43 protein-coding genes (2 of these 43 only partly in view) are annotated in these 57,671 nt (G+C 71.1%); 19 read left to right on the forward strand and 24 right to left on the reverse strand.

Features of this window, described 5'->3' with window-relative positions; translation table 11 throughout:
* Window positions 1–338, reverse strand: partial view of a large conductance mechanosensitive channel protein MscL gene (mscL, locus tag HND91_RS09455; protein ID WP_181706311.1) — the 5' portion only. 79 nt of this gene lie to the left of the window's left edge; the window shows 338 of its 417 coding nt (coding positions 1–338); the start codon lies at window positions 336–338; its stop codon lies off the left edge, out of view.
* A gap of 415 nt (window positions 339–753) precedes the next feature.
* Here mscL and HND91_RS09460 point away from each other — a divergent pair, with 415 nt between their 5' ends.
* The gene (locus HND91_RS09460; RefSeq protein ID WP_181706312.1) at window positions 754–4,269 is read left to right on the forward strand and encodes a PAS domain-containing hybrid sensor histidine kinase/response regulator; all 3,516 of its coding nucleotides are present in this window, start codon (window positions 754–756) and stop codon (window positions 4,267–4,269) included.
* A 60-nt stretch (window positions 4,270–4,329) separates the two neighbouring features.
* Here the strand turns inward: HND91_RS09460 and HND91_RS09465 are convergent, their stop codons facing one another.
* The 6 genes from HND91_RS09465 to HND91_RS09490 all read right to left on the reverse strand — a co-directional run bounded on the left by HND91_RS09465 (window position 4,330) and on the right by HND91_RS09490 (window position 12,192).
* The gene (locus HND91_RS09465) at window positions 4,330–4,995 is read right to left on the reverse strand and encodes a response regulator (protein ID WP_181706313.1); all 666 of its coding nucleotides are present in this window, start codon (window positions 4,993–4,995) and stop codon (window positions 4,330–4,332) included.
* Between the two features lie 242 nt (window positions 4,996–5,237).
* Window positions 5,238–5,711 carry a hypothetical protein gene (locus HND91_RS09470; RefSeq protein WP_181706314.1) on the reverse strand — a complete coding sequence of 158 codons (474 nt, stop codon included), beginning with the start codon at window positions 5,709–5,711 and terminating at the stop codon, window positions 5,238–5,240.
* 184 nt (window positions 5,712–5,895) lie between these two features.
* Window positions 5,896–8,106: an FAD-dependent oxidoreductase gene (locus HND91_RS09475; protein ID WP_181706315.1), complete on the reverse strand. Its 2,211-nt coding sequence runs from the start codon at window positions 8,104–8,106 to the stop codon at window positions 5,896–5,898.
* Window positions 8,107–8,388: 282 nt separating this feature from the next.
* Window positions 8,389–9,597, reverse strand: coding sequence for an acetyl-CoA C-acetyltransferase (locus tag HND91_RS09480; protein ID WP_181706316.1), 1,209 nt, complete (start codon window positions 9,595–9,597; stop codon window positions 8,389–8,391).
* A gap of 270 nt (window positions 9,598–9,867) precedes the next feature.
* Window positions 9,868–11,661: an acyl-CoA dehydrogenase C-terminal domain-containing protein gene (locus HND91_RS09485; protein ID WP_181706317.1), complete on the reverse strand. Its 1,794-nt coding sequence runs from the start codon at window positions 11,659–11,661 to the stop codon at window positions 9,868–9,870.
* A gap of 147 nt (window positions 11,662–11,808) precedes the next feature.
* Entirely contained in the window at window positions 11,809–12,192 is a 384-nt protein-coding gene (locus HND91_RS09490) for a MerR family transcriptional regulator (RefSeq protein WP_246329401.1), read from the reverse strand.
* Between the two features lie 464 nt (window positions 12,193–12,656).
* Here HND91_RS09490 and HND91_RS09495 point away from each other — a divergent pair, with 464 nt between their 5' ends.
* The 3 genes from HND91_RS09495 (at window position 12,657) to HND91_RS09505 (ending at window position 18,548) form a co-directional block, all read left to right on the forward strand.
* Window positions 12,657–16,610, forward strand: coding sequence for a peptidoglycan-binding protein (locus HND91_RS09495; protein ID WP_181706319.1), 3,954 nt, complete (start codon window positions 12,657–12,659; stop codon window positions 16,608–16,610).
* A 235-nt stretch (window positions 16,611–16,845) separates the two neighbouring features.
* Window positions 16,846–17,775 carry a TSUP family transporter gene (locus tag HND91_RS09500; RefSeq protein ID WP_181706320.1) on the forward strand — a complete coding sequence of 310 codons (930 nt, stop codon included), beginning with the start codon at window positions 16,846–16,848 and terminating at the stop codon, window positions 17,773–17,775.
* Entirely contained in the window at window positions 17,775–18,548 is a 774-nt protein-coding gene (locus HND91_RS09505) for a TIGR02186 family protein (RefSeq protein ID WP_181706321.1), read from the forward strand. The genes HND91_RS09500 and HND91_RS09505 overlap by 1 nt, the downstream gene beginning before the upstream one ends.
* A 145-nt stretch (window positions 18,549–18,693) precedes the next feature.
* Here HND91_RS09505 and pdeM read toward each other — a convergent pair whose 3' ends face one another.
* Window positions 18,694–19,380 carry a ligase-associated DNA damage response endonuclease PdeM gene (gene pdeM / locus HND91_RS09510; RefSeq protein ID WP_343057247.1) on the reverse strand — a complete coding sequence of 229 codons (687 nt, stop codon included), beginning with the start codon at window positions 19,378–19,380 and terminating at the stop codon, window positions 18,694–18,696.
* A gap of 255 nt (window positions 19,381–19,635) precedes the next feature.
* Here pdeM and HND91_RS09515 point away from each other — a divergent pair, with 255 nt between their 5' ends.
* On the forward strand, window positions 19,636–20,829 hold the full coding sequence (locus tag HND91_RS09515) for a TadE/TadG family type IV pilus assembly protein (protein ID WP_281379056.1): 1,194 nt from the start codon (window positions 19,636–19,638) through the stop codon (window positions 20,827–20,829).
* A gap of 12 nt (window positions 20,830–20,841) precedes the next feature.
* On the opposite strand, the gene HND91_RS09520 is transcribed toward HND91_RS09515, so the two are convergent.
* From HND91_RS09520 to HND91_RS09535, 4 genes are all read right to left on the reverse strand, one after another.
* The gene (locus HND91_RS09520) at window positions 20,842–23,343 is read right to left on the reverse strand and encodes a ligase-associated DNA damage response DEXH box helicase (RefSeq protein WP_246329385.1); all 2,502 of its coding nucleotides are present in this window, start codon (window positions 23,341–23,343) and stop codon (window positions 20,842–20,844) included.
* A 62-nt stretch (window positions 23,344–23,405) separates the two neighbouring features.
* Window positions 23,406–24,401 (reverse strand): class I SAM-dependent methyltransferase, encoded by a 996-nt coding sequence (locus HND91_RS09525; RefSeq protein ID WP_181706324.1) that lies wholly within the window; start codon window positions 24,399–24,401, stop codon window positions 23,406–23,408.
* A 332-nt stretch (window positions 24,402–24,733) separates the two neighbouring features.
* A complete protein-coding gene (locus tag HND91_RS09530; protein ID WP_181706325.1) occupies window positions 24,734–25,147 on the reverse strand; it encodes a tellurite resistance TerB family protein in 414 nt (137 codons plus the stop codon).
* A 708-nt stretch (window positions 25,148–25,855) separates the two neighbouring features.
* Window positions 25,856–26,398 (reverse strand): DinB family protein, encoded by a 543-nt coding sequence (locus HND91_RS09535; protein WP_210272637.1) that lies wholly within the window; start codon window positions 26,396–26,398, stop codon window positions 25,856–25,858.
* A gap of 221 nt (window positions 26,399–26,619) precedes the next feature.
* Between HND91_RS09535 and dapB the strand changes: the two genes are divergently transcribed.
* Both dapB and HND91_RS09545 read left to right on the forward strand, forming a co-directional pair.
* Window positions 26,620–27,432 (forward strand): 4-hydroxy-tetrahydrodipicolinate reductase, encoded by an 813-nt coding sequence (gene dapB, locus HND91_RS09540; protein WP_246329386.1) that lies wholly within the window; start codon window positions 26,620–26,622, stop codon window positions 27,430–27,432.
* An 82-nt stretch (window positions 27,433–27,514) separates the two neighbouring features.
* Window positions 27,515–28,135: a 2,3-bisphosphoglycerate-dependent phosphoglycerate mutase gene (locus HND91_RS09545; RefSeq protein ID WP_181706326.1), complete on the forward strand. Its 621-nt coding sequence runs from the start codon at window positions 27,515–27,517 to the stop codon at window positions 28,133–28,135.
* 113 nt (window positions 28,136–28,248) lie between these two features.
* Here the strand turns inward: HND91_RS09545 and mutS are convergent, their stop codons facing one another.
* Entirely contained in the window at window positions 28,249–30,978 is a 2,730-nt protein-coding gene (gene mutS / locus HND91_RS09550; RefSeq protein WP_246329387.1) for a DNA mismatch repair protein MutS, read from the reverse strand.
* Between the two features lie 140 nt (window positions 30,979–31,118).
* On the reverse strand, window positions 31,119–31,880 hold the full coding sequence (locus tag HND91_RS09555; protein ID WP_181706327.1) for an alpha/beta hydrolase: 762 nt from the start codon (window positions 31,878–31,880) through the stop codon (window positions 31,119–31,121).
* A gap of 490 nt (window positions 31,881–32,370) precedes the next feature.
* On the opposite strand from HND91_RS09555, the gene infC reads away from it, so the two are divergent.
* The 9 genes from infC to HND91_RS09600 all read left to right on the forward strand — a co-directional run bounded on the left by infC (window position 32,371) and on the right by HND91_RS09600 (window position 42,345).
* Window positions 32,371–32,907, forward strand: coding sequence for a translation initiation factor IF-3 (gene infC / locus HND91_RS09560; protein ID WP_075216890.1), 537 nt, complete (start codon window positions 32,371–32,373; stop codon window positions 32,905–32,907).
* A gap of 1,608 nt (window positions 32,908–34,515) precedes the next feature.
* The gene (rpmI, locus tag HND91_RS09565) at window positions 34,516–34,716 is read left to right on the forward strand and encodes a 50S ribosomal protein L35 (RefSeq protein ID WP_181706328.1); all 201 of its coding nucleotides are present in this window, start codon (window positions 34,516–34,518) and stop codon (window positions 34,714–34,716) included.
* A 41-nt stretch (window positions 34,717–34,757) separates the two neighbouring features.
* Window positions 34,758–35,120: a 50S ribosomal protein L20 gene (rplT, locus tag HND91_RS09570; RefSeq protein ID WP_181706329.1), complete on the forward strand. Its 363-nt coding sequence runs from the start codon at window positions 34,758–34,760 to the stop codon at window positions 35,118–35,120.
* Between the two features lie 224 nt (window positions 35,121–35,344).
* Window positions 35,345–36,427 carry a phenylalanine--tRNA ligase subunit alpha gene (pheS, locus tag HND91_RS09575; protein ID WP_181706330.1) on the forward strand — a complete coding sequence of 361 codons (1,083 nt, stop codon included), beginning with the start codon at window positions 35,345–35,347 and terminating at the stop codon, window positions 36,425–36,427.
* Between the two features lie 19 nt (window positions 36,428–36,446).
* A complete protein-coding gene (locus HND91_RS09580) occupies window positions 36,447–36,878 on the forward strand; it encodes an endonuclease domain-containing protein (RefSeq protein WP_181706449.1) in 432 nt (143 codons plus the stop codon).
* Between the two features lie 194 nt (window positions 36,879–37,072).
* Window positions 37,073–39,493, forward strand: coding sequence for a phenylalanine--tRNA ligase subunit beta (gene pheT / locus HND91_RS09585; RefSeq protein WP_181706331.1), 2,421 nt, complete (start codon window positions 37,073–37,075; stop codon window positions 39,491–39,493).
* 26 nt (window positions 39,494–39,519) lie between these two features.
* Window positions 39,520–40,128 (forward strand): nucleotidyltransferase family protein, encoded by a 609-nt coding sequence (locus tag HND91_RS09590; protein WP_181706332.1) that lies wholly within the window; start codon window positions 39,520–39,522, stop codon window positions 40,126–40,128.
* 202 nt (window positions 40,129–40,330) lie between these two features.
* Window positions 40,331–40,516, forward strand: coding sequence for a hypothetical protein (locus HND91_RS09595; RefSeq protein WP_181706333.1), 186 nt, complete (start codon window positions 40,331–40,333; stop codon window positions 40,514–40,516).
* A gap of 257 nt (window positions 40,517–40,773) precedes the next feature.
* On the forward strand, window positions 40,774–42,345 hold the full coding sequence (locus HND91_RS09600) for a TadE/TadG family type IV pilus assembly protein (RefSeq protein WP_181706334.1): 1,572 nt from the start codon (window positions 40,774–40,776) through the stop codon (window positions 42,343–42,345).
* Between the two features lie 52 nt (window positions 42,346–42,397).
* Here HND91_RS09600 and mepA read toward each other — a convergent pair whose 3' ends face one another.
* Window positions 42,398–43,279, reverse strand: a complete 882-nt coding sequence (mepA, locus tag HND91_RS09605) for a penicillin-insensitive murein endopeptidase (protein ID WP_181706335.1) — start codon at window positions 43,277–43,279, stop codon at window positions 42,398–42,400.
* 163 nt (window positions 43,280–43,442) lie between these two features.
* Here mepA and HND91_RS09610 point away from each other — a divergent pair, with 163 nt between their 5' ends.
* Complete coding sequence (locus tag HND91_RS09610; protein WP_181706336.1) at window positions 43,443–44,108, forward strand: DUF2799 domain-containing protein; 666 nt, start codon at window positions 43,443–43,445, stop codon at window positions 44,106–44,108.
* 90 nt (window positions 44,109–44,198) lie between these two features.
* Here HND91_RS09610 and HND91_RS09615 read toward each other — a convergent pair whose 3' ends face one another.
* From HND91_RS09615 to lepA, 4 genes are all read right to left on the reverse strand, one after another.
* On the reverse strand, window positions 44,199–46,076 hold the full coding sequence (locus tag HND91_RS09615; RefSeq protein ID WP_181706337.1) for a hypothetical protein: 1,878 nt from the start codon (window positions 46,074–46,076) through the stop codon (window positions 44,199–44,201).
* Between the two features lie 202 nt (window positions 46,077–46,278).
* Window positions 46,279–47,160, reverse strand: a complete 882-nt coding sequence (gene olsB / locus HND91_RS09620) for a l-ornithine N(alpha)-acyltransferase (protein WP_181706450.1) — start codon at window positions 47,158–47,160, stop codon at window positions 46,279–46,281.
* Between the two features lie 420 nt (window positions 47,161–47,580).
* Entirely contained in the window at window positions 47,581–48,579 is a 999-nt protein-coding gene (locus tag HND91_RS09625) for a TerC family protein (protein ID WP_181706338.1), read from the reverse strand.
* Between the two features lie 323 nt (window positions 48,580–48,902).
* A complete protein-coding gene (gene lepA, locus HND91_RS09630; RefSeq protein WP_181706339.1) occupies window positions 48,903–50,708 on the reverse strand; it encodes a translation elongation factor 4 in 1,806 nt (601 codons plus the stop codon).
* A 187-nt stretch (window positions 50,709–50,895) separates the two neighbouring features.
* Here lepA and HND91_RS09635 point away from each other — a divergent pair, with 187 nt between their 5' ends.
* Both HND91_RS09635 and HND91_RS09640 read left to right on the forward strand, forming a co-directional pair.
* Entirely contained in the window at window positions 50,896–51,405 is a 510-nt protein-coding gene (locus HND91_RS09635; protein ID WP_181706340.1) for a GNAT family N-acetyltransferase, read from the forward strand.
* Between the two features lie 213 nt (window positions 51,406–51,618).
* A complete protein-coding gene (locus HND91_RS09640; RefSeq protein WP_181706341.1) occupies window positions 51,619–52,125 on the forward strand; it encodes a MarR family winged helix-turn-helix transcriptional regulator in 507 nt (168 codons plus the stop codon).
* 170 nt (window positions 52,126–52,295) lie between these two features.
* On the opposite strand, the gene HND91_RS09645 is transcribed toward HND91_RS09640, so the two are convergent.
* From HND91_RS09645 to HND91_RS09665, 5 genes are all read right to left on the reverse strand, one after another.
* The gene (locus HND91_RS09645) at window positions 52,296–52,922 is read right to left on the reverse strand and encodes a class I SAM-dependent methyltransferase (RefSeq protein WP_246329389.1); all 627 of its coding nucleotides are present in this window, start codon (window positions 52,920–52,922) and stop codon (window positions 52,296–52,298) included.
* A 98-nt stretch (window positions 52,923–53,020) separates the two neighbouring features.
* Window positions 53,021–54,154: a molecular chaperone DnaJ gene (dnaJ, locus tag HND91_RS09650; protein WP_181706342.1), complete on the reverse strand. Its 1,134-nt coding sequence runs from the start codon at window positions 54,152–54,154 to the stop codon at window positions 53,021–53,023.
* A gap of 267 nt (window positions 54,155–54,421) precedes the next feature.
* Complete coding sequence (gene dnaK / locus HND91_RS09655; protein WP_181706343.1) at window positions 54,422–56,317, reverse strand: molecular chaperone DnaK; 1,896 nt, start codon at window positions 56,315–56,317, stop codon at window positions 54,422–54,424.
* Window positions 56,318–56,567: 250 nt separating this feature from the next.
* Window positions 56,568–56,945: a VOC family protein gene (locus HND91_RS09660; protein ID WP_181706344.1), complete on the reverse strand. Its 378-nt coding sequence runs from the start codon at window positions 56,943–56,945 to the stop codon at window positions 56,568–56,570.
* Window positions 56,946–57,140: 195 nt separating this feature from the next.
* Window positions 57,141–57,671: the 3' portion of a PRC-barrel domain-containing protein gene (locus HND91_RS09665; RefSeq protein ID WP_181706345.1), read on the reverse strand. The gene runs 6 nt beyond the window's last position; 531 of the gene's 537 nt are visible here — the last part of the coding sequence; the start codon falls outside the window, past its right edge; the stop codon is at window positions 57,141–57,143.

Genomic DNA, 57,671 nt, shown 5'->3' on the forward strand with positions numbered 1-57,671 from the left:
GCTTCCTGCCGGCGCTTCAGCCGGTTCATCAGCTTCACGACCAGGAAGAGCACGAAGGCGATGATGACGAAGTTGATCAGGAGCGTGATGAAGTTGCCGTAGGCGATGGTGGCGCCGGCCTTGCGGGCGGCGGCGAGATCGCTGTCGACCTGCGCTCCGGCGAGCTGCACGTAGAGGTTCGTGAAGTCGATGCCGCCGGTGATGACGCCGATCACCGGCATCAGTAGGTCGGCTACGATCGAGTTGACGAGCCCACCGAAGGCGCCCCCGATGATCACGCCGATGGCGAGGTCCACCATGTTGCCCTTAAGGGCGAACTCGCGGAATTCCTTCAACATTCGTCATGCTCTCCACATGCCCGGCGCCGCCGGCCCGATGCCGGCGCGCGGTCCGCCCAGACTGCCGCACGCCGCGACGCGCGCAACGTTATTGATGTAAAGAGTCCTATGTTTTCTCCGCCCTGTGTTCCCGTCGCCATGGCGGCGCGGCCCCCTGGGACCCCACGGCAGGGCCGGCCGACGAACGGGCGCTGCATCCTGGCCGATGCGGAACGGCGTTGCGCCTCCCACGAGATGAACCACGCGCACAGCCGCCGCCGCGCGTGGCCGCACCTCGTCGGCCCGACCTGTCTCGACCGCATTCTCCCGATCCGTCTTGCTGCGCATGGACAGGGCCGCCCGGTCGTGCTCCGATCCTGCAAAACAAAGGGTTTCGCGCGCCCCCGCGGGACCTTGCGGGAGGATGGTGGGCGTCATGCTCCAGGGTTGGGTGATCATCGTCGTCGCGCTCGCCTACATCGGGCTCCTGTTCCTGGTGGCGAGCCTCGGCGACCGGCGGCAGCGGCGCCTGAAGTCCGGGCGCGGGCGGCCGACCATCTACGCCCTGTCGCTCGGGGTCTACTGCACGTCCTGGACCTTCTTCGGCGCGGTCGGCCTCGCGGCCCACCGGGGCTTCGACTTCCTCACCATCTACATCGGCCCCATCGTGGTCTTCGCCCTCGGCTATCCGCTCCTGCGGCGCGTGATCCAGCTCGCCAAGGCCGAGCGCATCACCTCCATCGCGGACTTCCTCGGCGCCCGCTACGGCAAGAGCCAGGCGGTGGCCGCCACGGTGGCGCTGATCGCGGTTGTCGCCACGGTGCCGTACATCGCCCTGCAGCTGAAGGCGGTGTCGAGTTCCGTGTCGGCGCTGATCATGCAGGAGAACGCCGCCAGTCTCGAAGCCCTGCCGGTGTTCGGCGACCTGTCGCTCCTGGTCGCGCTCTTCATGGCGGCCTTCGCGATCCTGTTCGGCACGAGGCACATCGACGCCACCGAGCACCAGGAGGGGCTGATGCTGGCGGTGGCGGCGGAGAGCGCCGTCAAGCTCGTCTGCATGATCCTGGTCGGCGCCTACGTGACCTATCACCTGCACGACGGGCCGGCGGACCTCTGGGCCGCCGCCGAGGCGGCCGGCGTCGCTGCGCCGTTCCGCTCCGACATGAACGGCGGCAGCCTGATCGCCCAGACGCTCCTGTCGCTCTGCGCCATCCTGCTCCTGCCGCGCATGTTCCACGTGACGGTGGTCGAGCACAACGCGCCGGCGGAGCTCCGGCGCGCCACGTGGATGTTTCCGCTCTACCTGGTGGTGATCAACCTCTTCGTGGTGCCGATCGCGCTCGCCGGCCTCATCGCCTTCGGGCCGTCGGTCAACGGCGACCTCTACGTGCTCTCCCTGCCGATGCACGCGGGCAACGGCTTCATCACCCTCGTGGCCTTCATCGGCGGCCTTTCGGCCGCGACCGCCATGGTGATCGTCGCCTGCGTGGCGCTCTCCATCATGATCTCCAACGACCTGGTGATCCCGTTCCTGCTCCGCCAGCGGCCCGAGGAGGCGCTGACGCGCGCCGACATGGGGCGGGTGCTGCTCCTCGTGCGCCGGGTCGCCATCCTGGCGGTCATGATGGCGGGCTACGCCTACTACCGGGTCGCCGGCAACACGGCCGCCCTCGCCTCCATCGGCTTTCTGTCCTTCGCCGCCATCGCGCAGCTCGCTCCGGCCTTCCTGTTCGGCCTCGTCTGGCGGCGGGCGAGCGCGCGCGGCGCCATCGCCGGCATGGCGGCCGGCTTCGCGCTCTGGGTCTACACCCTGCTCATCCCGGCGCTCGCCGACGCCGGCCTCGTCTCCCGCGACCTTCTCGCCACCGGCCTGTTCGGGCTGGAGGTCCTGCGCCCGCAGGCCCTCTTCAACATCGCCTTCGAGCCCTTCACCCACGGGGTGTTCTGGAGCCTCACCGTCAACATGCTGACGGTGGTGTTCGTGTCGCTGACCCGCGAACCGGCACCGATCGAGCGGCTGCAGGCGTCCATCTTCGTGCCGGCCCAGTTCTCGCCGGCGCCGTCCTACCGGCTCTGGCGCACCGCCGTCACGGTGGACGACCTGCGCACCACCGTCGCCCGCTACATCGGGGAGGAACGGGCGCAGCGGTCCTTCGCCCGCTACGCGCGGGAGACCATGACCACCCTAGAGCCCCTGAAGCCCGCCAGCATCGACCTCGTCCGCTTCGCCGAGCAGCTTCTGGCGAGCGCCATCGGGGCCGCCTCGGCGCGGCTGGTGCTCTCGCTCCTCCTGAAGCGCCGCGACCCGTCCACCAAGGCGGCCATGAAGCTGCTCGACGACGCCTCGGAAGCGATCCAGTATTCCCGCGACCTGATGCAGACCGCCCTCGACCAGGTGGCCCAGGGCATCGGCGTGTTCGACCAGGATCTCCGGCTCATCTGCTGGAACCGGCGTTTCCGCGACCTCCTGGACCTGCCGGCGGAGTTCGGCCAGGTGGGCACCGCCCTCGTGGACATCCTGCGCTACAACGCCGAGCGCGGCCTGTTCGGCCCCGGCGCGCCCCAGGCGATCGTGGACGACCGGCTGGACAAGTACGTGCGCCGCATGGCCACCGTGCAGGAGACGCTGCAGCCGTCCGGCACCGTGCTGGAGATCCGCTCGTCGTCCATGCCCGACGGCGGCATCGTGCTGACGGCGACCGACATCACCGACCGGGTGGAGGGCGAGCGGGCGCTCGCGCGCGCCAACGAGAGCCTGGAGCGGCGCGTGAAGGAGCGCACCGAGGCGCTCCTCGACGCCAACGACGCCCTCGCCCGGGCCAAGGCGGCCGCTGACGAGGCCAACATCGGCAAGACCCGCTTCCTCGCCGCGGCGAGCCACGACATCCTGCAGCCGCTGAACGCGGCGCGCCTCTACACGACCACGCTCGTCGAACGGTCCGCCGGCACGCCCTCGGCCGAGATGGTGGCGGCGGTGGACGCCTCCCTGGAGAGCGTGGAGGAGATCCTCGGCGCCGTCCTCGACATCTCCCGGCTCGACACCGGGGCCCTCAGGCCGGAGGTGGGCCTGTTCCGGATCGACGAGATCCTGAAGCCGCTGAAGATGGAGTTCGAGCCGCTCGCCCGCGACAAGGGCCTCGATTTCCGGGTCGTGATGTCCACCGCCACGGTCCGGTCGGACCGGCGGCTGCTGCGCCGGCTGCTGCAGAACCTCATCTCCAACGCCATCAAATATACCCAGACCGGCCGGGTGCTCGTCGGCTGCCGGCGGCGGGACGGGCGGCTGATGATCACCGTCCACGACACCGGCATCGGCATCCCGGCCGGCAAGCAGGCCACGATCTTCGAGGAGTTCCGCCGCCTGGAGCAGGGCGCCAAGGTGGCGCGCGGGCTCGGCCTCGGCCTCTCCATCGTGGAGCGCATCGGGAAGGTGCTCGACCATCCGGTGTCGGTGACGTCCGCGCCGGGGCTGGGCTCGCGCTTCGCCGTGGAGGTGCCCCAGGCGCCGGCCGTGGTGCCGGCGGTCCGCGCCGAGGAGCAGCCGCGCGCGCCGCTCGCCGACCTCGCGGACCTCCACGTGGTCTGCATCGACAACGAGCCGCGGATCCTCGACGGCATGCAGGCGCTCCTCACCGGCTGGGGCTGCCGGGTCACCTGCGCGCCCGGCCCGAAGGAGGCCGCCCAGGCGCTGAAGGACGAGAAGGCGCCGCCGGACATCCTTCTCGTCGACTACCATCTGGACGAGGGCACCGGCGTGGAGGCCGTGGTGCGCCTGCGCTGGCGCTTCGGGGAGGCCATCCCGGCCATCCTGATCACGGCCAACCGCTCGCCGGGCCTCAAGGCCGAGGCCGCCGGCAAGGACATCACGGTCCTCTTCAAGCCGCTGAAGCCCGCCGCCCTGCGCGCCCTCCTCGCCCAGCACCAGGCCAGCCGCGCCGCCGCCGCCGAGTGAGCCGCCCGCGCCGGCATGATCGACCGATGCGCGGACGCCCACCCCGCCGGCCGGCGCCTCTCACGCGGTCGCGGTCAGCGCCTGCCACTGGCCCTGCTCGATCCGCGAGGCGGCGATCACCGCCTGGGTGCGGCTTTCCACGCCGAGCTTCTGCAGGATGGCCGACACGTGGGCCTTCACGGTCGCTTCCGAGACCGAGAGCTCGTAGGCGATCTGCTTGTTGAGGAGGCCTTCCGACAGCATCATCAGCACGCGCACCTGCTGGGGCGTCAGCGACGCCAGCCGGGCGGTGAGGTCGGAGTTCTCGTCCCGGCTGCCGATGTCCACGTCGGGCGGGGTCCAGACGCCGCCCTCGATGACCCGGGCGATCGCGCCCCGGATCGTCTCGATCGGCAGCGATTTCGGGATGAAGCCGGAGGCGCCGATCTCCATGCAGCGGCGGATGGCGACCGGGTCCTCGTTGGCGGACACCACCATCACCGGCACGGCCGGGAACTGGGCCCTGAGGAACAGGAGGCCGGAAAAGCCCCGTACGCCCGGCATGTTGAGGTCGAGGAGAACCAGGTCCACGTCCTCGTCCTCGGCGAGCGCCGCGGACATCTCGTCCACGGAGCCGGATTCCAGGATGACCACGCCCTCGAACATGCCTTCGAGGGCTTGGCGCAGGGCGCCGCGGAACAGCGGATGATCGTCGGCGATCAGGAAGCGATAGCGAGCGTTCTCCATGAACGGGTCCCCCCTTGGCGTCGTCGCGCCGGAACCGGACCACTCGTATCGCTCTCAGGGCAGCTCTGCGCCGGACCCGTGGCTTCGGCGCTGCTCGCTCGTCTAGACGACCGGTGGCCTTCTGGTCGATGTCAACTGTAACGACTCCGTCATGTCCGCATCAAGCAGGACAGGCGCATATATTGGACGATTGCCTGGGGGAACATCCAGCAAATCCGGATCCGGAGCACTACGAAGCCCGGTCAGATGCGGTCCGTCCCCTCATACTCCCGCTTCAGTTCCTCCACGAGGCCGAAGAAGCGCCGCATCGCCTTGCCGGAGAACTCCATGAAGCGCTCCAGTTCGCGCTCCTCCTCCGGTCCGAGCCAGGGTTCGGTCGTTCGGGGCTCGGCGCCGGAGGCCTGCCGCTCCAGGTCGGCGACGCGCGCCTCCAGGCGGCGCTTGTCGGCTTCGAGCCGCGCGACCTCGTCCTCCAGGGCCTCCCTGTCGTCCGGCACCAGGGTGCAGGTCCAGGATCCGTTGCGCTGGCCGCAGACGGAGACGCGGCCGGTGCGCCGGTCGATCTTCAGGTGGTCGCCGTCGGCGGGCGCGAAGGTGAAGCCCTGCTCGGACGGGCCGACGGTCGTCTCCGGCGCCGCCGGCGCGGTCTGGGCGAGAGCGGGTCCGGCCGCCACGAGGAGGGCGATCGGAAGGGTGGCGAGGAAGCGGTACGACATGGGCATCTCCTCGGGGCGACCGCCGCGGCCCGATCTCCTCGGGGCGAGGCGCCCACCCGCAACCGGGCCATCCTCGGACGGCAGAAGGGCGGAAGCATGACGAACCGCCAAGCCCCCGCCCCACCTTTCGAATTCAGCCGGCGATCCGGCGCGCGCCGTTGTCCGACGGGGCGCGCCCGTCCGGTCAGGCGGCCGCCTTCTCGCCGCGCTCCGGCGCGAACCGGCCGTAGAAGGTCTCGCCCCGCTCGGCCATCTCGCGCAGCAGCGCCGGCGCCGCGAACCGCGGCCCGTGCTTCGCCGCGAGGCCGTCCACCAGCGCCACGAAGGCCTTGGCGCCCATGCCGTCGATCCAGGAGAGCGTGCCGCCGGTGAAGGGCGCGAAGCCGAAGCCCAGGATGGAGCCGACGTCCGCCTCGCGCACGTCCGTCACCACCCCCTCCTCCACGCAGCGCGCCGCCTCCAGCGCCTGCACGGCGAGCAGCCGGTGCTTCAACTCCTCCACGTCGAAGGCCTCGGCGGGCTTCGACGGCCCGACGATCTCGGCCATGCCCTTCCAGAGGGTCTTCCTGCCGCCTTCCGGATAGTCGTAGAAGCCCTTGCCGTTCTTGCGGCCGAGGCGACCGCGCTCCACCACCATGCCGTGGAGCAGCTTCTCCTGGGCCGGATGCACGGCGGCCTCGCCGAGGTCGGTCTTGGCCGCCTGGACGATCCTCCAGGCGAGGTCCACCGCCACCTCGTCGTTGAGCGACAGAGGGCCGACCGGCATGCCGGCGAGGCGCGCCACCGTCTCCACCATGGCCGGGGGCACGCCCTCGGTCAGCATCAGGTGGCTTTCCAGCATGTAGTTGGTGACGCAGCGGTTGGCGTAGAAGCCGCGCGAGTCGTTGACCACGATCGGCGTCTTCCTGATCGCCTTCACGAAGTCGAGCGCCAGCGCCACCGCCCGGTCGCCGGTGTTCCGGCCGCGGATCACCTCCACCAGCATCATCTTGTCGACCGGCGAGAAGAAGTGGATGCCGACGAAGTCCTCCTCCTTGTGCCAGGACGGCGCGAGCGACGTGATCGGCAGCGTGGACGTGTTGGAGGCGAACACGGCCCCCTCCGGCATCGCGGCCTTCGCCTTCGCCATGGCCTCCGTCTTCACGCCCCGGTCCTCGAACACCGCCTCGACCACGAGGTCGCAGCCGGCGAGGGCGGCGTAGTCGGCGCTCGCCGTGATGCGGGCGAGGAGCGTGTCCTTCTCCGCCGCCGTCGCGCGGCCCTTCCTGATCCGGTCGGAGATGAGCTTGTCGGAATGGGCCTTGCCCTTGTCGGCGCTCTCCTGGTCGCGGTCGATCAGCACCACGTCGAGGCCCGCCGCCGCCGACACGTAGGCGATGCCGGCGCCCATGAAGCCCGCCCCGATCACGCCGACGCGCTTCAGCTCCGATTTCAGCACGCCCGCCGGCCGGCGGGCGCCCTTGTTCAGCTCCTGCATGGAGACGAACAGGGAGCGGATCATGGCCGCCGCCTCCCGGGTGGTCAGCACGTGGGCGAAGTGCCGGGCCTCCACGCGGAGCGCCAGGTCCATGGGCAGCTGCAGGCCCTCGAAGCAGACGGTCAGGATGGCGCGGGCGGCCGGGTAGTTGTCGTGCGTCTCGCGCCGGTAGATGGCGTTGGCGGCCGGCCAGAACTGGAATCCCTGGGGCGAATAGGGCTTCTGCACCTTGAAGCCGTCCTTGTCCCACGGCTTCTTCGGATCGAGCCCGACGCGGATCGCCTCCTTGGCGGCTTCAAGGAGGCCGTCCGGCGGGACGACCTTGTCGACGAGCTTCATGGCCAGCGCCTTCTTCGGCGTCAGCGTCTGGCCCTGGAGCAGCATGGTCAGGCCCGCCTGCGCGTCGGCCATGCGCATCACCCGCTGGGTGCCGCCGGCTCCCGGGAAGATGCCCACCTTCACCTCCGGCAGGCCCATCTTCACATGGTCGCCCTCGGCGACGACGCGGGCGTGGCAGGCGAGCGCCAGCTCGAACGCGCCCCCCATGCAGGTGCCGTTGATCGCCGCCACCCACGGCTTGCCGCCGGTCTCCAGCCGCCGGTAGAGGCGCGACATCAGCGAGGCCTTGTCGAGCAGCTCAGCCGCCGCCGCCTCCGGGTCGCGGGCGCGCACCCCGTGGTAGGCGGCGAGCAACCCCTCCAGCATCTTCAGGTCGGCGCCGCCGGAGAAGCTGCCGGCCTTGCCCGAGGTCACCACCGCGCCCTTCACCGCCTCGTCGGCGATCACGCTCTCGATGATCCGCCCGAGTTCGTCCATCACCTCCAGGGTGAAGACGTTCATGGACTTCTCCGGGCTGTCCCAGGTGACCGTCAGGATGCCGTCGCCGTCGAGATCGGTGGTGAAATGGGTGTACGTCATGGTCGTTCTCTCCTCCCTGCGGCGCGGGAGCCGAAGGGCTCGACCGGCCGGAATTCCTGTTGTCGGCAAGGCTCACCCGATCAGCCCCGCCACCATCGTCATGGTCCGCGCAGGCGGACCACCCACGCATCGTTGGCGCGGTGGAATGCGTGGCTGGTCCGGCTGAACCGGATCATGACGAGGGGGGTGCGAGTGAGCAGCGCGTCACAACCACCGCCACCCACGACCACCCCACCCTCCATCGTCACGGTCCGCTTCCCACGGCCCCCGCGCCTTCTCCCCTCACACCCGCTCGATGATCGTCGCCGTGCCCATGCCCGCGCCGATGCAGAGCGTCACCAGCGCCGTGTTGAGGTCGCGCCGCTCCAGCTCGTCCAGCACCGTGCCGAGGATCATCGCGCCCGTCGCGCCGAGCGGGTGGCCGAGGGCGATCGCGCCGCCGGCCACGTTCACCTTGGCGTGGTCGAGGTCGAACGCCTGGAGATAGCGCAGCACCACGGCCGCGAAGGCCTCGTTCACCTCGAACAGGTCGATGTCGGCCACCGTCATGCCGGCGCGCTTCAGCACCTTCTCGGTCACGTCCACCGGGCCGGTCAGCATCAGCGCCGGGTCGGAGCCGATGTTCGCGAAGGCGCGGATGCGCGCGCGCGGCTTCAGCCCCGCCGACGTCCCGGCCGCCTCCGAGCCGACCAGCACGGCCGCCGCCCCGTCCACGATGCCGGAGGAGTTGCCGGCGTGGTGCACGTGCTCCACGCGCTCCACGTCCGGATGGGCCTGCACGGCCACCGCGTCGAAGCCGCCCATCTCGCCCATGATGGCGAAGGAGGGCTTCAGGGCACCGAGGCTCTGCATGTCGGTCGAAGGCCGCATGTGCTCGTCGCGGGCGAGGATCGTCAGCCCGTTCACGTCCTTGACCGGCACCACGGAGCGGGCGAACGCGCCCGCCTCCCAGCTCGCCGCCGCCCGGCGCTGGCTCTCCACCGCGTAGGCGTCCACGTCGTCGCGGGAGAAGCCGTACTTGGTGGCGATCAGGTCGGCCGAGATGCCCTGGGGCATGAAGTAGGCGGGCAGCGCCACCGCCGGGTCCACCGGCCAGGCGCCGCCGGCCGAGCCGATGCCGACCCGGCTCATGGATTCCACGCCGCCGGCCACCACCAGGTCGTGCTGGCCGGACATCACCTGGCCCGCGCCGAAGTTCACCGCGTCGAGCCCGGAGGCGCAGAAGCGGTTGATCTGGATGCCAGGAACGTGGGTGCCGTAGTCGGCCGCGAACACCGCCGCGCGGGCGACGTCCCCGCCCGCCTCCCCGACCGGGTCCACGCAGCCGAGCACCACGTCGTCCACGAGCCCGGTGTCGAGCCCGTTCCGGTCGCGCAGGGCCTGAAGCGCCGTCGCGGCGAGCCGGACGGTCGACACCTCGTGCAGCGACCCGTCCACCTTGCCGCGCCCGCGCGGCGTGCGGACGTGGTCGTAGATGTAGGCTTCGGGCATGGTCGTCCTCCACTGCGCCGCGCTTCGGGCGGCATCGTCTTGTTCGGTCGGGGCGGGGGAGCCAGGGTGGCTGGCGGCGGAGCCGACACCCCTCTCTCCCACTCTCTCCCTCAAGGGGAGAGAGGGCCCGTCGGTGGTTCAGGTCGGAACTGGCCGGCCGGGATATCCTCACCCTCTCCCCATGCTCCACGCGAACCCTCTCCCCTTGAGGGAGAGGGCAGGGTGAGGGGTGAACCTCCGCCGCCGGGCATGTGTACTCTCAACATCCCCTCAGAACGCCTCCGCCGGCAGCGCCATCACGGCCTCGCTGCCCGCCGAGATCCGGGCGAGGTGCGCGCCCGTCTCCGGCATCAGGCGTTCCATGAAGAAGCGCGCGGTCACCCGCTTGGCCTCAAGGTAGGCCGGGTCGCCCTCGCCGGCCGCCAGTTTGGCCTGCGCCGCCGCGGCCATCCGCAGCCACATGGCGCCCATCGCCACGAGCCCCATCAGGTGCATGTAGTCGGTGGAGCCGGCGCCCGCGTTGTCCGGGTTCTTCAGGCCGTTCATCATGAACCACATGGTGGCCTTCTGCAGGTCGTCCATGCCGGCCTTGAGGCCCTTGGCGATCGGTGCCAGCTCCGGGTCGGCCGAATGGGTCGCCACCAGTTCGGCGCACTCCTTGAAGAAGGCCGTGATCGCCCGGCCGCCGTCCTTCGGCAGCTTGCGGCCGACGAGGTCCAGCGCCTGGATGCCGTTGGCGCCCTCGTAGATCATGGCGATGCGGGCATCGCGGACGAACTGCTCCATGCCCCACTCGGCCACGTAGCCGTGGCCGCCGAACATCTGCTGGGCCATCACGGCGCTCTCGAAGCCCTTGTCGGTGAGCACGCCCTTCACCACCGGCGTCATCAGGCCGAGATAGTCGTCCGCCGCCTGGCGCTCCGCCGGGTCGGCGGACCGGTGGGCGAGGTCGGACATGAGCGCCGTGTGCAGCACCAGCGCCCGGCCCGCCTCGTTGATGGCCCGGATGGTGAGCAGCGTCCGGCGCACGTCCGGATGGACGATGATCGGGTCCGCCGCCCGCTCCGGCGCCTTCGCGCCAGTGAGGGAGCGGCCCTGGATCCGGTCCTTCGCATAGGCGACCGCGTTCTGGTAGGCCACCTCGCCCTGGCTGAGGCCCTGGATGCCGACGCCGAGCCGGGCCTCGTTCATCATGGTGAACATGGCCTTCAGGCCCTTGTGCGCCTCGCCCACCAGCCAGCCGGTCGCCCCGTCGTAGTTCATCACGCAGGTGGCGTTGCCGTGGATGCCCATCTTCTCTTCCAGCGACCCGCACAAGACCGCGTTCGCCGCGCCCGGCTCGCCGCTCGCGTCCGGGATGCGCTTCGGCACCACGAACAGCGAGATGCCCTTCACGCCCTCCGGCGCGCCCTCGATGCGGGCGAGCACCAGGTGGACGATGTTGTCGGTGAGGTCGTGGTCGCCGGCCGAGATGAAGATCTTCGTCCCGGTGATCGCATGGGAGCCGTCGCCGTTCGGCACCGCCTTCGTGCGCAGAAGCCCGAGGTCGGTGCCGCAGTGCGGCTCGGTCAGGTTCATGGTGCCGGTCCAGGTGCCGGCGATCATCTTCGGCAGGTAGACGCGCTTCTGCTCGTCCGTGCCATGCTGGCTGATGGCCGCGATGGCGCCCTGGGTGAGGCCCGGGTACATGCCGAACGCCATGTTGGCCGAGGAGACGAACTCGCTCACCGCCGCCGCCAGCGTGTAGGGCAGGCCCTGGCCGCCGAAGTCCGGATCGGCCGCGAGCCCCGTCCAGCCGGCGCCCGCGTAGGTGTCGTAGGCGGCCTTGAAGCCGGCGGGCGTCGTCACCCGGCCGTCGTCGTGGCGCCGGCAACCCTCCCGGTCGCCCACCCGGTTCAGCGGCTGCAGCACCTCCTCGGCGAACTTGCCCGCCTCCGTGAGGATCGCCTCCACCACGTCCGGGGTCGCGTCGGCGAAGCCCGGCAGGTTGGCGTGGCGCTCCATCCCGAACACGTCGTTGAGGAGGAAGAGCGTGTCGGCGACGGGGGCGCGGTAGCTCGGCATGTGGTGGTCTCCCTGGCGACGGCCGCGGGAGCCTGGGCCGCCCGCCGCCATCGGTCACGATCGATGCCGCTATATGAGCTTACGTTTGCGTAAAGGTCAACTCCCCTTCGCGCCAGCACCTCCGCCGGGGCCGAAACGGCCGCCCGGTCAGCGCTGGCCCGCGGACTCCTTCTCCTTCAGGAGGCCGGACACCACCGAGGTGGTGCGCCGAAGCTCGGCCAGCGCCTGCTCGATGTCCTTCTTCTGCTGCTCCAGCACGGCGATCTGCTCGTTGAAGCGGCCGAGGGCCACGCGAAGCTGGGTCACCTGCCCGTCGCGCAGGTCGTAGAGGTCCAGCATGTCCTTGATCTCGGTCAGCGAGAAGCCGACCCGCTTGCCCATCAGGACGAGCTTCAGGCGCGCCCGGTCACGGCGGGAATACAGGCGGTTGAGGCCGTCGCGCTTGGGGTTGAGGAGGTTCTTGTCCTCGTAGAAGCGCAGCGTGCGCAGCGTCACTCCGAATTCGCGGGCGAGATCGCCGATGGTGAACATGCTCGCCTTGGAGGCGTCCCCGTCATCCCCGTCGAAGTCGTCGGCGTGGATGGCGGTCGTGTTGGCATAGGCTGCGGCGGACTCGTCTGGCGCCATTCTGATATGTCCTGTCTGTCTCGTGTCGGGGCCGGAGGCGCCGCCGGGCGACCTCCACCTTCCGTGAACGTCATGTTCAGAATGACATCACGATACCGCTGCGGCAACTGCTTCGTGACGGACGCCCTGCGGCGGAGTGGACGCGAAGGCTTCGCGATGGCCGCCGAAACCCGCGGTTCCGCCGGTCCGCCGCCGCAGGCGTGAACGGAAAGAGCCGCGTCAGCAGGGCCCGTTAACCCGCTGTTTACCGTATCAGCAGAGATTTGCATCCATCTGCCCTGGAGGACGACACGCGGGTCACCACCCACTCCGGGGCGTACGGCCCGGCGGCAACCGGCGCCGGATCGGATGAACCCAGGAGAGGCAGCATGATGTCGCGATCCGCTTCGCGCCAGGCCCACGCTTACGGCGCCGAGGGGCCGGACGGCGAGCGGACGGGTCTCGCTTCCCGGGATCTCGACCGGACCGACGATGGCCGCGCCCCGCGGGCCGGCGATGCCGTGGAGTTGAGCCGTGCCGAACGCAGCGACGAACAGATCGGCCGCATCCTGCAATCGCTCGACAAGCTGGGCGCGCGCATCAAGTCCCTGTCCGCCGACGCGCCGCCGCCGCCGTCCCGCCCGGCCGCGCCCGCCGTGCCCGGCCCGGCCGACGCCATGACGGAGCGCCTGCCCCCCGCCCCGGAGCGGGACCGCCCGCAGCGGCCGAACCCGAGCCTGGAACTCCAGCGCGCGGTGGAGCAGATCGTCCGCAAGCGCGACGCCATCGAGCGCTCCGCCGCCAACGCCGATCCCGCCGCCGCGTCCCGTCCGGCGCGCGCGCCCGCCGAAGCCGCCCGTCCGGCCGAACCCACCCGTCCTTCGGACCCCTCGCGCGAGCGGACCGCCCGAGACGCCGAGCCTGCGGAGGACGCCGCCGTCGGCGCGCTTCGCGAGGAGGTCCGCGCGATCCGCCGGGCCATGTCCGGCCTTGCGACCGCCGCGCCGCTCGCCCGCCTGGAGACGCTCTACGACGGGATCGTCGGCCGGCTCGACGCCATGCGCGACCAGGTCGGCGATCCGCGCGTCCTCGCCGACCTGATCGAAAGCCTCGCCGACGTGAGGCGCAGCCTCGCGGACGCCCCGTCGGCCGCCCAGCTGAACGCCGTCACCGCCCAGGTGGACGCCCTCGGCGCCCGGGTGGAGGCCATCGCCCGTTCCGGGTTCGGCGACGCCGCCCTGGAGGAGCTGGAGCTCCATCTCGCCCGCCTCGCCACCGCCGTCGTGGACCTCGACGTCCGCGGCGTGGTGGCCGCCGTGGAGACGCGGCTCGCCGACGTGGCCGATCGCATCGAGGCCCTGGAGGCGCGCCTGCCGGACGGCGCCCTCGTGGCGGAGCTCGCCCGCAGCGTGGACCGCCAGGGCACCACCCTCGCGCAGGTCCAGCAGAAGGCGGACCAGATCCCCCGCGTGGCCTTCGCGGTCGAGCGCCAGTCGGCCGCCTTCGAGGAGATGGCCGAGACGCTCGCGCTCCTGCCGCGCCTTTCCGGCGACGTGGCCGACCTGAAGCGCGCCGTGGAGGACGGCGGCGCCCGCAGCGCCGGCGACACCACCGCCATCGTGGCCCGGGTGGACGAGATCGCCCGCCGCCTGGACGAGACCGGCCCGTCGCTGGAGCCCGCGCTCGTCGCCGGCCTTGCCGAGCGGCTGGACGAGATCGCCGCCCACCTCACGCGCCTCGACGGCGGCCCGGACGCCGCCGTGCTCGGCCAGGTGGAGCATCGGCTCGCCGACCTCGCCGACACCCTGGACCAGCGTCTCGCCGCCATCGGCAGCGACGTGGACGCCCGCCTCGCCCGGCACGTGGAGACGGCCGTCGGCCGCATCGAGCGGGAGATCGCCCGGGCCGGCGACGGCGACCGGCTCGCCGCCATCGAGGCCGCCATCGCCCGGCTGGCGGACGGCCTGGGCGCCGGCCCGATCGCCGACGTGGAGACGCTGTCGAGCGAGATCGCCCGCCTGCGCGACGAGCTCGCCACCCTGCCGACCCCGTCCCTGGTCGGCGTGGAGGCGGAGATCCGCGCCCTCGCCAACCGGGTGGACGCGCTCGCCCGGCCGAGCGCCGACGCCCGCGCCTTCGAACAGCTGGAGGCCCGCCTCGCCGAGGTGATCGGCCGCCTGGACGACCGTCCCGCCGGCTTCGCCGCCATGGCCGACGCCCTGGAGCGGATCGAGGCGTCCCTGGCGCGCTCCCTGGAGGCCCCTGCCGCAACGGCGGCCCGGTCGGCCGACGATCTCGACGCGGTCCGCCAGATGGCGGACGTGCTCGGCGACCTCAAGGCCGACCTCGGCGGCTTCCTGTCGGAAATCCACCAGGCCGGCCGGCGCGACCGCGACTTCCTGCTGTCCATGAACGCCACCCTGGAGCGGCTGGTCGCGACCGGCCGGCTGCAGGAGATGCCGGCCGCGGGCCGGGAGGCCGAGCCCGCCGTCTCTTCCCGCGGGTCCGAGATCCCGGTCTCCGGCCGCGGGTCCGACGTCCCGGTGTTCGCCACCCCCGTTCCGACCTTCGACGCGGCGCTCGGCGCCGTGGCGCGGGACCATGGGGCGGAGCCGGCCCAGGCGCCGCTCGCGGAGGCGCGCAGCTGGGACGAGATCGAGCGCACCCTGTCGGAAACCCTCGCCCGGCGCGGCCGCCGTCCGGACCCGGTGGACGAGACCCCCGCCCGCCCGCTCGCCGGCAGCCCGCGCGCGGCCGGGCCGACGCTCGACGCGGACACGGACGAGCCCCCCGCTCCGGGGATCGACGACGACCGCCCGCTGGAGCCCGGCTCCGGCAAGCCCTCGGCCCAGACCCGCGCCCCCGGCGCCGGCGAGGCCCCGAAGGCCGACGCGGCGAAATCCGAACCCACGAAGGCCGATTTCATCGCCGCCGCCCGGCGCGCCGCCCAGGCCGCCGCCACCGTGAAGCCCGACGCGCCCGTGGCGGCCGTCCGGCCGGGCGCGCGCCTTCGCGTCGGCACCGGCAGCGCGGCCGGGCTCTTCGGCGTGCTGAAGCGCCACCGGCGCACCCTCCTCATCGCCGCCGCCGGCGTGGCGATCGCGGCGCTCGGCGCCCGCTTCGCCCTCGGCGTCCTCGGCGGATCGCCAGAACCGGCGGCGGAGGTCTCCGGACTGTCCGCCCCGGCCGAGCCGGCCGACACCGCCTCCACGCTCGGCCCCGAGGCGCGGGCGGACCTGGAGGAGATCGCGGCCGGCGCCGCCGATCCGTCCACCGCCGATCCGACCGCCTCCGGGGCCGCCGCCCCGGCGCCCGTGCCGCCCGCCGCCATGCCGGATGCGGTCGCCGTGCAGCCGCAGCCGCTCGGCCCGGCGGGCAGCTTCGACAAGCCCGCCGCCGCGGCCGCCCCCGCCGCCGCGGCCCTGCCCGCCGCCGGATCCGACGCCGCCGTCCCCGCCTCGACCCCGGCCTCCACCACCGTCCCGATGCCGCCGGAAGCGGTGGGCTCGCTCCCGCTTCGCCAGGCCGCCGCGTCCGGCAACCCGGTGGCGCAGTTCGAGGTGGCGGCCCGCTACACGGAAGGGCGCGGCGTCGCCCAGGATCTGGCGGAGGCGGCCGTCTGGTACGAGCGCGCGGCCCTCGCGGGTCTCGCGCCCGCGCAATACCGGCTGGGCAGCCTCTACGAGAAGGGCCAGGGCGTCGCCCGCGACGTCAAGCTCGCCGAGGCGTGGTATCGGCGCGCGGCGGATGCCGGCAACGCCAAGGCCATGCACAACCTGGCGGTCCTCAACGCGGAGGGCGGCCTCGGCGCGGCCGACTACGAGGTGGCGGTCCGCTGGTTCGAGGCGGCGGCCGAGTTCGGCATCCGCGACAGCCAGTACAACCTCGGCATCCTCTACGCCCGTGGGCTCGGCGTGACGCGCGACCTCACCGCCTCCTACAAGTGGTTCGCGGTCGCGGCCGCCGCCGGAGACGCGGACGCCGCCAAGAAGCGCGACGACGTCGCCCAGGTGCTCGACAAGGACAGCCTCGCCCGCGCGCGCCTCGCCGTGGAGACGTGGGCGGCGAAGACGCCCGACCCGGCCGCCAACGAGATCCGCATCGAAGACGCCTCCTGGAGCGCGGTGCCGGAGAACACGGCCGCCCTGGCGCCGGCCGACGATCCGGTCGCCACCGCCCAGCGCCTGCTCGCGGCCCGCGGCTACAACGCCGGCCCGGCCGACGGCAAGATGGGCCAGCGCACCCGCGACGCGGTGGCGGCCTTCCAGGCCGCGCGCGGCCTGCCGGCGACCGGCGAGGTGGACACAGCGCTCCTGAAGGCGCTCGCCGAACAGGAGATCTGACGGCTTCGGTCCCGACCGGGGGCTTTTTTCGCCGCGGCGCTTCCAGGCGTCGCGGCGTTTTCGTCCGGGGCGGACCAGCGATTGCCGCAATCGGCCGCTACGTCGAAGCCTCGGGCCGAGTTTCGGCCCGATCGGCGCGCTTTTTCACCGCGTCGCAATACATGATGTCCATTGTTCGTGCGAGGGGCGGCGCCGACGCCGGTCCCTTCGCACACCCATCCCGCGAGTTGTTTGCGTGGAACTCTATCTGCCGATCGCCGAACTGCCGATGAACGTGTTCATGCTCCTCGGCATGGGCGCGGCGGTGGGGTTCCTGTCGGGCATGTTCGGCGTCGGCGGCGGGTTCCTGCTCACGCCGCTCCTCATCTTCTCCGGCATCCCGCCCGCGGTTGCGGTCGCCACCGTGTCGAGCCAGATCGTCGCCTCGTCCACTTCGGGGGCGCTGTCCTATTTCCGCAAGCGGGCCGTGGACGTGAAGCTCGGGGGCTTCCTGCTCGTCTCCGGCGTCATCGGCTCCTATCTCGGCGTCAAGGCGTTCACGCGCCTGCGCGAGCTCGGCCAGCTCGATCTCGTCATCGCCATCTGCTACGTCACCTTCCTCAGCACCATCGGCGGCCTGATGCTGACGGAGGCGCTGCGGGCCATCGCGGCCCAGCGCTCCGGCCGGCCGTTGCCGGTGAAGCGCCCGGGCGGCCGCACCTGGATGCAGCGGCTGCCGCTGAAGGTGCGCTTCAGCCGCTCCAAGCTCACCATCTCGGCGATCCCGGTGGTCCTCCTCGGCATCGCGATCGGCTTTCTCGGCGCCCTTCTCGGCATCGGCGGCGGCTTCATCATGGTGCCGGCGCTGATCTATCTCCTCAAGGTGCCGACCGGCATCGTGATCGGCACCACGCTGATGCAGACGCTCGGGTCCATGGCGTTCGCCACCGTCGCCCAGGCGGCCACCAACCAGACCGTGGACGTGGTGCTCGGCCTCTGCCTGATGATCGGCGGCGTGGTCGGCGCCCAGTTCGGCGCCGAGGTCGGCCAGAAGCTGCGCGGCGAGACCCTGCGCGCCCTCCTCGGCCTTCTGGTCCTCTCGGTCGGCATCCGCTTCGCCGTGGACCTCGTGCTCACACCGGCCGACGTCTATTCGATCAGCTTCATGTCCGGCGAGCAGCTCTGATGGCGGGGCTCGCGCGCGTCGTCGCCGTCGCCGCCGTTCTGATCGCGGCCCTCGCCCTCCCCGCCCGGGCGGACAAGCTGGTGACCGCGCTCTCCAACGACCGGGTCTCGATCACGTCCAACTTCACCGGCGGCCAGGTGGTGGTGTTCGGCACGGTGGAGCGGGACAGCCAGTCGGTGTCCCGCCCGGAGAACCACGAGGTGGTGGTCACCCTGGCGGGTCCGCTCACCAACATGGTCACCCGGCGCAAGGAGCGCACCTTCGGCATCTGGATCAACCGGGAGTCCGAACGCATCCGCATGGTGCCGTCCTTCCTGGCGATCCGCTCCGCCCGCCCGATCGAGGAGGTGGCGACCGAAGCGGTGCGCGCCCGCCTCGGCCTCGGGCTCGACATGTTCCCGATCAACGCACAGACCTCCCTGTCGCCGCCCGCCCGCACGGAGTTCGAGACCGCCTTCATCCGCCTGATGCAGGAGAACGGCCGCTACAGCCAGATGGACGGCGCGGTCGAATTCCTCGGCGCGGATCTCTTCCGCGCGCCGATCGCCCTGCCCGCCAACGTGCCGGTCGGCACCTACACGGCGCGGGTCTACCTGTTCCGCGCCGGCGTGCTCCTCTCGTCCACGGAGGACGAGCTCGTCATCGGCAAGGTCGGCTTCGAACAATACATGACCGTCTACGCCCACAACCACGGCGTCATCTACGGCTTCGCGACGGTCCTCGTCGCCTGCCTCACCGGCTGGCTCGCCGGCATCCTGTTCCGGCGGGATTGACCCCCGGGCCGCCGGCCGGCGGCCCCGTCAGACCTGGCTCCTGAACGTCGGGCTCGTCAGGCCGTCGCGAGCACGACGACCCGACCGGCCGGGATCGCCTTGCGTTCCGCAAGGCCCAGCACGTCGGGCCTTCGGCAGCTCGGCTTCAATCCGGCAGCAGGGTGGCGCCGCGCACCGGATACACCCTCTCCTCGCCGATCATCCAGGCGATCAGCCGCGTCCGGTCGAACAGGCCGTGGTAGGCGCGGTCGAGCACGTTGAGGCCGCCCGTGTAGGCCCCGAAGGCCGGCAGGATGCAGCGCGAGCCGTCCGCCGCGAAGGCGCGCCGGCGCAGCGACCGGCCGCGCACGCCCACCCGGGCGCACGGGTGCAGATGGCCGGCCACCTCGCCGTCGGTCCCGGCGGTCGGCTCATGGCGGAACACGAGCGGGCCGATCGAGACCAGGTCGCAGGCGGTGCCGCCGAGGCCCTTCGGCGGTTCCGGATCGTGGTTGCCGGTCACCCACAGCCAGTCGGCCGCGCGGGTGAGCGCGCGGATCCGGTCGAGGTCGCCGGCAAGGAGGCGCGTCTCGGCCCTGCGGTCGTGGAAGCTGTCGCCGAGCGCCACCACCCGGCGCGGCGCGAGGCGGCGGACCACCGCCTCCAGTGCCGTCAGGGTCGCGCGCGTGTCGTAGGGCGGCAGGAATCGCCCGCGGGTCGCCGCGGAGGAGCCCTTCTCCAGGTGCAGGTCCGCCACTACCAGCGTGGCCTCGGCCGGCCAGAACAGCGCGCCGGACGTATCGAGGCGAACGGCCGCGCCGGCAAGTCTCACCAGGCCGTCACGGGTCAGCACGGGCGGTTCCTCGGCAAGCACGGCGCTCAACGGTCGGCCTTTCAAAAACGCTATGCACGGCCATCCGGCGACCGGGCGGGCGATTGGCATCCTGCCGTCCGTTGAATCAGAGCCGCGCTGATTCGAAAACCACACAAACCGTCAGGTCGATCGAAGAAAAGTCGGACCTGGTGCACTCTCGGCAGTTCCCGTTAGGACGATGGTTACGGCTTGTATGTTTTATCACTGTGAGATTACTGCATTGGAGTTGTCTCCATGGTAAGGGCGCTAATTCGGAAGCTGTGCGGGAACCTTTCAGGCGGCGTCGCACCCATGTTCGCTTTCATACTCGTTCCGCTTCTCGGCGGCGTTGGCGCCGCCGTCGACTATGGTTCGGCGATCGGAATACGCGCAAAAATGCAGGATGCGCTGGACATCGCCGTGCTCGAAGGCGCGCGCCATGGCAAGGGGGGAGCAGACGCGCGCACGGTCCGCGAAAAGTCGGAAGCGTCCTTCGACGAGAACTTCGACAACGACGTGGTGACGAACGCGGTACGCACCTTCACGCCGGCCAGCGGCTTCGTCACCGGTATCGCCACGGCGCGGCAGGAGACGACGTTCATGGCGCTTCTCGGCGTCAGGACCATCGACATACACGTCACCGCCAAGGCGGCCTACTCGGGTTCCAGCCCGTGCATCTATGTCCTGGCGCCGAATACGTCCCAGGCGCTCCTCATGAACAGCGGCGCCCGCGTGACCGCCAGGGGCTGCGAGGTGCACGTCCATTCGACCGCCAACCCCGCGGCGATGTTCAACGCCAGCACGACGCTCGACGTCGCGAAGACCTGCATCAAGGGAACCCGCATAACAAGGAACGGAGGCACGCAGACCAGTCTCAGCACCGGCTGCGCCGCCGCCGCCGATCCATATGCGGGCGTCATACCCGTCCCCAATTCCAGCGCGTGCACCTTCAATGGCGCCAATTACAACGGCGGCGCCGTCACGCTCTCTCCGGGCGTCTACTGCGGCGGCATCAACTTCAACGGCATCAGCGACATCACCCTACAGCCGGGCACGTACGTCATCAAGAACGGAGACTGGAACGTCAACGGTGGCAATATGCGTGGGAACGGCGTCACGATCTACTACGTCGGCACGGCCAAGATCCAGTTCAACGGCGGTATGGACATCGACCTGAAAGCGCCGACCTCGGGCGTCTACAAGAATATCCTGTTCGCCGAGAACGAGGCAAACAGCCTGTCATCCCAGGTCTTCAATTCGTCCGTGCGCGAGCGTTTCGAAGGCGTCATCCACCTGCCGCGGCGAAACGTGACCTTCAACGCCCGGTCGGACGTGAACGGCGAGAAGTTGGTGCTCGTGGTCAACACTCTCATCCTCAACACCGTCACCTGGTCACTCTCCCCAATGGCGAGCGGCGGTGGCGGCGAGGGCGTCTATCTCGTGAATTGACATCGCGTCGTCTCACCCCATCGCGTCCGCGATCAGGTCGTCCGCCGCCTCGCGAAGCAGCGCCTCCTCGCCCTCGCCGCCGGCCACCCGCTCGCGGCCGATCTCCAGGAGCACCGGCACCGCGAGCGGCGAGATCACGTCGAGCCGCTTGTGCACGATCTGGCCCTTGATGCGGGCGAGCATCTGGGAGAGCCGCGCGATGTCGAGGAGGCCGCCCGCCGCATCCGCCCACGTGGCCCGGAGGAGGATGTGGTCCGGCTCGTGGGCACGCAGCACGTCGTAGATGAGGTCGGTGGAGACGGTCACCTGCCGGCCGGTCTTCTCCTCGCCGGGGTGCTTCTTCTCCACGAGGCCGGAGATCAGCGCGCAGGCCCGGAAGGTGCGCTTCAGGAGGTAGCTGTCCGCCATCCAGGCGTCCAGGTCGTCGCCCAGCATGTCCTCGTCGAAGAGGTCGCGCACGCTCGGCCGGCCGAGGGCGAACAGGTGCCCGAGGTCCTCAAGCCCCCACACCGCCACGCAATAGTCGGTCGCCACGAAGCCGAGCGGCTTCGCCCCCATGCGGTCGAGCCGGCGAGTCAGCAGCATGCCGAGGGTCTGGTGGGCGAGCCGGCCCTCGAACGGATAGGCCACCATGTAGTGGCGGGTCGCCCGCGGGAAGGTCTCCACCAGGAGTTCGTCGCGCTTCGGGATCGCCGACTTCAGCTGCTGGATCTGCAGCCACTCCGCCACCTGGGTCGGCAGTTCCTTCCAGGCGGCCGGGTCGGCAAGCATCCGCCGCACCCCGTCGGCGAGGAAGGTGGAGAGCGGGAACTTGCCGCCCGCGTAGACCGGGATTTTGGCGTCCTCCCGCTTGGAGCGCGAGACGATCACCTCGTTCTCGCGGATGCCCTCGAAGCGCAGCACCTCGCCGGCGAACAGGAAGGTGTCGCCGGGCGACATGGTCTCGCAGAAGAATTCCTCGATCTCGCCGAGGATGCGCCCGCCCATCACCGGCCCGGTGCCCCGCGCCTTGCCGCCGAGCCGCACCTTCAGGAGCGGCGCCTCGATGATGGTGCCGACGTTGAGCCGATACTGCTGGGCGTGGCGCGGGTGGGTCAGCCGCCAGGTGCCGTCCGCCGTCAGGCGGATCCGGGCGTAGCGCTCGTAGGCGCGGAGCGCGTAGCCGCCCGTCGCCACGAAGTCCACCACGCGCTCGAAGGTCTCCCAGTCGAGGTCTCGGTAGGGATAGGCCGACACGATCTCACGGTGGAAGTCCTCCGCCCGGAACGGGCCCGCCACGGCCCGGCCGAGCACGTGCTGGGCGAGCACGTCGAGCGCCCCGGCGCGGATCGGCGGCGTGTCCTGCGCGCCCAGGTAGTTGGCGTCGAGCGCCGCCTTGCACTCCATCACCTCGAACCGGTTGGCCGGCACCAGGATGGCGCGCGAGGGCTCGTCCATGCGGTGGTTGGCCCGGCCGATGCGCTGGGCGAGCCGGCTCGCCCCCTTGGGGGCGCCCACGTGGACGACGAGGTCCACGTCGCCCCAGTCGATGCCGAGGTCCAGGGTGGACGTGCACACGACGGCCCTGAGGCTTCCTTCCGCCATGGCCGCCTCCACCTTGCGCCGGCGCGAGGCGTCCAGCGAGCCGTGGTGGAGGGCGATCGGCAGGGCGTCGTCGTTGTGGGTCCAGAGTTCGGCGAACAGCATCTCCGCCTGGGACCGTGTGTTGACGAAGATCAGCGTCATCCGGTGGGCGGCGATCGCCCGCATCACCTCGCCGATGGCGTAGCGCGCCGAATGGCCGGCCCACGGCACCCGCTCGTCGGTCTCCAGGATGCGGATCTCCGGCTTCGCCCCGCCCGCCACGGTCACGATGTCGGAAAGCGCCGCCGGCTCGCCCGGCGCCTGCGGCACCAGCCAGGCGCGCAGGTCGTCCGGCTCGGCCACGGTCGCCGACAGGCCCACCGTCCGGATGCCCGGCGCGATGGCCCGCAGCCGCGCGAGCCCGAGCGCCAGGAGATCGCCCCGCTTGGAGGTGACGAGCGCGTGCAGCTCGTCGAACACCACGGCCCTCAGGTCCTCGAAGAAGGTCTCGTGGTCGGTGCCGGCGATCAGCAGCGCCAGCTGTTCCGGCGTCGTCAGCAGGATGTCCGGCGGCGCCAGCTTCTGGCGCTGGCGCTTGTGGGAGGGCGTGTCGCCGGTGCGCGTCTCCACCGTGATCGACAGGCCCATCTCGGCGATCGGCCGCTCCAGGTTGCGCTCGATGTCGACGGCGAGCGCCTTCAGGGGCGAGATGTAGAGCGTGTGGATGCCGCGCCGACGGGTGCCCGGCTTGTGCCTGCCCCGGGCGGCGATCTCGGTCAGCGACGGCAGGAAGCCCGCGAGCGTCTTGCCGGCGCCCGTCGGGGCGATCAGCAGCGTCGACCGCCCGGCGGCGGCATGCTCCAGCAGCGCCAGCTGGTGCGGGCGCGGGCTCCAGCCGCGGGCGGCGAACCAGTCGAGGAACCGGGGCGGCAACAGATCGGACGGCGACATCGCCGGCACCATAGGATGGCGACGCCCGCCGCTCCAGCGCCGATCGATCGGGACCGCTCGGGTCACTCGGCGCGGAGGTCTCCGGCGCCCTCGACCGGTATGTCGCCGGCCGCCGGCACGCGCCCGTCCCGCGCCGCCGGCCGGCCCAGCACCACGAGGAACCCCTCCACCGGCGCGCTCCGGTCCTCGCGCAGCGTCTCCCGGCGAAGGTCCAGGACCACGAATCCCGCCTCGTCGGCGAGCCGGCGGAGGTAACCCTCGCCGTGGGCGTAGCGCAGGCTGTCGCGCAGCACCACGTCGCCCGCGTCGGCCGCCTCCACCGAGAAGGCGAACAGGCCGTCCGGCGCGAGGCGGGCCGCGACGGCCGCGAACACCGTCTCCAGGGTGCCCACGTAGACGAACACGTCGGCCGCGGTGACGAGGTCGAGCGGCGTCTCCGAGGCCTCGAGATGGGCCGCCACGTCGCCGACCGCGAGCGCGTCGTAGACCTGCTTGCCGGCTGCCCGCTCCAGCATCTCGGGCGACAGGTCCACGCCCTCCAGGTGCACGCAGCGGGCGCGCAGCACCTCGCCCATCAGGCCGGTGCCGCAGCCGAGGTCCAGCACCCGGCCGAAGGCGGGCGCCGTCACGCCGGCGGGGCGCCGGTCGGCGAGCAGCGAACCCAGCCGCCAGGGCACCCGGTACTTCAGCGTCTCCACGAGCGCGGTCTCGAACCGGTCCGCGTAGTCGTCGAAGAGACCGCGCACATAGGCCTCGGGCGGCGTCTCCGGCACCGGCGCCCGGCCGAGGGCCGCGAGGCGGAGCGCCGCCCCGAACAGGTCGTCCGGATCGGCCGAGAGCGCCGCCTTCAGGGCCTCCGCCGCGCCCGGGCCGTCCCCCACGGCCGCGCGCGCGTCGGCGAGGCCGATCAGCGCCGGCAGCCAGCCGGGCACCCGCTCCAGGGTCTGGGCGAAGAGGTCCGCGGCGGCGGCATGGTCGCCCTCGCCGGCATAGAGGCGCGCATAGTCGTAGCGGCGGTCGGCCAGGAGGTCGCCGGAGGAGAGAGCCAGAGGGGACAAGCAGGGACTCGAAGCGGAAGGAACACGTGGGACGGCGAGGCTCATGCGCCCGGCCGCGCCCTTTTGCAAGAGGGTTAGACCACGAACCCGAACCCGCCGGCCGGTCCCGCGCCCCGCCCGTTCAGCCGAGACGGCGGTAGCGCACCCGCCGGCCGTTCCCGCGCGCCCACCCGTTCAGCCGAGACGGTGGATACGCAACCCGACGGCCGATCGCCACCCTCGCCCGTTCAGCCACGCCCACGGATGCGCCCTGGCCGGCCGTTGCCGCATCCTCGCCCATCCAGCCGAACCGGCGCGGGCGTGCCCGCCGGCCGGTCCCGCGCCCCGCCCGTTCAGCCGAGCCGGCGGTAGCGCACCCGGGCGGAATGCTCGATGGCGGCGACGGCGAGCTTGGGCAGCTCCAGCCGGTCCTCCAGCATCTGCAGGAACACGAGCTCCTCCTGGCGCACCAGGAGGTCCACCGCCGCCACCTCGACGGCGAGCGCGTAGGCCGTCTCGCGCAGGCGGGGCGGGATCGCCTCGTCGATGAGGTTCAGGATCTCGTCGAGCCCGCCCTCGTGTCCGAGGTTGCCGACGCAGAGCTCCACGGTCCGGGCGAGCGGCCCCTCATAGCCCTCGAACGCCGGCAGCGTGGAGACGAGCCGGCCGAGCTTCTCCATCTCGGCCTCGGTCATAGCGTGGTCGGCAGCCGACGTGGTCACCATCACCCAGATCAGCGCTTCCTCGGTGGTCAGCTTGGCGGCCATGGCCCGTCCCGTCCCCTCGTTGACTCGCGCCCCATGTGGGGCCACCGGGAGAAAAGCACAAGCGGAGCGGTGGGGAAATGCGGGCGGTCTCGGACCACCAGCCATCCCGACCGCCCCCGCTCCCACGCCGGGCCCCACCCGACCGCCCCCCCACCCGCGCCGGCCCCAACCGACCGCCCCCACCCGCGCCGGCTTCAATTCGGACCGCCGACCCTCTCTCAAGGGCGTCACCCCGGCGCACGCCGGGGCCCAACCGACCCCGCCCCACCCGCGCCCGCATCAGACCGCACCGCCGACGTCTGGATCCCGGCCTTCGCCGGGAAGACGGAGGAGGAAGGGGGCCTCAAGGGCGTCACCCCGGCGCACGCCGGGGCCCAACCGACCCCACCCCACCCGCGCCCCCATCAGACCGCACCGCCGACGGTTGGATCCCGGCCTTCGCCGGGATGACGGCGGAGTGAAGAGGGGCCTCAAGGGCGTCACCCCGGCGCACGCCGGGGCCCAACCGACCCCGCCCCACCCGCGCCGGCATCGGGTCGCACCGCCGACGGTTGGATCCCGGCCTTCGCCGGGATGACGGAGGAGAGGACCGGCGAACGCGCCTCTTCCGACTGCCGATCGCCGAATCCCTACTGCCGACACTCCCTACTGCCGACTGCCTACTGCCGACTGCCGACTCCCTACTGCCGACTGCCTACTGCCTACTGCCTACTGCCTACTGCCTACCCCCTCCCCCCTCCCCACCCGCCGCCCCGCATCGAACCGCAGGAAGAACTCGTCCAGTTGCGGCGGCGGCACGTCGGTGCCGGCGAGCATGGCGTGGATCTGGCCGCGGTGGTGGATCTGGTGCTGGAAGAGGTGGAGGAGCAGCGCGTCCACCCGCTCCATCACGCGCCCGTCCTCGCCCCGGTCGGTCGCCACCTCGCGCGAAAGACCCGCGTCGTCGAGCCCGTCGCAGAAGCCGACCAGCGCCGCGTCGGTGTCCGCCTGGGCGGCGGCGAGCGCCGCCGGGTCGGCGAACGGCCGGTAGGCCTCGAACACCGCCTGGCCCCGGCCGCCTTCGCGGAGCGCGTCCAGGTAGTAGAGGTCCACCTCCAGGATGTGGTTGGCCGTCTCCAGGATGGAGGGGAAGAAGCTCGTCCGCGCCGCCGCGAACGCCTCCGGCGTCAGCCGGGCGCAGGCGGCGAGGAGCCGGCGGTTGGAGAAGGCGTTGTTGCGGGCGAGCCCCCGCACAAGGTCGACGGCGCTCATGGCGGCTCCTATGGGGGGCGGGCGCGGCGGAGGCCCGATCCTCCGCCCGCCGCCCGCCGGGGTCTGTCGGCAGGAACGCGCCAGCCGCCGATGCGTCCCCCCGGCCCGCCGGTCCACCGCTAACCTCTTCGTCTCGTTTCGGCCCGTTCGGCCGGCTCGCGGCTTCCCTCCGCGCGCGTCCCCCTGCTATAGCCCGAACCGCAATGCCGCTGGAGACGCCGATGTCGGAGATGAAGCTCGTCGTGGTGGGGGCCGGGGGCCGCATGGGGCGGGCCCTGATCAAGGCCGTGAGCGAAACGCCGGGCGCCGTGGTCTCCGCCGCCATCGAGCGGGAAGGCTCGCCCGCCCTCGGGGCCGACGCCGGCGTCCTCGCCGGCCTGTCGCCGCTCGGCGTTTCCGTCACGGACGATCCGCTGCCGGCCTTCGCGGCCGCCCACGGCGTCCTCGACTTCACCTCCCCGGCCGCCACGGTGGCCTTCGCCGAACTCGCCGCCCAGGCGCGCATCGTCCACGTCGTCGGCACCACCGGCTGTTCGGCGGAGGACGAGGCGGCCATCGACGCCGCCGCCCGCCACGCGGTGGTGGTCAAGTCCGGCAACATGAGCCTCGGGGTCAACCTCCTCGCCGGCCTCGTCCGCAAGGCCGCCGCCGCCCTCGGGCCGTCGTTCGACATCGAGATCGTCGAGATGCACCACCGCCACAAGGTGGACGCGCCCTCCGGCACCGCCCTCCTCCTCGGCGAGGCGGCCGCCGCCGGCCGCGGCGTCTCCCTCCGGGAGGCGAGCGTGCGCGGCCGCGACGGCCACACCGGCCCGCGGCCGGACGGGGCGATCGGCTTCGCGTCCCTGCGCGGCGGCGCCGTCGTCGGCGACCACACGGTCACCTTCGCGGGCCCGGGCGAGCGCATCGAGCTGACCCACCGGGCCGACGACCGCGCCATCTTCGCCCTCGGAGCGGTGCGCGCCGCCCTCTGGGGCTTCGGGCGCAAGCCCGGCCGCTACGGCATGGACGACGTCCTCGGCCTCAACGACTGATCCGGCGCGAAGCCGATACCGAGCGGACGGCGCCGCCTCCAACAAGCGACCGCCGCTCCATCCCCCGAAGAAGGAGTCCCCCATGTCCCGCGTCCTGGTGCTGGTCCGACACGGTCAGAGCGAGTGGAACCTGAAGAATCTCTTCACCGGCTGGAAGGATCCGGACCTGACGCCCCTCGGCGTCGAGGAGGCGACCGCCGCCGGCCAGCGCCTGAAGGCCCTCGGCGTCCGCTTCGACGTGGCCTACACGTCCGTGCTCACGCGCGCCCAGCGCACCCTGTCGCTGATCCTGGACGAGATCGGCCAGACGGACCTGCCGACCGTCAGGGACCAGGCCCTCAACGAACGCGACTACGGCGAACTCACGGGCCTCAACAAGGACGACGCGCGCGCCAGGTGGGGCGAGGAGCAGGTGCATGTCTGGCGCCGCTCGTTCGACGTGCCCCCGCCGGGCGGCGAGAGCCTGAAGGACACCGCGGCCCGCGTCCTGCCCTATTTCGAGGCGGAGATCCTGCCGCGCGTCCTCAAGGGCGAGAACGTGCTCGTCGCCGCCCACGGCAACTCCCTGCGCGCCCTCATCATGCAGCTGGAGGGCCTGACCGGCGAGGAGATCGTTGCCCGCGAGCTCGCGACCGGCGTGCCCATCGTCTACCACCTGGACGAGACCGGCCGGATCGTCTCCAAGGATGTGCTTTCGGGCTGAGCCCCCGCCGAAAGCCCCGCGAGGACGGCGCACCCCCGGCGCCGCGCCCCGTAACCGGGCCGCGACGCCGCCCCACCGAACCGTGGCGCCGCCCCTCCGGGCGCCGACTCGCCTCACCGGGGCTGCGCCTTCGCGCGCGCGGCCTTCAGCCTGTAGAGCGCGTCCAGCGCCTCGCGGGGCGTCATCTCGTCCGGCGACAGGCCGTCGAGCACGGCGTGGAGTTCCGCCTCTGCCGGGTCGGGCATGCCGGCCTCCGCCGCCGGGGCGCGTCGGCGGGCGGCGGAGAACAGCGGCAGGTCGTCGAGCACCGCCGGGGCGCCGCCGCCGCCCGTCTTCTCCAGTTCGGCGAGCACGGCCCTCGCCCGCTCCACCACCGCCGCCGGCAGGCCGGCGAGCTTGGCCACCTGGATGCCGTAGGACCGGTCGGCCGCCCCGGGGACGATCTCGTGCAGGAAGACGACGTCGCCCTTCCATTCCTTCACCTTCACGGTGGCGTTGGTCACCCGGGCGAGCGTCTCGGTCAGCGCCGTCAGCTCGTGATAGTGGGTGGCGAAGAGCGCGCGCGAGCGGTTCACCTCGTGCAGGTGCTCCACGGTCGCCCACGCGATGGCGAGACCGTCGTATGTGGCGGTGCCGCGGCCGATCTCGTCGAGGATCACGAAGGCGCGCGGGCCCGCCTGGGTCAGGATGGCGGCGGTCTCGATCATCTCCACCATGAAGGTGGAGCGGCCGCGGGCGAGGTCGTCGGCCGCGCCCACCCGGCTGAACAGCCGGTCCACCACGCCGATATGGGCCGATCGCGCCGGCACGAAGGATCCCGCCTGGGCGAGCACCGCGATCAGGGCGTTCTGGCGCAGGAAGGTGGATTTGCCCGCCATGTTGGGGCCCGTCACCAGCCACAGCCGGCCGGCCGCGTGGCTCTCGTCCGGGGCGCCCACGTCGCAGTCGTTCGCCACGAAGGTGCCGCCGGTCTCCTTCAGCATGGCCTCCACCACCGGGTGCCGGCCGCCCTCGATCCGGAAGGCGTGGGAAAGGTCCACCTTCGGGCGTACCCAGCCGGCCTCGTCGGCGAGGTCGCCGAGGGCCGCCGCCACGTCGAGGGCCGCGAGCGCGTCCGCCGCCCGCTTGATCCCGTCGCCGGCCGCGATCACCGCGCCCGCCAGCCGGTCGAACACGGCGAGCTCGATCCCGAGCGCCCGCTCGCCCGCCGAGGCGATCTTGCCCTCCAGCTCGCCGAGCGCGGTCGTGGAGAAGCGGATGCAGTTGGCGAGGGTCTGGCGGTGGATGAAGGTGCGGTTGAGGGGCTCGCCCATCATGGCGGCCCCGTGCTGCGGCGGCACCTCCACGAAATATCCGAGCACGCCGTTGTGGCGCACCTTCAGGGCCTTGATGCCGGTCTCCTCCACGTAGGTGGCCTGGAGCGACGCGATGATCTGCCGGCTCTCGTCGCGAAGGCCGCGCGCCTCGTCGAGGTCCGCGTCGTGGCCCGCCCGCACGAAGCCGCCGTCCCGCTTCAGGAGCGGCAGCTCGTCGCCGAGCGCCGCCCGCACCGCCTCGCCCACCCCGTGGGGCGCGGCAAGCAGCGCGCCGAGCGCGTGGCCGATCTCCTCGCCGCCGACGACGCCGGCGAGCCTCGCCCGAAGCGCGGCCGCCGCCTCCAGCCCCGTCGCCACCGCCATCAGGTCGCGCGGCCCGCCCCGGCCGAGGGTGAGGCGCGTGAGCGCGCGCGCCATGTCCGGCGCGCGGGCGAGATCCGCCCGCACGGTGCGGCGAAGCGTCGGCTCGCCCGCGAAGAGATCCACCGCGTCCAGCCGGTGGCGGATCGCCTCCGGGTCGGTGAGCGGGCTCGCGATCCGGTCGGCCAGCAGCCGGGCGCCGGCGCCGGTGACGGTCCGGTCGACGCTGGCGAGCAGGCTGCCCCGCCGCTCGCCCGACAGGGTGCGGACGAGTTCCAGGTTGGCGCGGGTCGCCGCGTCCACCGCCATCACGCCGGTGGCGGCGTCCCGGCCGGGCGGGTCGAGCGGCGGGCGCTGGCCGACCTGCGTCTTGTCCACGTAGGCGACGATCGCCGCCGCCACGGAGAGCTCCAGCCTCGAGAAGCGGCCGAAGCTGTCCACCGACTTGATGCCGTAGAAGGCCGCCAGCCGGTCCGGCGCCGTCGCGCCGTCGAAGAAGGCGCGCGGCAGCGGCACCACGGCGGCGCCGGATCCCTTCCAGGTGCGGCGCAGCTCGTCCTCGTCGAAGAGCGCGTCGGAGACCAGGAGTTCCTTCGGCTCGATACGGGCGAGGAGCGCCGCGAGCCCGCCCGCCTCCGCCTCGGTCAGCCGGAAGGCGCCCGTGGACACGTCCACCCAGGCGACCGCGAACCGGTCGCCCCCGGCGTCCGAGCCGCGCTGGCGCGTCACCGCCGCCAGGAAGTTCGACCGGCGCGCGTCGAGCAGCGTCTCCTCGGTCAGGGTGCCGGGCGTCACCAGCCGCACCACGTCGCGCCGGACGATGGACTTCGAACCGCGCTTGCGCGCCTCCGCCGGGTCCTCCATCTGCTCGCACACCGCGACCCGGTGGCCGAGGGCGATCAGGCGCTGCAGGTAGTCGTCGGCCGTGTGGAGCGGCACCCCGCACATGGGGATGTCTTCGCCGAGATGCTTGCCGCGCTTCGTCAGGGTGATGCCGAGGGCCCGCGAGGCGATTTCCGCGTCGTGGAAGAAGAGCTCGTAGAAATCGCCCATGCGGAAGAAGAGCAGGCAATCCGGATTGGCGGCCTTGATCTCGATGAACTGGGCCATCACGGGCGTGACGTGGCCGGATGCGGCCTCTTCGTCGATGGGCGTGTGCTCGGTCATGGCGCGCACGCTAGCAGAACCCGCCCGGCGTTTCACCGGCGGCGCAAGGCCCCGCCGCCGTCATCCCCGACGAAGTTGCGGACGCGGCAAGTCCCAGCGGCCTTCGCGACCGCGCGGGCGACCGGCGGCCATGGGCGCCCCTACCCCGCCATCGCCCCCACGGCGCTCAGGATCCGGTCCACGTCCTCCGGCCGCGACAGCCTGTGGTCGCCGTCCTTGATCAGCGTCAGCACCACGTCGTCGTGCACGAGCCGGTCGACGAGCAGCATGGCGTGGGCGTGCGGCACGTCCGGGTCGCGCATGCCCTGGAGGATGTGGACGGGCGCGCCGATCCGGATGTCGGTGTCCAGGATCGCGTGCCGCCGCCCGTCCTCGATGAGGGCGGCGGTGATCACCGTCGGCTCGGGCGAATAGGCGCTCGGGATCTCGGTCCGGCCGTGCTCGGCGAGGTCGATCCGCATGGCGTCGGTGAACGAGGGCTCCATCAGCCGGCCGGTGAAGTCCGGCGCGGGGGCGATCAGCACCAGGCCCTTCAGCCGGTCGCCGCGGCCCGCCGCCTGCAGCCTCAGCGCCAGGAGAAGCGCGATCCAGCCGCCCATGGACGAGCCCACCAGCACCATGGGGCCATCGGCGAACCGGTCCACCACCGCCATCGCCTCGTCGGCCCAGCGCCCGATGGTGCCGTCGGCGAAGCGCCCGCCGGAGGCGCCGTGGCCGGAATAGTCGAAGCGCACCACGCGCCGGCCCGAGCGCCGGCCGAAGTCGGCGAGCGCCTCGGCCTTGGACCCGGCCATGTCGGACCGGAATCCGGACAGCCAGACCAGCGTCGGGACCGCGCCCTCATCGATCCGGACGGCGATCTCGACCCCGTCCACCGTGATGCTGTCGGACCGTGACGCCATGCCTTGAACCTCCCGCCGGTGGCGCCGTTTCTGCCACAGGCGAGCGCTTCTTGCCTGCAAAATCGTCTACGTCTGGGCATATCTGCCGTCGCGGCGGGCACCGGGGCGCGGAGAACCTTGACTTTCCGCCGGTTTCACACGACCTTCATGGCCAGTTGTCCCGCTTGGCGGGCAGCCGATCCCGTCTTTCGCCCGATCAGCCCGTCGAGCCGGTCGCCCGAGAGATGGCGTGTTCCGGGACCGGGCCGGTTTCGCCGCCGGCCGCGTTCCCAGAGGCGAGGGCCGACCCGAGGGGTCGTTCCGCTCCAGGCACATCGGACCGGCTGTCTTCCGGATCGGGCAATCGGCGCTCCGGACCCCTAGTTTTGTTTCTCGGGATCTGTCGTCGGTCGTCAACCGTTTCTGCAACGGTTGCGGTCGGCCGTCAGCCCGTCCGGTATCGGCGAGCGGGGCGCCCGCGGTAAGTTCAACGTCAGAGGAGACTCAAGCCATTCGTCGCCCGTTCAGAGCCACAGCGCCGACCAAGGAAGGTCCGCGCGTCAACCGAGAAATTCGCGTCCCGCAGGTGCAGTTGATCGACGATACCGGTGAGAACCGGGGCGTCGTGAACATCAACGACGCGCTGGCGGCTGCCGCGGAGGCGGGCCTCGACCTCGTCGAGATCTCGCCGAACTCGACGCCGCCCGTCTGCAAGATCCTGGACTTCGGCAAGTTCAAGTACCAGTCGCAGAAGAAGGCCGCTGAGGCACGCAAGAACCAGAAGACCGTCGAGATCAAAGAGATCAAGATGCGGCCCAACATCGACACCCACGACTACGAGGTGAAGATGAAGAGCATGCTCCGGTTCTTCGAGGAAGGCGACAAGGTCAAGGTGACGCTGCGGTTCCGGGGTCGCGAGATGGCGCACCAGGACCTCGGCGTTAAGCTTCTCCTGCAGGTCCGCGACGAGACCGCCCAGATCGCCAAGGTCGAGAGCGAGCCGCGCCTGGAAGGCCGCCAGATGGTCATGGTGCTGTCGCCGCGCTGATCGGCGGCACCTCAAGCCCGAGGGCTGGAAGGCCTATAGATTTGAAGGCGCCGGAGCGATCCGGCGCCTTTTGCTTTGCCGGAGACCCGGCCAGGCGAAATCCGTCCGGTTCAAGATTTCGGCGGACGTCACCCGTGAACTCGACGGCGGTTGGCGCCTCGCGTTGCCCAGGGTTCTGCGGCCCGCGAACCGCACCCTGCCTGGCGTTGAAGCCCTGTTACTTTCTGCTATAGTTCAGGAGTGGGACGGGATGGTGAGACACCCCGCCCCTTTCTTCAGATCACGAAGCTGATGCGGACCGTCATGATCCAGCGGTCCGCATCTTTCGCGAGACTGACCTCCAGCTTCCATCGCCTGAGCGACATCGGCTGAACTCCTCTCCAGGTGGCAAGGCCTTTGCCAACGGCCGGGGTGGCCCATCCTCCCCGGTCGCGCCGCTGGATCGGCGCGCCTGCTTCCGCCGCCTGGAGGCGCCACCTTGTGGCTCGATGCACAGATCGTCAAATCTGACAGTTCAGATCCACGACAACGTGGCCGCCTGTTCGACAGGCTCTCGACAGTGCCTCGCCGCGTTTCGGACCCGGCGTTGAAAGCTTGTCAATTCCTGCTATGGTCAGGGACTGGGACGGGATGCTTGAGACACCCCGTCTCTTTGGTCACCGAACGAAAGTGATGCGGACCGTTATTGTCCAGCGGTCCGCATCTTTCGCGAGACTGACCTCCAGCTTCCATCGCCTGAGCGATATCGGCTGAACTCCTCTCCAGGTGGCAAGGCCGTCGCCAACGGCCGGGGTGGCCCGTCCTCCCCGGTCGCGCCGCTGGATCGGCGCGTCTGCTTACGCCATCTGGAGGTGCCACCTTGCTGCTCGGTGGATAGATCGTCAAATCTGACAGTTCAGATCCACGACAACTTGGCGGCCTGTGCGACAGGCTCTCGACAGCGCCTCGCCGCGTTTCGGACCCGGCGTTGAAAGCTTGTCAATTGCTGCTATGCTTAGGGAGTGGAGCGGGATGCTTGGGGCACCCCGCGCCTTTGATCAGCTGCCGAAAACGATGCGGACCGTTATAATCCAGCGGTCCGCATCTTTCGCGAGACTGACCTCCAGCTTCCATCGCCTGAGCGACATCGGCTGAACTCCTCTCCAGGTGGCAAGGCCGTCGCCAACGGCCGGGGTGGCCCGTCCTCCCCGGTCGCGCCGCTGGATCGGCGCGCCTGCTTGCACCGCCTGAGGCGGCAACCGTGCGTCGCCGGCGCGAGCTCGTCAAATATGACGATTATCATGGGCGCGCTTGGCTGTCCCCGGCTGAAGCTGGCGGCACCCGGGTCGTGTCACGGCCAGCGCCACTGCCGCCTTGCATTGTTCCCGCCTTTCCGTTAGAACCCGCCCACTCTTCGGGTCGCCCGGCTACGAGGCCGGCTTGCCGTGTCCTCAAAGGGCATGCCGTGGCGGTCCAGAAGCTCAAACCCCGGACGACGCCCAGCCGATCGCGGGTGGACTTCCCTTCAGGGAAGCCCTCACGCCCGGCCGTATCGTTCGGAACGACAAGAAACGAGGATCTCCCGTCCGGCATCGGACGCGCGGGATCCGGCTCACTCGAGACGAGCAAATGCCCAAGCTGAAGACCAAGTCCGGCGCCAAGAAGCGCTTCAAGATCACCGCCTCGGGCCGCGTCAAGTCCGCCCAGGCCGGCAAGCGTCACGGGATGATCAAGCGGACGGCCAAGTTCGTCCGTCAGGCGCGCGGCACCACGGTCCTGTCGGACCCGGATGCGCGCATCATCAAGAAGAACTTCCTCCGGAACGGCTGAACCCCGTCCCGTAGCCTCACACTTTCCAGGAGTTCATCACCATGGCGCGTGTCAAGCGGGGCGTTACCGCCCATGCCAAGCACAAGAAGGTCCTCAAGCTCGCCAAGGGCTACCGGGGCCGCCGCAAGAACACGATCCGCACGGCCAAGGCCGCCGTCGATCGGGCGATGCAGTATGCGACGCGCGATCGTCGCGCCAAGAAGCGCAACTTCCGCGCTCTCTGGATCCAGCGCATCAACGCCGCCGTTCGCGACGTGACGGCCGGCGAGCTGACCTACGCCCGCTTCATCGACCTGCTCGCCAAGGCGGGCATCGAGGTCGATCGCAAGGTTCTGTCCGACATCGCGATCCGCGAGCCGGAGAGCTTTAAGGCCCTGGTCGAGAAGGCCCGGGCCGCGGCGTGATGCCGACGACAGGCGGGCCGGTCTGAACAGCCGGGCGCCGACGTCACGAACCACAGGCGGCGCACCGGACGGTGGGCCGCCTGTTTTCGTTTCGTCCATCGCGTACCGCCGGCTCTTCGCCCGAAATCCCGCCGACCGCCCCGCCCGGGCGGTTGGCAACCGCAGGCCCCCGCGCTATCACCCTCGCCGACCCGTACATCAGGCAACAGACGAGCCGTTCACCCATGTCGGACCTCACCTCCCTGGAAACCGAGATCCTCTCGGCCGTCGACGCCGCCGCCGACGAGGCGTCGCTCGAGGCCGTCCGGGTCGCCGCCCTCGGCAAGAAGGGCTCGGTTTCGGACCTCCTGAAGACCCTCGGCGCCATGTCGCCGGACGAGCGGCGCACCCGCGGCGCCGCCATCAACGAGACGAAGGACCGGGTTGCAGCCGCCATCCAGGCCCGGCGCGACGTGCTGAAGCGCGCGGCGCTGGAGGCGCGTCTTGCCCGCGAGACCCTGGACGTGACGCTGCCCGTCCGCCCGGGCCCGCTCGCCGAGGGGCGCATCCATCCGATCAGCCAGGTGATCGACGAGATCACGGCCATCTTCGCCGACATGGGCTTCGCGGTGGCCGAAGGTCCGGACATCGAGACGGACCACTACAATTTCACGGCCCTCAACTTCCCGGCGGACCACCCCGCCCGGGAGATGCACGACACCTTCTTCTTCAATCCGGGAGAGGACGGCTCGCGCCTCCTGTTGCGCACCCACACCTCGCCGGTGCAGATCCGCACCATGGAGAGCCAGCGGCCGCCGATCCGGGTGATCATCCCGGGGCGCACCTACCGCTGCGATTCGGACGCCACCCACACGCCCATGTTCCATCAGGTGGAAGGGCTGGTGATCGACCGCCACAGCCACTTCGGCCACCTGAAGTGGGTGCTGGAGGAGTTCCTGAAGGCCTTCTTCGAGGTGGAGAGCGTGAAGACCCGCTTCCGCCCCTCCTTCTTCCCCTTCACGGAGCCCTCCATGGAGGTGGACGTCGGCTGCCGACGCTCCGGCTCGGAGATCCGCATCGGCGAGGGCGACGACTGGCTGGAGATCCTCGGCTGCGGCATGGTCCACCCGAACGTGATCCGCAACTGCGGGCTCGATCCGGACGAGTACCAGGGCTTCGCCTGGGGCATGGGCATCGACCGCATCGCCATGCTCAAATACGGCATGCCGGACCTGCGCGCCTTCTTCGACGCGGACGTCCGCTGGCTGAAGCACTACGGCTTCCGCCCGCTGGACCTGCCGAGCCTCTTCGGCGGCCTGACGGGGTGACGTGACCGGCCCGGACCGCATGCCGCCGGATCCCCGGGGGAACGCCAGGCGGCTCCGGCAGACGATGACGGAGGCGGAGCGGAGGGTGTGGTACGCGGTCAGGAATCATCGCTTCCATGGCTTCGGCTTCCGGCGCCAGGTGCCGATCGGGCCCTACGTGGCCGACTTCGTCTGTCACGGTGCGAAGCTTGTGGTTGAGCTCGACGGCGGCCAGCACGGCGCCGAGGGGGAGATGGAGCGGGACCGGAGGCGGACGGCATTCTTGGAGCGGGCCGGTTACCGGGTGATCCGCTTCTGGAATACCGAGGTGTTCACGGAGTGGGACGGCGTTCAACATCGCTTGGCCGCCGCGCTCGGGGTACTCGACCCGGAGCGGCTGGACACCCCCCACCCCGACCCTCCCCCTCAAGGGGGGAGGGGGCGAAGACGACGTGACGACGTGCCGGGTTGAGCCGGTTTGCGAGGGGCACCGACCGCATTGCTCCGCCGGCAGCCCGGCCACGACCGACGAGACGACTGCAACGGTCCCCCTCCCCCCTTGAGGGGGAGGGCCGGGGTGGGGGGTGCCTCCGCCGACGCTGGAACCCGCCACGGCGGGGAGCGCCTCCGCTGACGGAACGAGAGACTGAGGAACGGACCAGACCCATGAAATTCACCCTGTCCTGGCTGAAGGACCATCTCGATACCGAAGCTTCGCTCGACGACGTCGTGGAGGCGCTCACCATGATCGGGCTCGAGGTGGAGGCCGTCACCGATCCCGGCGCGGCGCTGAAGGCGTTCCGGATCGCCAAGGTGCTCACCGCCGACAAGCACCCGAACGCCGACAAGCTGCGGCTCCTGTCCGTCGACGCCGGGCTCGGCGAGCCGGTCCAGGTCGTCTGCGGCGCGCCGAACGCCCGCGCGGGCCTCGTCGGCGTGTTCGCCTCGCCCGGCACGGTGATCCCGTCCTCCGGCGAGGCGCTCGCCGTCGGCACCATCCGGGGCGTCGAGTCCCGCGGCATGATGTGCTCGGAGCGCGAGCTCCTCCTCTCCGACGAGCACACCGGCATCATCGAGCTGCCCGAGGACGCGCCCGTCGGCGTGTCGTTCGCGGACTACCGGGGCGGCTCCGACCCGGTGATCGAGATCGCCATCACGCCGAACCGGCCGGACTGCCTCGGCGTGCGCGGCATCGCCCGCGACCTCGCGGCCCGCGGCCTCGGCCGCCTGAAGCCCGACCCGGTGGAGATGATCCCCGGCAGCTTCCCCAATCCGATCCCGGTGGAGCTGCGCTTCACCGAGGAGACCGCCTCCGCCTGCCCGGTCTTCGCCGCGCGCGTGGTGAAGGGCGTGCGCAACGGTCCCTCCCCGCAGTGGATGCAGGACCGGCTGAAGGCGATCGGCCTCAGGCCCATCTCGGCGCTCGTCGACATCACCAACTACGTGTCCTACGACCGGGGCCGGCCGCTCCACGTCTATGACGCGGCGAAGATCACCGGCACCCTCCACGCCCGCCTCGGCCGGGAGGGCGAGAGCTTCGTCGCCCTCGACGGCAGGACCTATGCGGTCGACGCGGAAGCCTGCGTGATCGCCGACGACGCCGGCGTGCTCGGCTTCGGCGGCATCATGGGCGGCGAGGCCTCCGGCTCCACGGAGGCGACCACGGATGTCCTCATCGAGAGCGCCTGGTTCGATCCGAACCGCACCGCCCGCACCGGCCGCCGCTTCGGCATCAACTCCGACGCCCGCTACCGCTTCGAGCGCGGCGTCGACCCGGCCTTCGTGCTCGCCGGCCTGGAACTCGCCACCCGCATGGTCATGGACCTCTGCGGCGGCGAGCCGTCCGAGGCCATCATGGCGGGCCAGCCGCCGATCAGCGTCAAGGTGATCGACTTCCCGCTCTCCGAGGTGAAGCGCCTCTCCGGCCTCGACCTGCCGGCGACCGAGATCACCGCCACCCTGGAGGCGCTCGGCTTCGAGGTGTCCGGCTTCGGCGACGCCCGCACCGTCACGGTTCCGTCCTGGCGGCCGGACGTGGAGGGCAAGGCCGACCTCGTCGAGGAGGTCGTCCGCATCGTCGGCCTCGACCGGGTGAAGACGACGCCCCTGCCGCGCCTGCAGTCCGTCGGCGCCAAGGTGCTGACGCCGATCCAGATCCGCACCCGGCGGGCCAAGCGCACGCTGGCGGCGCGCGGCCTCGTGGAGGCGGTCACCTGGTCGTTCGTCAAGAAGACCGAGGCCGAGCTCTTCGGCGGCGGCGCGCCCGCGCTCGCCCTCGCCAACCCGATCTCGGCGGACATGAGCGACATGCGGCCGAGCCTCATCCCGGGTCTCGCGGCCGCCGTCCGGCGCAACGTCGCGCGCGGCTTCGACGACGTCGCCCTGTTCGAGGTCGGCCAGGTGTTCGCCGGCACACGGCCGGAGGACCAGTTCACCGCCGCCACCGCGGTCCGGCGCGGCACGTCCGGACTCGTCGGCGCCGGCCGCCACTGGGCCGGCACGGCCGAGGCCGTCGGCGTCTACGACGCCAAGGCGGACGCCCTCGCGCTCCTCGACCAGCTCGGCTTCGACGTCGCCAGGGCCCAGGTGGCGCGCGGCGCCCCGTCCTGGTTCCACCCGGGCCGGTCCGGCACCATCCAGCTCGGCCCGCAGACGGTGCTCGGCTGGTTCGGCGAGCTGCACCCGGCGGTCCTCGACAGCCTCGACGTCGCCGGGCCGATCGTGGCGGCGGAGATCCTCCTGGAGCGGATCCCGCTCCCCAAGGACAAGGGCTCCCGCACCAAGCCGCCGCTCGCCGCCTCGGACCTGATGCCGGTCGTGCGCGACTTCGCCTTCGTGGTCGACGACGGGGTGGAGGCCGCCAGGATCGTCAAGGCCGCCCTGGGCGCGGCGAAGCCGCTCGTCACCGACGTGTCGGTGTTCGACGTCTATCGCGGCGAGCATGTCGGCGCGGGCCGCAAGTCCGTCGCCATCGCGGTCACCCTGACGCCGACCGACCGGACCCTCACCGAGGACGACATCGAGGCGGTGTCGAAGTCCGTGGTGGCGGCGGTCGCCAAGGCCACCGGGGCGACGCTCCGCGGCTGACCCGGCGACGACCACGCGAGGGCGGGATGGACCTTCACGGCTTCGATCTCGCCCGCGCGCCCCTCGACGTCCAGGCGGACGCCCTGAGGGCGATCGTCGGCGCGGATCCGGACCTGATGGGCCTTCTCGCCGTCGTCCGGGACCTCGGTCTTCCGGACGGCTGGCTCGTCTCCGGCGCCCTCTACCAGACCGTCTGGAACGTGCTCACCGGGCGGCCCCGCCGGACCGGCATCAAGGACTACGACGTCGTCTACTTCGACGGCTCGGACCTTTCCTACGAGGCCGAGGACGCGGTGATCCGCCGGGTGGAGGCCACCGCCCGGCCGCTCGGCCTGCCGGTCGAGGTGCGCAACCAGGCCCGCGTCCACCTGTGGTTCCCGGGCCGCTTCGGCTTCGAGGTGCCGCCGCTCGTCTCGTCGGCGGACAGTCTTCTGCGCTACGCCTCCACCACCCACGCCGTCGCCGCTAGGCTCGACGCCGGCGGCCGGATCCATCTTCTCGCCCCCTATGGCCTCGCCGACGTGTTCGCCCTCCACATGCGGCCGAACCGCCGTCTGCCCAATGGCCCGAGCCACGACGCCAAGGCGCGCCGCTGCCTGTCGGTCTGGCCGGAACTGACCGTCGAGTGGTGGTGACGGCGGACGCCGTCCCGCCGCGAACGAACCGGCGCGTCCGCGCCTTCCTTCCCCGGCCCGTCGGGCCGCCCTTGTCCGCCCTTGTCCGCCCTGGGCCGGGCGCGGCGACCGCCGGTCGCGGGTTTGCGCGCCCGCCCGGGGGAACGACGCCCGCCCCGGCCGGTTGTCCGTTCGACACGTCACTTGAAACGGAGATCGGACGATGGATATGGAAGGCTATTCGGTTCTCTGGCTGCTGATGACCGCCGGCGGCGCCCTCGTGCTCGGCATCGCCATCGCGTGGGGCATCTCCAAGAGCCGCCGCCGCAGCCGTGGCGAGGCCGCGATCACGGAAGCCGGCAGCCGGCGCATCTACGACAGCGAAAACCAGCGCACCCACGGCCGGTGACCGGCCGAACCGCCGCGCCGGACGGCCGCCGGGGCGCCATCGCCCCGGAGCGGCGCCCGGCGGCCTGACGGTTGCCGCGAACGGCCCCGACGAGGCCGCGAAACGCCTCGGAGTCGCTCCTAAGCGGCGTCAACGATCCGTTCAGCATGATGGTGGAAGAAGACCTCGTATAAGCCGCATGTAACAGACATATAGATGTTCATTAATACGTCCGGCGCACCATCGGCACCGTGGTTTTTCACCCTGGTGCATGCGACATGGTTCGTGGTCAGAGATTTCTCGCCCGCCGGGACGGCGCCATCGCTCCGGCCTTTGCCATTCTCCTCGTTCCGCTTCTGCTGGCGGCGGGGGCGGCCGTCGACTACGGCCGGGTCATCGACCGCCGGGCCGAGATGCAGGGCAGCCTGGACGCCGGCGTGCTCGCGGCCGCCTCCACCCGGGATGTGGATCCCGCCACGGCCAAGTCGATCATCAGGGCCATGGTGGATGCCAACCTGTCCGATCTGGACGACTGGGTGATCGACGAGCCCACCGTGACGGCGGACTATGTGCGCAGCCAGGCCGAGTTCACCGTGCCCACCACCTTCATGCGCCTCATGGGGATGGACAGCATGAGCATCGCCCTGGTGGCCGAGGCCCGGCGCCCGCGCGGCAAGACGGAGGTGGCGCTCGTCCTCGACAACACCGGCTCCATGGCGAGCGGCAACAAGATCGGCGCCCTGCGCACGGCCGCCGCCGACCTCGTGGACATCCTGGAGGCCAGCGTCTCCAATCCGGCCGATCTGAAGATCGCCGTGGTGCCCTTCGTGACGGCGGTCAACATCAAGTCGCCCGGCGCCTACAAGGACAGTTGGATCGACCGGACCGGTGCGGCGCTCTACAACGGCCAGAACATGCAGGGCACGATCCACATGCGCGACCACTGGTCGATCTTCGACGCCCTCGCCGGCGTCAAGGCTGAGTGGGCCTGGAAGGGCTGCGTGGAGGCGAGGCCCGAGCCGTTCGCGCTCGACGACACGCCGCCGACGGCGTCGAACCCCAACACCCTGTTCGTGCCCTATCTCTGGCCCGACGAGCCGGACGAGCCGACCACCATGGACAAGGGCAAGACCGTCAGCGCCTATGATAACAGCTATCTCGTCGACCAGGTGTCCGGCAACGTGGAGATCCGCCAGGCGCTGGTGGAGAAATACCGCTCGGGCCAGGTGCCGATCCCCCAGAAGCCCACACCGGCCGCCAAGCCCTACAACACCCATGGCCCCAACAAGAGCTGCGGCCAGCCGGTGCTGCCCCTGACCACCGACCTGGCGGCCGTGCGCGCCGCCATCGCGGCCATGCAGCCCTGGGACGACAGCGGCACCAACGTGGCCGAAGGCATCATGTGGGGCCTGCGCGTGCTGTCGCCGGAGGAACCGTTCTCCGAAGGGGCGAACTGGAGCGACCCCGTCACCCGCAAGTACCTCGTGGTGCTCACCGATGGCGCCAACGTCATCTTCGGTGGCGACACCGGCTATGCCGCCAAGAGCCACAACAAGTCCCAGTACACGTCCTGGGGCTATGTGGCGAACGGCCGGTTCGACGGCGCCTCCAGCATCGCGGCCGCCCGCGATCAGGTGGACGTCTACACGGCGAAGGCGTGCGAGGCGGCGAGGAAGAAGGGCATCACCATCCACGCCATCACCTTCCTGCTAAACGACGCCAAGACCAAGTCCCTGTTCCGCGCCTGCGCGGACGCGGGCAAGTATTACGACAGCCCGAAGACGTCCGACCTCGCCGGCATCTTCGCCAGCATCGCCCGCGACATCACCCCCATCCGCCTCGCCCGGTGAGGCGGCTCCGGATGAGGCCGGCGCGCCCGGGCGCCGGCGAGGCGCCGAGCGGTCAGTTGCTCACCAGCACCTCGCTGCACGCGGGAGGCAGGTCCTTCAGGGTCACCTCCGGGGCGGGCTTCCTCGGCTTCTGTGGCTTCGGCGCGGGCTTTTCCACGAACCAGGCGTCCAGGTCCGCCCCGCAGCCGTCGCCGGGCGGCGGGTCGTCCTGCGCCTTGCAGCCGGCGGAGCCGGACGGGCAGCCCAGGCGCACGTGGAAGTGATAGTCGTGGCCCCACCAGGGCCGCACCACCCGCAGCCACGATCGGTCGCCGGTCTCCATCTGGCAGAGCGCCTTCTTGATGCCCCGGTTGACGAAGATCCGGTCCACCGCGCGGTCCCGGGCCGCCGCCTTGATGATCCCGAAATGGGCGCGAGTGAAGATCTCCGGGTCCGCGAACTTGCCCTTGCCGCCGTTCGACAGCATGGAGGTGGCCGACAAAGTCTCCCGCTCGTCGGCGCTCAGGATGCGGCTCGGCATGGGCGTCAGCCAGATGTCCGCGTCGAGGCCGATCTGGTGGCTGGCGTGGCCGGTCAGCATGGGGCCGCCGCGCGGCTGGGCGAGGTCGCCGACGAGAAGCCCGTTCCAGCCCACCGACGGCGCCTTGGCGGCGAGCCGCTCCAGGAAGTCGATCAGGGCCGGGTGGCCGTAGTTCCGGTTCCGCGACAGGCGCATCACCTGCCAGCGCGGGCCGTTCACCGGCAGCGCCGTCGCGCCGGCGAGGCAGCCGCGCGAATAGGAGCCGATCGAGCGGGCGGCGAGCGGCGCCGGCTGGGTCACCGCGCCGAACAGCACCTTGGCGGGCGTCGGGCCTTCCACGGCCTCGGCCGCCCGGTGGCCGGCGGTCAGTCCGCAGGCGAGCACCAGCACGGCGGTGAGCAGGCGAAGGGTCATCGGCGGCCTCGTATTGTCTGACTTATTTCGTCCCGACCGCGACGGCGGAGGGCCGTCGGCCCCGCCGCGGTGGATGACGCCGTCCAGGGTCGGCGCAGCATGTTGACAAAGTGTTAACCCTGTCGGACCGTCCCGCCAGTCTTCTCGCCGGTCCGCCCGCCCCATGGCTTCCGTTTCCGTCCGCCGCCTTTTCCCAGCCGGCCTCCTCGCCGCCTGCGCCATGCTGCTCGCCGCCTGCGGCACCCTGTCGAAATCCGAGTGCCAGACCGGCGACTGGTATACCATCGGCCTCGTCGACGGGCAGGCCGGGGCCGACGGGTCGCGCCTCCAGGAGCATGCCAAGAGCTGCGCCCGCTACAGCCTTCCGGTCGATCCGGTCCGCTACGAGGAGGGCCGCGCGGAGGGCCTGAGGAGCTACTGCACCCCGCCGTCTGGCTTCGCCAACGGCATGTCCGGCGCGGTCTACCGGAACGTCTGCACCGGCCGGGCCGGCAGCGACTTCCTCGCCGCCTACGGGCTCGGCACGGACGTCTACCGGGCGCGTTCCATCGCCCGCGACGCCGCCGCGGAGGCCCGGGCCGTGCGCGGCGAGCGCGACCGCCTGGACGACCGCGTCGACGAGCTCCGCAGCCGGATGGCGAACGCCACCCCGGAGGAGCGCGAGCGCCTGCGCGACCGGATCGAGGACATCCGGTTCGACATGATGGGCACCTTCACCGACCAGTTCGCCGCCCAGCGCCGCGCCGACGCGGCGGCCCGCGACGCCGCCGCCGCCGAAGCGGCCGCCCGCGCCGCCTATTTTCAGCTGTTCGGCACGCCCGCGCCCTGAGGGCGACCCTCGCCGTGGCCGGGCAGCCGCTCGGCGGCCTGAAAATGCCCGGTCGCGGCACTCTTCAGGCCCGGCGCTCGGGCCCGCACGTCAGAGCGAGGGGCGCAGGTCGAGGGGCGGCAGCGAGCCGGTCACGTCCTGAACCCCGACCACCCGGAACACGAGCGCGTCCCCGGTCTCCGCCAAGGGCTCCAGGAAGGCCGGCCGCTCGCCCCGGTGGAGCGCGGCCGCAAGACCGTCCGGCGCGCGGGCCGCGAGGGACGCCATCTCGCCGTCGCGGCGGCAGAGCGCCACGTAGCCGACGCCGCGGGCGGCGATCTCGGCGGCCGCATGGGACGCCGGCGCGGCGAGCACAGCGTCCTCGGCGCTCGGGCCGATCCGGACGGTCGCGCGCGTGGACGGGGCGGCGAGCACCGACAGGCCCGTCCGCATCAGGATGAAGGGGCCGAGCGACGCAGGCGCCGCGACGACGCCCTCGCCGGCTCCGGCGAGCGCGGACCCGACCGCCGCCTGACAGGCGGTGCGGGCGGCGTCCGCGGTCTCGAGGGTGATCGGGCCCGACAGCGGCAGTGCGATCACGGCCCACACCGGCGGTGCGGCCAGCACCCAGCTTCCGCGAAGGGCCGCGCCCAGGATGCCCGGGCGGCGCGCGTCCGCCTGCCAGCTCCGCGCCGCCAGCACGCCGGCGAGAACCGCCGCGGCCGTCTGGGCGAGCGGCAGGCCGGACAGGTCGAGCGCGGCCGACGCCGAGAGCGCGGCGGTCAGCCCGGCGAGGGCGAGGAGGCCCCGCCGGTCGCTCTCCCGGGCGCTGCGGACCGCCGCCAGGCCGCCGACCACCGCGACCGCGAGCGGCGGCCAGTAGAGAAAGCCGAACCAGAGGTCGGTCGACGCCATCGCGGCGAGCGAAGATCCGCCCGCCATCGGATCCGCCGTCACCAGGGCGCCGGCCCCGTCGTCGCCGAAGCAGGCCGGCGACAGGAGGGCCGCGATGGTCACCATCAGCGACAGGAGACCCGCGAAGGCGGCACCGCGCATGAGGAGGCCCGGCGCGCCGTCGCCGCCGTCGCCGCGCAGGAGGACGCCGAGGGCCGCGAGCCCCAGACCGGCCGTGCCGAAGCCGAGCGCCGGCAGGGCGCCCGCCCCGCAGGTCGCCGGCCAGCCGGCGGGCGCCGCCGCGATCGCGGCGAGCGGAAAGCCGGTCGCCGCCGCCGCGACGCCGAAGCCGATCAGGCCCGCGCGGTAGCGCTCCGGGGCGACCGCCCAGCCGGCCGCGAGCCCCGCCATGCCGAGCGTCGCCGCCACGCCGCCGCCGCCGCCCATCGCCACCAGCGCCGATGCCGCGAGGCCCGCGGCGAGCCCGGCGAGGCGGGTCGCCCCGGCGTCGTCCGGAACCGCGTCCCGGCGGCCGGTGCGGCAGAGACCGCAGAGGAGAAGCGCCGACAGGGTGGCGGCAAGCGAGTGGCCGTCCACCTCGCCCGGCCGGAACAGCGCGGTCAGCGGCGGCGTCACCAGCACGAGGGCGAGCGACCAGGCCGCTCCCGCCCAGCCGGCGAACCGGTGGGCGGCGAGGCCCACGAGGGCCGCGAAGGGCAGGAAGAGGAGCGGCGGCAGCAGGTTGACAGCCAGGATCTCGGCTCGAGCGGGCCCGACGAGCGGATCGAGGACGCGGAGCATGAGGTAGAGCGGCACGTCCGCCACCCGGGACCAGGACACCAGCGCCCCGTCGGGAGGCGCGATGCGCGGCTGGGTCAGGTCGAACCAGGACCGCCCCTCCAGGAGGTCGCGCGCCTCGGCGAGCCGCAGCATGGCCTCCGGCGTGCCGAATCCCGCCGAGAGATCGGCCCGGAAGCTGGCGGCCAGGAAGGCGGCGGCCGCGAGCGCGACCGTCAGGCCGTAGACCAGCGCCGGACCCGCCGAGGGAACCCCGAGCGCGGCCGGAGCGGCTGCAGGCTGGCTTTTTCCGTTCATGTGCTCAAGGACCCGGCGAGCGTACTCGGACCAAATGCGCGTGGGTGAGCCACCCTGCCCGGACCTTGGTGCAAGAAGCGTTAAGCCTGACGGAGCGTTACCGCAATCCCGCCGCTGTCGCGCCAGCGCAACACCCGCTCGCCTGTCTCGGCCCGCCACTCCCGGCCCGCCGAACCCCCTACCCGCGAAGCCCCTCTCCCGCTCAGGCCGCGTGGCGGCCCGCGTCGGCGCCGTAGTAGTTCACGTAGCGGGCCGAGAGCGCCTGCACCGGCATCACGATCATCACGTCCGTGGTGCCGAACTGGTGGTCCACCACCGCGCCGTCGCCGACGGTCGCGCCGAGGCGCAGATAGCCCTTCACCAGCGGCGGCAGGGCGTGGAGCGCCGCGCGGGCGTCCACCGCCTCCTCCGGCAGCCGGTCCATCGCCACCCGGCGCTCCGGCAGGGCGTTCACCCGCCAGGGCTCGGGCGCGCGGGCATGGTGGTGCAGGAAGGAGAGCGGCAGCGCCAGCCGGTCCGGGTCGGTGCCCTCCAGAGAGGCGCAGCCGATCATCACGTCCATGCCGTGCTGGAGCACGTAGGACCAGATGCCGTGCCAGAGGAGTTCCACCGTCCGCTTGCTGCGGTAGGGCTTCAGCACGCACGAGCGGCCGAGCTCCAGGAAGCGCAGCGTCCGATGCCGGGCGATGAGCGGCGCGAGGTCGAATTCTCCGGCGCTGTAGAAGCCGTCGTGCCGGTCGGCCACCTCCTGGCGCAGCAGCCGGTAGGTGCCGACGATCGCCGGGGTTGCCTTGCGGAAGCGCTTGGTGCGCATCTGGTCGTGGTCGAGCACCAGGAGATGGTCGCAGATCCGGTCGAAGGCGTCCCGGTCGCGGCGCATCGCCAGGGTCTCGGCGTCCGCGATCGCCGCCATCTCCTCGTAGAACACGTGGTAGCGCAGGGCCTGGGCGGTGCGCACCTCCGAGGCCGAGCGGGCGAGGCGCACCTCCAGCGGCCCGATCCGGCCGAGCGGCTCCGCCGGCCGGCGGGCGATCGGGTTCGGCACCGAGAGGCCCGGCAGCAGGCGGATCGGGGTGGAGCCCATGCCGCGCGGCACGAAGTCCTCGAACGGCGCCCGGATCAGCGGCGCCACCTTGGCGGCGATCGCCTTCGGGGTCAGGGCGCGGATGCCCCTCGCCTCGTGGCCCGCCGTCCGCCCCCCGGCCGTCCGGCCCGGAGCCGTCCCGTTCGAACCCGTCCCGTTGGAAGTCCTGGTCACGTCGCGCGTCCCCCCGCACCTGGCGGCCCGGCGTCCTTCGGCGCCTCCGGACAGGGTCCGCGGGCTGCCTCGGGCGAACGGGCCCGGCCTGGAGCGTCTTCAATCACAGTATTCGAACAAAATGGTGACAGAACGCCCCGCACACCCCCGCTTACGACGAAAAAAGCCCGGCGCGGAAAGGGCTTCCACGCCGGGCAGCGGTTTCGGGGGCCATCGGCCGGGACGCCGGGCGGCGCCCCGCCCTCGTCAGTGCTGGTGCACCACCTCCACCTCGCGCGGACCCTGGCCCTTGGTCTTCCACAGCGAGGCGCCGATGCCGGCGGCCAGGATGGCGAAGGTCACGCCGAGCGAGATCTCCGGCGGGATCTTGGCGATGCCGAGCATGTCGGCCACCACGATCTTGGACCCGATGAAGATCAGCAGCGAGGCGAGCGCGTACTTCAGGTACACGAACCGGTGCATCAGCGCGGCGAGCGCGAAGTAGAGCGCGCGCAGGCCCAGGATGGCGAAGATGTTGGAGGTGTAGACGAGATACGGGTCGGTGGTGATGGCGAAGATCGCCGGCACCGAGTCGACCGCGAAGATCACGTCCGCGAACTCCACCATCAGGAGCGCCAGGAAGAGCGGCGTCACGAAGGTCTTCAGCTTGCCGGTGGTCGGGTCGGGCAGCTTCACGGTGAACCGGTCGCCGTGCAGCTGGTCGGTCACCGGCAGGTGGCGGCGCACGAACTTCAAGAGCGGGTTGTCGCCCACCGAGTGCTGCTTGTCCGCCATCATGATCATCTTGATGCCCGTGATGATCAGGAAGGCCGCGAAGATGTAGAGCACCCAGCTGAATTCCGACACGATGGCGGCGCCGGCCGCGATCATGATGCCGCGCAGCACGAGCACGCCGATGATGCCCCACACCAGCACCCGGTGCTGGTGGATGCGCGGGATGCCGAAGTAGGCGAAGATCATCGCGATGACGAAGATGTTGTCCATCGCCAGCGACTTCTCCACCACGAAGCCCGTGACGTAGGCGAGGCCCGCCTCCTGTCCGAGGGACCACCACACCCAGCCGCCGAAGGCGAGGCCGAGGGCGATGTAGAAGCCGGAGAGCAGGAAGCTCTCCTTGATGCCGATCTCATGAGGCTTGCGGTGCAGGACGCCGAGGTCGAAGACCAGGAGCACGACGACCACGCTCAGGAAGGCAGCCCACATCCAGCCGGGCTTGCCCAGAAAGTCCAGAAACAGAAAGTCCATGGATGGTCACGCGGATGTCGGCAGGTTCCGCTCGAAGTGACTCCGACATCGCGAGATGCCGACCGATCCCGCCAGAGGGGCCCGGAGCCAAGTTGAGCCCCGGATATGGGCGGCTGCCATCGCGCCGTCAAGGCGCAGCATCAGGTAAAATGCGCAGTCCGGCGCGCAGCCGGGCTTACGGTTTCGACAGTGTCAATTCTGCACCGGTCGGCGCGCCGTGAAGCCGTCGTCGAAATCGTCGGTCGGCCAAGAAGGCGGCGCGCACAATCGATGGACGCCGCCGCGAAGGGTCGCGATGCGCCGAAGCGACCGCGGCCCCCGTCTCAATCGTCCATCTTCAGGGCGGCGATGAAGGCCTCCTGGGGGATCTCCACCTGGCCGAACTGCCGCATGCGCTTCTTGCCGGCCTTCTGCTTCTCCAGAAGCTTGCGCTTGCGGGTCACGTCGCCGCCGTAGCACTTGGCGAGCACGTCCTTGCGGAGCGCCCGGATCGTCTCGCGGGCGATGATCTTGCCTCCGATCGCCGCCTGCACGGGGATCTGGAACATGTGCTGCGGGATGAGGTCCTTCAGCTTTTCGCACATGCCGCGGCCGCGCCGGTCCGCCTGGCTGCGGTGGACCAGGATGGAGAGCGCGTCCACGGGCTCGGCGTTGACGAGGATCTGCATCTTCACGAGGTCGCCCTCGCGGTAGTCCGTCAGCTGGTAGTCGAACGATGCGTAGCCCTTGGAGATGGACTTCAGCCGGTCGTAGAAGTCGAACACCACCTCGTTCAGCGGCAGGTCGTAGGTAACCATGGCGCGGCTGCCCACGTAGTTGAGGTCCACCTGCACGCCGCGCCGCTCCTGGCAGAGCTTCAGGATGGAGCCGAGATACTCGTCCGGCGTCATGATCGACGCCCGGATCCAGGGCTCGCGGATCTCCTCGATCTTCATCACGTCCGGCATGTCGGCCGGATTGTGCAGCTCGATCTCCGAGCCGTCGGTCAGCAGCATCTTGTAGACCACGCTCGGCGCGGTCGCGATCAGGTCCAGGTTGAACTCGCGCTCCAGCCGCTCCTGGATGATCTCCAGGTGCAGGAGGCCGAGGAAGCCGCAGCGGAAGCCGAAGCCGAGGGCGGCCGAGCTCTCCATCTCGTAGGAGAAGCTGGCGTCGTTGAGCCGGAGCTTGCCGACGGCGGCGCGCAGGTCCTCGAAGTCGGCCGCGTCCACCGGGAAGAGGCCGCAGAACACCACCGGCTGGGCCGGGCGGAAGCCCGGCAGCGGCTCGGCGGTCGGCTTGCGCTCGTCCGTGATGGTGTCGCCGACGGCGGTGTCGGCCACCTCCTTGATGGAGGCGGTGAGCACGCCCACCTCGCCGGTGGAGAGCTTGTCGGCCAGCACCAACTTCGGCGTCATGTAGCCCACCCGGTCCACCTCGTAGGTGGCGCCGGTGCGCATCATCCGCACCTTCTGGCCCTTCTGGAGCGTGCCGTCGATCACCCGTACGAGCACCACGACGCCGAGGTAGGCGTCGTACCAGCTGTCCACCAGCATGGCCTTCAGGGGCGCGCCCGGGTCGCCCTTGGGCGGCGGCAGGCGGGTGACGATCGCTTCCAGCACGCCCTCGATGTTGAGGCCGGTCTTGGCCGAGATCTCCACCGCGTCGGAGGCGTCGAGGCCGATCACCTCCTCGATCTGGGCCTTCACCCGCTCCGGTTCGGCGGCCGGCAGGTCCACCTTGTTGAGAATCGGCACGATCTCGTGGTTGTTGTTGATCGCCTGGTAGACGTTGGCGAGCGTCTGCGCCTCCACGCCCTGGGAGGCGTCCACGACGAGGAGCGAGCCCTCGCAGGCGGCGAGCGAGCGCGACACCTCGTAGGCGAAGTCCACGTGGCCGGGCGTGTCCATCAGGTTGAGGGTATATTCCACCCCGTCCTTGGCCTTGTAGATCAGCCGGACGGTCTGGGCCTTGATGGTGATGCCCCGCTCCCGCTCGATGTCCATCGAATCGAGGATCTGGTTCGTCATCTCGCGCTCGGTCAGCGTGCCGGTGGCCTGGATCAGCCGGTCCGCGAGCGTCGACTTGCCGTGGTCGATGTGCGCGATGATGGCGAAGTTTCGGATGTTGGAAAGCGGGGTCTGGCTCATGGGCGCTCACATAGCACTCGCCACCCCGTGCGCCAAGCGGCGGCGCGCGGTGGAAGCGGCGCCGGTTCGCGGCTTTCGTCGCCCGGCGGACGCCCCCAAGGCCTTTCCGGGCGACGCGGCCCCGGCGCCCCGCTAGGATCGGGCCCGAACCACGCAGAAGCCCGCCGCAGTCACGGACCCCCGTCTCATGGCCGATCAGCCCGCCTCCGTCACCATTCGCGACGCCGCCCCGGACGACCTTCCGGGCATCCTGGCGATCTACAACGACGCCGTCGCCCACACGACGGCCATCTGGAACGACACGCTCGTCGACCTGGACGACCGACGCCGCTGGTTCGACGCGCGAGTCGCGGCGGGCTATCCGGTGCTGGTGGCGGTCGCGGGCGAGGAGGTGGTCGGTTATGCCGCATGCGGTCCGTTCCGGCCGTTCGAGGGCTTCCGGCACACCGCCGAACTGTCGATCTATATGGCTTCCTCATGGAGAGGCCGTCGTATAGGCGATCGTCTGCTCGGCGCGCTCGTCGAACAGTCCAAGTTGCGAAGAATACACGCACTCGTTGCGGGTATAGAGGCGGAAAATTTACCTTCGTTAAAGCTGCACGCGCGACATGCCTTTGTGGAAACCGCACGCATGCCGGAAGTCGGTAACAAGTTCAACCGATGGCTTGATTTGGTGTTCATGCAAAGGTTACTGTAACAAGTGCTGAGAGCACGTGTGCGCTCCATATCGGTCGCGACTGTCGGCTGTTGACGTCCCGGGGTGGCGGGACTCGACTCTTTCCCCAAGCGGCTACAACCGCAGGGGAGTCGAGCGTTTCGATGTCGGGGAGCGGGCCGCTACGGGCACCGGTCGGGGCGGACCGGATCGTCCGTCACCAAGAAGGCAACGTCCCAGAGGCAGAACCAGGGGATGGAAACGCCGTTACAAAACAAAGTCGCCGCGCTCGCGCTCGCGATAACGGACGATACTCTCGCCAACACCGATGATCTGGCGCCGACCGCCGTGGCGGCGCTCATCTCGATCCGCGACCAGGAGCCGCTTTCGATCGGCGACATCGCGCGGGTCGTCGGCCTCACCCATTCGGCCGCGGTGCGGCTGGTGGACCGGCTGGAGAAGGACTGGCTGGTCCGGCGTCAGCGCCGGGTGGGCCGGGAGGTCATGGTGGAGATCACCGCGCGGGGCAGACGACGGGCCCAGCAGCTGCAGGAGACGCGGCTTGCCGCCGTGGACAGCTACCTCGGCGTGCTCAACCCGGATGAGCTCGGCCTTCTGGACGACCTCGTCACCCGGATGATCCAGCGGCGCACCTCAAGCGCCGACGACCTGGAGCATTTCTGTCGCATGTGCCGGCGCGGCGACTGCACCTGCGGCCTCCACCAGGACGCCGAGGCGGCCCCGATCAGGGTCGAAGCCTGACCGGCAAGCGACAATGTCCGGCCGGCGGGGCGATGCCTCCGCCGGCCGGGACCCTCCGGCAGCGTTTCCGGTCGGCCGCGTTTCAGGTCGGCAGCGTTTCAGGTCGGCCAGGCTTCAGGGTCGCCGCGCTTCAGGTCGGACCCGCCTGATCAGCGATGCGCTCGCGCCGGTCAGGACCGGCGGGCGCTCCGGTAGGTCCACACCCGCGCCGGCGGCAGGTTCATCATGATCCAGTCGCTCACGTCCAGCGACCACGCGCCCTGGCGCTCCGGCAGGGGCGGCACCAGCGCGTAGGAGAACTGGATGAACGGCCGGCCCTCCGGCATCAGCCGCATGGACTGCTCCATCAGCGACGTGCGCTGGACGAGCGGCCGCGTGAACAGCGGCAGGCTGGAGACCACCGCGGCCGCCTCCGTGATGCCGTGGCGGGCGAGCGTCGCCTCCATGGCGTAGGCGTCCCCCTCGATCACCCGGACGCCCGGGAAGCCAGCCCTCAGGTGGTCGGCGAACACGTCGTTGTACTCGATCGCGACGATCCGGTCCGGCGCGACGCCGCGGTCGAGGAGCGCCCGGGTGACGGCGCCCGTGCCGGGGCCGAGTTCCACCACGACGCCCGGCCAGGCCGGGTCGATCCGGCTCGCCATGGCCTTCGCCAGCATGCGGCCCGACGGACTGACGGCGCCGGTGGTCAGCGGCTTGCCCATCCACGACCGGAAGAAGCGGACCTCGTCGGCCATCAGGCTGCGGAAGCGCTTGAGGTCCGGTTTCGGGGGTCGTGGGGAACGCTGTGCCCGCATGCCGCTCGTCTCCATCACGCTCTCGGCGCCCGCCGATCGGCCGCCGCGCAAGGTGCCTCAACCGACCTTATCGACGCCGCCGCCGGCGTTGACAAGCCTCAGCCGCCGAAGAAGTCGCGCATCTTGGCGAAGAAGCCGGTCGACTCCGGATGGTTCTCGCCCGAGGATTCCCGCTCGAATTCCTCCAGCAGCTCGCGCTGCCGGCGGGTCAGGGCCTGCGGCGTTTCGACCACAACGGAAATGTACATGTCGCCGAAGTCGCGCGAGCGCATCACCGGCATGCCCTTGCCCTTCAGGCGGAACTGCTTGCCGGTCTGGCTGCCCTCCGGCACCCGCACGCGGGTCTTCTCGCCGTCGAGGGTCGGCACGTCGAAGCCGCCGCCGAGGGCCGCGGTCGTCATGGAGATGGGCACCCGGCAGTAGAGGTCCGCGCCGTCGCGCTGGAAGAACTCGTGCGGCCGGATGGAGAGGAAGATGTAGAGGTCGCCCGAGGGTCCGCCCCGCAGGCCCGCCTCGCCCTCGCCGGCGAGCCGGATCCGCGTGCCGTCCTCGATGCCGGCGGGGATGTTGACCGAGAGCGTCCGCTCCTGGGTGGTGCGGCCGGTGCCGGCGCACATGTCGCAGGGGTCCGCGATGGTCTCGCCGCGGCCGTGGCAGGTCGGGCAGGTCCGCTCGATGGTGAAGAAGCCCTGGCTCGCCCGCACCTTGCCGGCGCCGCCGCAGGTCCGGCAGGTGGTCGGCTGGGTGCCCGGCTTGGCGCCGGAGCCGGAACACTTCACGCAGGTGATCGACGTCGGCACGTCGATCTCCACGGTCTTGCCCGTGAAGGCCTCCTCCAGCGAGATCTCCAGATTGTAGCGCAGGTCCGCGCCGCGCTCGCGCCCGCCGGCGCTGCGCTGGCCGCGCCGGCCGCCGCCGCCCATGAACTCGCCGAAGATGTCGTCGAAGATGTCCGCCATGGAGGCGCCGAAGCCGTCGCCCGCCCCGGCGCCGAAGCCGCGCCCGCCCTCGAAGGCCGCGTGGCCGAAGCGGTCGTAGGCGGCCTTCTTCTGCGGGTCCTTCAGGACCTCGTAGGCCTCGTTGATCTCCTTGAACGAGGCCTCCGCCGCCGCGTCGCCCGGGTTGCGGTCGGGATGGTACTGCATGGCCAGCTTGCGAAAGGCGCTCTTCAGCTCCTTCTCGTCGGCGGTGCGGGCAACGCCGAGGACGTCGTAATAGTCGCGTTTGGCCATGTCAGGCTCGGGTCCCTCGATCGGTCGCGGCGCGGAACTGTATCACGCGGCGCGGAAACACCCACTGCGGAGGTCGAACGGGCGGCGTCATGGTCCGTGCAGGCGGACCCCCACGCATTTGTCGTGCTTTCGAACCGGAGAGCAAGAAGAAGCATGGATGGTCCTTCGCGGACCATGACGTCGAGGGGCGAAGGACCGGGCCTCCACCCCATCATGCGTTCACCCGGCGCGGAGGCCGCGCCGGGTGAACCTTCCGACACCAGAGCGTCAGGCGCTCTTCTTGTCGTCCTTCACTTCCTCGAAGTCGGCGTCGACCACGTCGTCGCCGGCGGTGCCCGGCTCCGCGTCGCCGCCCTGCTGGGAGGCGTACATGGCCTCGCCGAGCTTCATGGCCGCCTGGGCGAGGGTGGTGGTCTTGGCCTTGATGGCCTCCGCGTCACCGCCCTCCAGCGAGGACTTCAGGTCCTGGATGGCGCTCTCGATCGCCGACTTGTCGGCGGCCGAAACCTTGGAGCCGTATTCGGACAGCGACTTCTCGGTCGAGTGGATGAGACCCTCGGCCTGGTTCTTCGCCTCCACGGCCTCGCGGCGCTTCTTGTCCGCGGCCGAGTTGGCCTCCGCGTCCTTGACCATCTTCTCGATGTCGGCGTCGGAGAGACCGCCCGAAGCCTGGATGCGGATCTGCTGCTCCTTCCCGGTGCCCTTGTCCTTGGCCGACACGTTGACGATGCCGTTGGCGTCGATGTCGAACGTCACCTCGATCTGCGGCACGCCGCGCGGCGCGGGCGGCAGGCCCACCAGATCGAACTGGCCGAGCATCTTGTTGTCGGCCGCCATCTCGCGCTCGCCCTGGAAGACCCGGATCGTCACGGCCGTCTGGTTGTCCTCGGCGGTGGAGAAGACCTGGCTCTTCTTGGTCGGGATCGTGGTGTTGCGGTCGATCAGGCGGGTGAACACGCCGCCGAGCGTCTCGATGCCGAGCGACAGCGGGGTCACGTCGAGCAGCAGCACGTCCTTCACGTCGCCCTGCAGCACGCCGGCCTGGATGGCCGCGCCGATCGCCACCACCTCGTCCGGGTTCACGCCCTTGTGGGGCTCACGGCCGAAGAACTGCTTCACCACCTCCTGGATCTTCGGCATGCGGGTCATGCCGCCGACGAGGACCACCTCGTCGATCTGGCCGGCCGACAGGCCGGCGTCCTTGAGCGCCGCCTTGCAGGGCTCGATGGTCTTCTGGACGAAGTCGTCCACCAGCGCCTCGAACTTGGCCCGGGTCAGCTTGATGGCGAGATGCTTCGGCCCCGTGGCGTCCGCCGTGATGAACGGCAGGTTGATCTCGGTCTGGGACGAGGACGACAGCTCGATCTTGGCCTTCTCGGCGGCTTCCTTCAGGCGCTGCAGCGCCAGCTTGTCGCCGCGCAGGTCGATCGCCTGCTCCTTCTTGAACTCGTCCGCCAGATAGCCGACGAGGCGCATATCGAAGTCCTCGCCGCCGAGGAAGGTGTCGCCGTTCGTGGACTTCACCTCGAACACGCCGTCGCCGATCTCCAGGATGGAGATGTCGAAGGTGCCGCCGCCGAGGTCGTAGACCGCGATGGTCTTCGACTTGTCGGACTTGTCGAGGCCGTAGGCGAGCGCGGCCGCGGTCGGCTCGTTGATGATGCGCAGCACCTCAAGGCCGGCGATCTTGCCGGCGTCCTTGGTGGCCTGGCGCTGGGCGTCGTTGAAGTAGGCCGGAACGGTGATGACCGCCTGGGTGACCGGCTGGCCCAGATAGGCCTCGGCGGTCTCCTTCATCTTGGTCAGCACCATGGCGGAGATCTGCGAGGGCGAATACTTCTTGCCGTCGGCCTCGACCCAGGCGTCGCCGTTATCGCCGCGAACGATCGAGTAGGGGACGAGCTTCTTGTCCTTCTCGATGATCGGGTCGTCATAGCGCCGGCCGATGAGCCGCTTGACCGCGAAAAAGGTGTCTTCCGGATTGGTGACGGCCTGGCGCTTGGCCGGCTGGCCCACGAGGCGCTCGCCGTTGTCCGTGAAGGCCACGATGGACGGGGTCGTCCGCGCGCCTTCGGAATTCTCGATGACCTTGGCCGTCTTGCCGTCCATCACGGCCACGCACGAATTGGTGGTGCCGAGGTCGATACCGATCACTTTACCCATGTTCGTCTCCTTTCGGCAGACCGTCCGGACCCTTGTCGAAGGCGTCCGGCGACGCCGGTCCGCAGACCGGCCGGCCCCCATCTTAAAAAACCGCGGGATTCCCGGGTGGACCGCACCCGGTACGGGCTTCTGGCCGGTATATAAGGGGGGCGTTCCGGAGCCGCAAGAAGTCCGTCTCACGCGGGCGTGATGGCGGCGTGCCCCGGCGCCCGCGGCGCCGGGGTCGATGTCCGCCGCGATCGCTGCCGCCTCACCCCCGCGGGGCGGGCGTCACCCAGCCGGACACGGCGCCGGTGGCGTCCATCACGATGGCGATCCGGCCGACGCCGGGCACCTCGAACGGCGGGCGCACCACGGTGCCGCCGGCGTCCGCCGCCTTGGCGAGGGCCGCGTCCACATTGTCCACGGCGAAATAGGTGAACCAGATGTTGGTCGGGCTGCCCTCGGCGCCGGCCCAGGGCTTCATGCCGCCGGCGGGCGCGTCCATGCCGTCGCGGTGGATCAGGGTGTAGTCCCCGTCCGGCATCGGCATGGTCGAATAGGTCCAGCCCATGATGTCCGCGTAGAAGGCCTTCGCCGTCTCCACGTCCGCGGTCATCAGTTCGGTCCAGTACACGGTCCCATGCATGGCTCGCCCTCCCGTGCCGGCGGTCGTGATGCCGGCCTGCCGGCCCGATGCCGGCCCACCGGCCGGCCCGATGCCGTCCGGAGCGTCGGGAGGGTAGCAGTTCCGCTTGGCGGTTCGAAGACGGTCGCGGCGGCGGCGCGCCGGTCGGCCGCTCCGGCCTCGCGGCCGGCACGGCCCGTCACCGCCTCCCGCGCGTCACTTCAGTTCGTCGGCGCTCGTGGAAAGACCCGCGCCCGCCGGCGTGTCCGGCTCCTCGGCCGCGAGCGCGTTGATATCCGTCTCAACGAGACCCACGCGCACCTTCTCGCCGTCGAAATAGGACGGGTTGACGGGCAGCTGGACGGTGGAGGCGCCGAAACCCAGGAAGCCGCCGATCGAGGTGGTCACCGCCTGCGGGGCGCCGGCCGCGTCCGTCTCCACCGCGTCCACGGTGCCGATCTCCACGCCGTCGGCGCTCACGATGGGCTTGCCGATCCACAGATCCGGGTCGCTCTCCACGATCTCCTCGGCGCTGTCCGGCTCGCTCGGCGCCAGGGCTCCGGTGGCGGTCGGGCTGGTCGGCACGGGGGCGCCCTCGTCCATGGCCGGCGGCGCGTCGTCGGCGGCCGGCGCGGTCGCGCCGGACCCGGTTCCGGGCGTCAGGGTGTCCTGGGCGAGGGCCGGGGCCGCCCAGGCGGGTGCGCCGGCCCAGGCGGCGGTCAGGAGGGCGGCGGCGAGAAGGGGTGC

Source organism: Chthonobacter rhizosphaerae (assembly GCF_013839525.1).
Taxonomy (GTDB): domain Bacteria; phylum Pseudomonadota; class Alphaproteobacteria; order Rhizobiales; family Pleomorphomonadaceae; genus Chthonobacter; species Chthonobacter rhizosphaerae.

What these genes read in the sequence shown, in the direction of transcription:
- HND91_RS09460 (WP_181706312.1), top strand. Translation starts at nt 754, where the DNA reads ATGCTCCAGGGTTGGGTGATCATCGTCGTCGCGCTCGCCTACATCGGG.
- HND91_RS09465 (WP_181706313.1), bottom strand. Translation starts at nt 4,995, where the DNA reads ATGGAGAACGCTCGCTATCGCTTCCTGATCGCCGACGATCATCCGCTG.
- HND91_RS09470 (WP_181706314.1), bottom strand. Translation starts at nt 5,711, where the DNA reads ATGTCGTACCGCTTCCTCGCCACCCTTCCGATCGCCCTCCTCGTGGCG.
- HND91_RS09475 (WP_181706315.1), bottom strand. Translation starts at nt 8,106, where the DNA reads ATGACGTACACCCATTTCACCACCGATCTCGACGGCGACGGCATCCTG.
- HND91_RS09480 (WP_181706316.1), bottom strand. Translation starts at nt 9,597, where the DNA reads ATGCCCGAAGCCTACATCTACGACCACGTCCGCACGCCGCGCGGGCGC.
- HND91_RS09485 (WP_181706317.1), bottom strand. Translation starts at nt 11,661, where the DNA reads ATGCCGAGCTACCGCGCCCCCGTCGCCGACACGCTCTTCCTCCTCAAC.
- HND91_RS09490 (WP_246329401.1), bottom strand. Translation starts at nt 12,192, where the DNA reads ATGTTCACCATCGGCGATCTCGCCCGCGAATTCGGAGTGACGCTGCGC.
- HND91_RS09495 (WP_181706319.1), top strand. Translation starts at nt 12,657, where the DNA reads ATGATGTCGCGATCCGCTTCGCGCCAGGCCCACGCTTACGGCGCCGAG.
- HND91_RS09505 (WP_181706321.1), top strand. Translation starts at nt 17,775, where the DNA reads ATGGCGGGGCTCGCGCGCGTCGTCGCCGTCGCCGCCGTTCTGATCGCG.
- HND91_RS09515 (WP_281379056.1), top strand. Translation starts at nt 19,636, where the DNA reads ATGGTAAGGGCGCTAATTCGGAAGCTGTGCGGGAACCTTTCAGGCGGC.
- HND91_RS09520 (WP_246329385.1), bottom strand. Translation starts at nt 23,343, where the DNA reads ATGTCGCCGTCCGATCTGTTGCCGCCCCGGTTCCTCGACTGGTTCGCC.
- HND91_RS09530 (WP_181706325.1), bottom strand. Translation starts at nt 25,147, where the DNA reads ATGGCCGCCAAGCTGACCACCGAGGAAGCGCTGATCTGGGTGATGGTG.
- HND91_RS09535 (WP_210272637.1), bottom strand. Translation starts at nt 26,398, where the DNA reads ATGAGCGCCGTCGACCTTGTGCGGGGGCTCGCCCGCAACAACGCCTTC.
- dapB (WP_246329386.1), top strand. Translation starts at nt 26,620, where the DNA reads ATGTCGGAGATGAAGCTCGTCGTGGTGGGGGCCGGGGGCCGCATGGGG.
- HND91_RS09545 (WP_181706326.1), top strand. Translation starts at nt 27,515, where the DNA reads ATGTCCCGCGTCCTGGTGCTGGTCCGACACGGTCAGAGCGAGTGGAAC.
- mutS (WP_246329387.1), bottom strand. Translation starts at nt 30,978, where the DNA reads ATGACCGAGCACACGCCCATCGACGAAGAGGCCGCATCCGGCCACGTC.
- HND91_RS09555 (WP_181706327.1), bottom strand. Translation starts at nt 31,880, where the DNA reads ATGGCGTCACGGTCCGACAGCATCACGGTGGACGGGGTCGAGATCGCC.
- rpmI (WP_181706328.1), top strand. Translation starts at nt 34,516, where the DNA reads ATGCCCAAGCTGAAGACCAAGTCCGGCGCCAAGAAGCGCTTCAAGATC.
- rplT (WP_181706329.1), top strand. Translation starts at nt 34,758, where the DNA reads ATGGCGCGTGTCAAGCGGGGCGTTACCGCCCATGCCAAGCACAAGAAG.
- pheS (WP_181706330.1), top strand. Translation starts at nt 35,345, where the DNA reads ATGTCGGACCTCACCTCCCTGGAAACCGAGATCCTCTCGGCCGTCGAC.
- HND91_RS09580 (WP_181706449.1), top strand. Translation starts at nt 36,447, where the DNA reads ATGCCGCCGGATCCCCGGGGGAACGCCAGGCGGCTCCGGCAGACGATG.
- pheT (WP_181706331.1), top strand. Translation starts at nt 37,073, where the DNA reads ATGAAATTCACCCTGTCCTGGCTGAAGGACCATCTCGATACCGAAGCT.
- HND91_RS09590 (WP_181706332.1), top strand. Translation starts at nt 39,520, where the DNA reads ATGGACCTTCACGGCTTCGATCTCGCCCGCGCGCCCCTCGACGTCCAG.
- HND91_RS09595 (WP_181706333.1), top strand. Translation starts at nt 40,331, where the DNA reads ATGGATATGGAAGGCTATTCGGTTCTCTGGCTGCTGATGACCGCCGGC.
- HND91_RS09600 (WP_181706334.1), top strand. Translation starts at nt 40,774, where the DNA reads ATGGTTCGTGGTCAGAGATTTCTCGCCCGCCGGGACGGCGCCATCGCT.
- mepA (WP_181706335.1), bottom strand. Translation starts at nt 43,279, where the DNA reads ATGACCCTTCGCCTGCTCACCGCCGTGCTGGTGCTCGCCTGCGGACTG.
- HND91_RS09610 (WP_181706336.1), top strand. Translation starts at nt 43,443, where the DNA reads ATGGCTTCCGTTTCCGTCCGCCGCCTTTTCCCAGCCGGCCTCCTCGCC.
- HND91_RS09615 (WP_181706337.1), bottom strand. Translation starts at nt 46,076, where the DNA reads ATGAACGGAAAAAGCCAGCCTGCAGCCGCTCCGGCCGCGCTCGGGGTT.
- olsB (WP_181706450.1), bottom strand. Translation starts at nt 47,160, where the DNA reads ATGGGCTCCACCCCGATCCGCCTGCTGCCGGGCCTCTCGGTGCCGAAC.
- HND91_RS09625 (WP_181706338.1), bottom strand. Translation starts at nt 48,579, where the DNA reads ATGGACTTTCTGTTTCTGGACTTTCTGGGCAAGCCCGGCTGGATGTGG.
- lepA (WP_181706339.1), bottom strand. Translation starts at nt 50,708, where the DNA reads ATGAGCCAGACCCCGCTTTCCAACATCCGAAACTTCGCCATCATCGCG.
- HND91_RS09635 (WP_181706340.1), top strand. Translation starts at nt 50,896, where the DNA reads ATGGCCGATCAGCCCGCCTCCGTCACCATTCGCGACGCCGCCCCGGAC.
- HND91_RS09640 (WP_181706341.1), top strand. Translation starts at nt 51,619, where the DNA reads ATGGAAACGCCGTTACAAAACAAAGTCGCCGCGCTCGCGCTCGCGATA.
- HND91_RS09645 (WP_246329389.1), bottom strand. Translation starts at nt 52,922, where the DNA reads ATGCGGGCACAGCGTTCCCCACGACCCCCGAAACCGGACCTCAAGCGC.
- dnaJ (WP_181706342.1), bottom strand. Translation starts at nt 54,154, where the DNA reads ATGGCCAAACGCGACTATTACGACGTCCTCGGCGTTGCCCGCACCGCC.
- dnaK (WP_181706343.1), bottom strand. Translation starts at nt 56,317, where the DNA reads ATGGGTAAAGTGATCGGTATCGACCTCGGCACCACCAATTCGTGCGTG.
- HND91_RS09660 (WP_181706344.1), bottom strand. Translation starts at nt 56,945, where the DNA reads ATGCATGGGACCGTGTACTGGACCGAACTGATGACCGCGGACGTGGAG.